Origin of the sequence: Streptomyces sp. NBC_00775 (genome assembly GCF_036347135.1) — a bacterium.
Lineage (GTDB): Bacteria > Actinomycetota > Actinomycetes > Streptomycetales > Streptomycetaceae > Streptomyces > Streptomyces lutosisoli.
In genome coordinates this window covers 5,328,268-5,385,086 of record NZ_CP108938.1, presented here as the reverse complement: position 1 = coordinate 5,385,086, position 56,819 = coordinate 5,328,268, and the positions used below count along the sequence as shown (strand labels likewise).

Genomic DNA, 56,819 nt, shown 5'->3' with positions numbered 1-56,819 from the left:
AGGCGCTGAACTTCGCCGCCGTCTGGCAGGCGCCCGTCGTCTTCCTCGTCCAGAACAACGGCTTCGCCATCTCCGTCCCGCTCGCCAAGCAGACCGCCGCCCCGTCGCTGGCCCACAAGGCCGTCGGCTACGGGATGCCGGGCCGTCTGGTGGACGGCAACGACGCGGCCGCCGTGCACCAGGTCCTGAGCGAAGCCATCGCCCACGCGCGCGCGGGAGGCGGTCCGACGCTCGTCGAAGCCGTCACGTACCGCATCGAGGCCCACACCAACGCCGACGACGCCACCCGCTACCGCGGCGACGCCGAGGTCGAGACCTGGCGCGGGCACGACCCGATCGCGCTCCTGGAGCACGAGTTGACCGAACGCGGCTTGCTCGACGACGAGACCATACGGACCGCCCGCGAGGACGCCGAGACGATGGCCGCCGATCTGCGCGAGCGCATGAACCAGGACCCGGTGCTCGACCCCATGGATCTGTTCGCCCATGTGTATGCCCAGCCCACTACTCAACTGCTGGAGCAAGAAACCCAGTTGAGGGCGGAACTGGACGCGGAAGACGCAGCGGCCGACGGGCACGCGGGTCACCACGGGCCGGAAGGAGCCGGGCGATGACCACCGTTGCCCTCAAGCCGGCCACCATGGCGCAGGCCCTCGGGCGCGCGATGCGCGACGCCATGGCAGCCGACCCGAGCGTCCACGTCATGGGCGAGGACGTCGGCACCCTCGGCGGCGTCTTCCGCGTCACCGACGGACTCGCCAAGGAGTTCGGCGAGGACCGCTGCACGGACACGCCGCTCGCCGAGGCGGGGATCCTCGGGACGGCTGTGGGCATGGCCATGTACGGCCTCAGGCCGGTCGTGGAGATGCAGTTCGACGCGTTCGCGTACCCCGCGTTCGAGCAGCTGATCAGCCATGTCGCCAGGATGCGCAACCGCACGCGCGGCGCCATGCCGCTCCCCATCACCATCCGTGTCCCGTACGGCGGCGGAATCGGCGGCGTCGAGCACCACAGCGACTCGTCCGAGGCGTACTACATGGCGACTCCGGGGCTTCATGTCGTCACGCCCGCGACGGTCGCCGACGCCTACGGGCTGCTGCGCGCCTCCATCGCCTCCGACGACCCGGTCGTCTTCCTGGAGCCCAAGCGGCTGTACTGGTCGAAGGATTCCTGGAACCCGGACGAGCCGCCGGCCGTTGAACCGATAGGCCGCGCGGTGGTGCGGCGCTCGGGCAGGAGCGCCACACTCATCACGTACGGGCCGTCCGTGCCCGTCTGCCTCGAAGCCGCCGAGGCGGCGCGGGCCGAGGGCTGGGACCTCGAAGTCGTCGATCTGCGCTCCCTGGTGCCGTTCGACGACGAGACGGTGTCGGCGTCGGTGCGGCGGACCGGGCGTGCGGTCGTCGTGCACGAGTCGGGCTCCTTCGGCGGCCCGGGCGGGGAGATCGCGGCCCGCGTCACCGAGCGCTGCTTCCACCACCTGGAGGCGCCGGTGCTGCGCGTCGCCGGATTCGACATCCCGTATCCTCCGCCGATGCTGGAGCGGCACCATCTGCCCGGTGTCGACCGGATTCTGGACGCCGTGGGGCGTCTGCAGTGGGAGGCGGACAGCTGATGGCCCAGGTGTTGGAGTTCAAGCTCCCCGACCTCGGGGAGGGCCTCACCGAGGCGGAGATCGTCCGCTGGCTGGTGGAGGTCGGTGACGTCGTCGCCGTCGACCAGCTCGTCGTCGAGGTCGAGACCGCCAAGGCGATGGTCGAGGTCCCCTGCCCCTACGGGGGCGTGGTCACCGCCCGCTTCGGCGAGGAGGGCACGGAACTGCCCGTGGGGGCACCGCTGCTGACCGTCGCCGTGGGCGCACCGGCGTCCTCCATCGAGGGTGCCGCGGACGACGAGGGATCCGGCAACGTGCTGGTGGGATACGGCACGGGGGCGCCTCCGGCGCGGCGCGGAAGGGTGCGGCCGCCCACTGGTACGGCTCCGGTACGGCGGCCGACGGGTCCGCCCGCGGGCGAGGACCGCCACGCGGCCATCGTGCCCGCCGGGACCGGGACCGGGATTGGGCGCGGCGGCGTCGAGAGCGGGGGCCGGAGCATCGGCGCACGACCGTATGCCGAGGGTCCCGTGCCCGTCATCTCCCCGCTCGTGCGCAGGCTCGCCCGGGAGAACGGAGTGGATCTGCGGGAGTTGGAGGGCTCCGGGCCCGACGGTCTGATCCTGCGGGCGGATGTCGAGTACGCGTTGCGTGCGGCGGCCGGGCAGTCGCGCCCGCCCGCTCCCGTGCCGACGGCGGCGCCGTCGCCCGCGCACGGCCTCCGTGTCCCCCTGCGCGGCGTCCGCGGTGCCGTCGCCGACAAGCTCTCCCGCAGCCGTCGCGAGATACCCGACGCGACCTGCTGGGTGGACGCCGACGCGACGGAGCTCATGCGGGCGCGCGCGGCGATGAACGCGGCGGGCGGCCCGAAGATCTCGCTGCTCGCGCTGCTCGCCCGGATCTGCACCGCGGCGCTGGCACGCTTCCCCGAGCTCAACTCGACCGTCGACATGGACGCCCGCGAGGTCGTACAGCTCGACCAGGTGCACCTGGGCTTCGCGGCGCAGACCGAGCGGGGACTCGTCGTACCGGTCGTACGGGACGCGCACGCGCGGGACGCGGAGGGACTGAGCGCGGAGTTCGCCCGGCTGACCGAGGCGGCGCGGACCGGAAGGCTGACGCCCGCGGAACTCACCGGCGGCACCTTCACGTTGAACAACTACGGGGTGTTCGGCGTCGACGGCTCCACGCCGATCATCAACCACCCCGAGGCGGCCATGCTCGGTGTCGGCCGGATCATCCCCAAGCCCTGGGTGCACGAGGGCGAGCTCGCGGTGCGCCAGGTCGTGCAGCTCTCGCTCACCTTCGACCACCGGGTGTGCGACGGCGGCACGGCGGGCGGCTTCCTGCGCTATGTGGCGGACTGCGTGGAACATCCGGCGGTACTGCTGCGGACGCTGTAGCCCCGGCAGCGCCATCCCCGTCCACATGCTGTGCACGGGGGTGGCAATGATCCTTCGGACGCCCATACTCGGGGGATGACCGCGTACGAGCCACCGGGTGCGCCGGAGCCATCGGGCGCGCCCGAGTCGCCGGCCAGCCCCGAGCCGTCGGGCACCCCCGGCGCCGATGTCCCGTACGACGCCGTCGTGCTCGCGGGCGGTGCCGCACGGCGGCTGGGCGGCGCGGACAAGCCCGGCGTACGGGTCGGCGGCCGGGCGCTGCTCGACCGGGTGCTGACCGCGTGCGCCGACGCCCGCACCACGGTGGTCGTGGCCGAACCCAGGGCGACCGCACGCCCCGTGCGGTGGGCCCGCGAGGACCCGCCCGGCGGAGGACCGCTCGCCGCGCTCGACGCCGGGCTGCGGCACACCACCGCGGAGTACGTCGTCGTGCTCTCGGCCGACCTGCCGTTCCTGGACGAGGGGACGGTACGGAGTCTGCTGACCCCCCTTCGGCCCCGGCGGAGCGGGCCCCCGGGGGAGCCGGCGACACCCGACGGCGTGCTGCTCACCGACCCCGACGGCCGCGATCAGCCCCTTGTGGCCGCGTACCGTGCGGAAGCCCTGCGCCGGGAGCTGGCCGTGCTCACCGCCGCGCACGGCGCACTCACCGGGCTGCCGCTGCGACGGCTCACCGCCGCGCTCGGCCTCACCCGCATCTCCGACCCCGTCGCGTCCTTCGACTGCGACACCTGGGACGACATCGCCGCCGCCAGGGCACGTATCAGGGAGCATGGGCACGTGTTGGATGAATGGATTTCCGCAGTCAAGGACGAGCTGGGCATCGACCTGGACGTCGACACCGGCATCCTGCTCGACCTGGCCCGCGATGCCGCGCACGGTGTGGCCCGGCCCGCCGCGCCGCTGACCACGTTCCTCGTGGGGTACGCGGCCGCGCGGGCGGGCGGCGGCCCGGAAGCCGTGGCCGAGGCCTCCCGCAAGGCCACGGAGCTGGCGCTCCGCTGGGCCGACGAGGCCGCCCCCGACGCCAAGCCGGACGCCTGATGACCGCCGCCCGCAGTACCCGGGACAGCCAGGACGCCGAGGACTTCGACGTCGAGGAGGCCCTCGCCTTGGTGAAGGAAGACGGCGCGCCCGCCCCCGAGGGCCGTTCCGTGCCCGCGCCCGCCCCCGAAGCCGAGCAACAGGGCCGCCGGGCCTCCCACGCCCATCACCAGGCCACCCCCTGGCCCGAGGCCCGCGTCGTCGCCGGGCGGGCCGCCCGTTCCCTGCCACGCCGGGCCCCTGTCTCCGTACCCCTCGACGCCTCCCTCGGCCTCGTCCTCGCCGCCCCCCTCGCCGCGCTCACGGACCTCCCCTCCTTCGACACCTCCGCGATGGACGGCTGGGCGGTCGCGGGACCCGGGCCCTGGGAGGTACGGGAGGAAGGGGTGCTCGCCGGGCACGCGGAGCCGGCGGCGCTCACCGACGGCGAGGCGGTGCGGATCGCCACCGGGGCGCGTATCCCTCAGGACGTCACCGCCGTACTGCGCAGCGAGCACGGACTGATCGACGACAAGGGTCGGCTGCACGCCATCCGGGAGGTCGTGCACGGACAGGACATCCGCCCGCGCGGCCAGGAGTGCCGCAGCGGCGACCAGCTGCTGCCGGTCGGCGCGCTGGTCACCCCCGCCGTGCTGGGCCTCGCCGCGGCCGCCGGGTACGACACGCTCGCCGCTGTCCCCCGCCCGCGCGCCGAAGTCCTCGTCCTCGGCGACGAGTTGCTCACCGAGGGCCTGCCCCAGGACGGGCTCATCCGGGACGCGCTCGGCCCGATGCTGCCGCCGTGGCTGCGCGCGCTCGGCGCCGAGGTCGTCGCGGTGCGCAGGCTCGGCGACGACGCCAAGGCGCTGCACAAGGCGATCACCGGCTCCGGTGCCGACCTGATCGTCACCACCGGCGGCACCGCGGCGGGCCCCGTCGACCATGTGCACCCCACCCTGCGCCGCATCGGCGCCGAACTCCTCGTGGACGGCGTCAAGGTGCGCCCGGGGCACCCGATGCTGCTGGCCCGCACCAAGGAGAACCAGCACCTCGTCGGCCTGCCCGGCAACCCTCTGGCCGCCGTCTCCGGCCTGCTCACCCTCGCCGAGCCGCTGCTGCGCATCCTCGCCGGACGCCCGGCCCCGGAGCCGTACACGCTGCCCCTCAGCGAGGCCGTGCACGGGCACCCGTACGACACCCGGCTCATCCCCGTCGCGCTGCGCGCCGACCGGGCGGTGCCGCTGCACTACAACGGCCCGGCGATGCTGCGGGGCATCGCGGCGTCCGACGCGCTCGCGGTCGTACCGCCGGGCGGTGCGCGGGCGGGGCAGGAGCTGGAACTCCTCGACCTGCCCTGGGCCACCGCCGGGATCGACGTCTGCTTCACATGATCTTGAACAGGGTGCGGGTCGGCTGAATCCGAACGGGGTGTGTTTCACGTGAAACTTCCGGGCCATGACGCGATCGCCCGCCAAGCGGACGAACATCTCGTGACCCATCGGGTGAACCTCCCGAAGAAAGTCGTGGAACGCCCGATCCTTCAGGTCGGCAAGCGGCTGGCGATCGCGCTGCTGGTGCTCGTCGTCACCGCGCTCATCGTCTGGGTCGACCACGACGGCTACAACGACAGCTCGGACGGCTCCGTCGACCTGCTCGACGCCTTGTACTACGCGACCGTCACCCTCTCCACCACCGGATACGGCGACGTCACCCCGGTCAGCGACGCCGCCCGGATCACCAACATCTTCGTCATCACGCCACTGCGCGTGCTGTTCCTGATCATCCTGGTCGGCACCACGCTCGAAGTCCTCACGGAACGCACCCGGGAGGAATGGCGGCTGAACCGCTGGAGGGCGGCCTTGAGGGATCACACCGTCGTTGTCGGCTTCGGGACCAAGGGGCGGTCGGCCATCCAGACCGTCTGCGCGACCGGGCTGAAGAAGGAACAGGTCGTGGTCGTCGACCCCAGCTCCAAGGTGGTCGAGGCGGCAGCCGCCGAAGGGTATGCGGGCGTTGTCGGGGACGCGACGCGCAGCGATGTGCTGATGCGGGCCGAGGTGCGCAAGGCGCGGCAGATCATCATCGCCACCCAGCGCGACGACACCGCTGTGCTGGTCACGCTGACCGCCCGGCAGCTCAACCGTGCGGCGAAGATCGTCGCCGCCGTACGGGAGGAGGAGAACGCGCCGCTGCTCAAGCAGTCCGGTGCCGACGCCGTCATCACCAGCGCCAGCGCCGCCGGGCGACTGCTCGGGCTCTCCGTGCTCAGCCCCGCCGCGGGCATGGTCATGGAAGACCTCATCCAGCAGGGCAGCGGGCTCGACATCGTCGAACGGCCGGTCATAAAGGCCGAGGTCGGCAAGGGCGTACGCGAGACGGACGACCTGGTGGTGAGCGTCGTACGAGGCCATCGGGTACTCGGCTACGACGATCCGGCCGTCGGGACGATCCAGCTGACGGACCGGCTCATCACGATCGTGCGCGTCACCCCCGGCACACAGGTGGCCCCGGACACCCGGCCACTGCCCCAGGACTGAGCGGCTCCGGGGAAGTGCGGGGGAAAGCCGCAGAAGCAGCCCCTCCCACAGGACGGGGCCGCACCCCTCAGGAGTAGCGTCCCCCTCATGTACGCGATCACGATTCCTGAACCTGGTGGGCCCGAGGCGCTGGTGTGGGACGAGGTCCCGGACCCCGTGCCCGGCGAGGGCGAAGTACTCGTCGAGGTGGTGGCCAGCGCCGTCAACCGCGCCGATCTGCTGCAACGGCAGGGCCTCTACAACCCGCCGCCCGGCGCGTCGCCGTACCCCGGTCTCGAATGCTCGGGGCGGATCGTCGAGACCGGGCCCGGTGTGTCGGGGTGGGCGGTCGGTGACGAGGTGTGCGCGCTGCTCGCGGGCGGTGGGTACGCCGAGAAGGTCGCCGTTCCGGCCGGGCAGCTGCTGCCCGTGCCCGCGGGCCTGGACGTCAGGCAGGCGGCCGCGCTGCCCGAGGTGACCTGCACCGTCTGGTCGAACGTCTTCATGGTGTCGCATCTGCGTCCCGCCGAGACTCTGCTCGTGCACGGCGGCTCCAGCGGCATCGGCACCATGGCGATCCAGCTGGCGAAGGCCGTCGGCGCGAAGGTCGCGGTCACCGCGGGCACCAAGGAGAAGCTCGACTTCTGCGCAGAGCTGGGCGCCGACATCCTGATCAACTACCGCGAGCAGGACTTCGTGGAGGAGATCAAGCAGGCCACGGACGGCGCCGGTGCCGACGTCATCCTCGACAACATGGGCGCCAAGTACCTGGACCGGAACGTCCAGGCCCTCGCCGTCAACGGACGGCTCGCGATCATCGGCATGCAGGGCGGCATCAAGGGCGAGCTGAACATCGCCACCCTCCTCAACAAGCGCGCGGCCATCAGCGCTACCTCGCTGCGCGCCCGCCCGCTCGACGAGAAGGCGACGATCGTCGCGGCCGTACGCGAGCATGTGTGGCCGCTGATCGACTCCGGCCACGTACGCCCGGTCGTCGACCGCGAGCTGCCGATGAGCGACGCGGCGGCGGGACACCGGGTCCTGGAGGAGAGCGGCCACATCGGAAAGGTGCTGCTCATCGCCCCGTAGCGCCCGTCCGTGGGCGGCGCCGTGTCACTCAGCGGCGCCGTACCCGCAGGGCGACGAAGGCCAGCCCCAGGCCCAGGCCGATCAGGATCAGCCCGCTTCCGAGGGGCAGGATCTGGAGGACCGGTTCAGGGGTGGGCGCCGGCCCGATCACGTTCTGCTGGACGGGGACCACCTCGTCCCCCGACGGCTCGGCGGCGGCGCTCGCCTCCGAGCGGTCCGGGACGGCGGGGTCGGGGGCCGCTTCCGTGGCCTCCGCATCCCCCTCGTCCCCCTCGTCAACGGCGTCCGGGGTGTCCGGCGCCGTGGGCTCGGCGCGTCCGGGCCGCGCGCGTCCCTCGCCGGGGAGGCTTCCCGCGCGGGAGGCGTCGGCGGACGGTGCGGGCGGGGCGGCGTACGGGGCGCGCGCGGCGGCGTACGCCGGAGGGCCGGCGCCGGTCATCAGGACCAGCAGCAGTCCCGCCGTACGCAACGTGCTGAGTGATGGAGTCACGCCGGTGACCCCCTCCCGGTGAGGAGTCCCGTGATCAATGGGGCAAGCCTCACATGTGCCGTTTGTCCCGGCATCCCGGCGGCCGCCGGAAGGGACGTACAGGGTGGATCACCCTGTACGGGGGGCACCACCGTGGTGTGGTGTACGGGTGCGAGAGAATGGCGGCATGGAGATGCCGAGGAACGAAAGGTCGCCGGAGAACCCTCAGATCCTGGTCGTAGGCCAGGACGGGATGGCTCTCGGCGGCACCGGAGACGAGGACTCCCGCGAGGTCCCGGTGACGGAGATGGTGGAACAGCCCGCCAAGGTGATGCGCATCGGCAGCATGATCAAGCAGCTGCTGGAGGAGGTGCGCGCCGCACCTCTGGACGAGGCCAGCCGCGTCCGGCTCAAGGAGATCCACGCGAGCTCCGTGAAGGAGCTGGAGGACGGCCTGGCCCCCGAACTCGTCGAGGAACTGGAGCGGCTCTCCCTGCCCTTCACGGACGAAGTGATCCCCAGCGACGCCGAACTGCGGATCGCGCAGGCCCAGTTGGTGGGCTGGCTCGAGGGCCTCTTCCACGGGATCCAGACGACCCTGTTCGCCCAGCAGATGGCGGCCAGGGCCCAGCTGGAGTCGATGCGCCGCGCCCTCCCGCCGGGCGTCGGCGGCGCCGACGGCGACGAGGACCCCCGTGCGGGCGGCCGCGTGGGCGGACCGTACCTGTAGCCCGCGGACACCTCACAGACGAGACGGGCCCGGCACTCAGGTGCCGGGCCCGTCTCGTCTGTCAGCCGCTCAGGACGGGTTGCCCGTCGAGACCTTCAGCTCGATCTCGGGCATGTCCTTCGGGTCGACGTCCGTGCCGTCGGACGGGAACTGCTCCATGACCGTGTCCTCGCCGTAGACGTTCTCGTCGACGCGGGTGACCTTCATCTGCCAGCCGGCGGCCTGGAAGCAGGCCTTCACCGACTTGAGGTTCTTGTAGCTGAAGTCCGGGACTTGGATCTTCTTCTCGTCGTTGTACGACTCCACCGGGTCCGTGCACTTCTCCGTGTCGATCGTCTTCGACGTGTCCGGCCCCCGGTGACCCGCCACCACGGTCGCGGTCGGTGACGTGCTGGCGTCGCTGCCGCCCTTGTTGTCGTCGCTGCCGCCGTTCAGGGTGAGAGCGGTGATCAGGCCGCCGATCGCGACGAGCGCGACGACGATCGACCCGATGACGACTCCCTTGTTGCTCTTGCGGCCGCCGGAGCCGCCCGAGACGGGTGCCGCGGGCTGGGGCGTCAGGTTGTACGGCGGCGGGGTCGACATGCCCTGCTGCGGGGCGTACGCGGCGGTCTGGGCCGGCGTCTGGTAGCCGACCTGCTGCGGGTAGCCGTACGCCGGGGCCGGAGTCTGGGAGGGCGCCGGGGTCGGCGCGCCGTAGGGACCCGGCTGGTACGGCGTCTGTACGGGGCCCGGGGCCGGAGTGCCCTGTTCGACGGGCGGGAAGACGGCGGAGCCGACGCCCGCGCCGCTCGACGTCTGGGCGCCGGCCACGATGCTCGGCGCGGCGGCCTGGAAGGACTGAGCCACGCGCAGGCACTCGTCGCGCATGATCTCGGCGCTCGGGAAACGCTCGTTCGGGTTCTTCTTCAGGGCGCGGGCGACCAGCGCGTCCACGGCCGGGGGCAGCGAGCGGTTGATCGAGGAGGGCGCGACCGGCTCCTCCTGGACGTGTGCGTATGCGATGGCCAGCGGCGAGTCCGCCTCGAACGGCAGTCGCCCGGTGGTGAGTTGGAAGAGCATGATGCCGACCGAGTACAGGTCGGATCTGGCGTCCACGCCTCTGCCGAGCGCCTGCTCCGGGGAGAGGTACTGCGGGGTGCCGACGACCATGCCGGTCTGCGTCATCGAGGTGACACCGGACTGCATGGCGCGGGCGATGCCGAAGTCCATCACCTTGACGACGTTGCGCTTCGTCATCATCACGTTGCCCGGCTTGATGTCCCGGTGGACCAGGCCCATCTCGTGGCTGATCTCCAGGGCCGCCAGCACATCCGCGGTGATCTTCAGCGCCTTGTCGGCGGGCATGGCGCCGTACTGCGCGATGTCCTGGTCGAGCACGGAGCCGAGCGGGCGGCCCTCGACGTACTCCATGACGATGTACGGCGTCGTCATGCCGTCGAGGTCGTCCTCGCCGGTGTCGAAGACCGAGACGATGTTCGTGTGGGTGAGCTTCGCCACCGACTGGGCCTCGCGGCGGAAGCGCTCGCGGAAGGCCTGCTCACGGCCGAGCTCGGTGTGCAGCGTCTTGATCGCGACCTGGCGGTCGAGCACCGAGTCGTACGCGAGATGCACCGAGGCCATGCCGCCCTCGCCGAGCAGATCACGCAGCTGGTAGCGGCCGCCGGCCACCGCACGCCCCGCGTACCGGCCCTGTGCGCCGTCCTGGCTCATCTTCTGCGTCCCCCGCGGCCTGTGTGATCGATGTGGCTATTCCCGGCCAAGTCTGCCCGAGGGCACTGACACGTCAAGCTCGGTGCCCGTTCCGTGACCGTCTGCGAAAGAAGCGTCGCGGAAGCGTTACAGGTGCCGTACGGGCGGTCCACAGAATTTGCACGTGGGGCCCCGTGGCGGGTTTGATGGCCGGTCCATCTCACGTCCATCTCGGACCGGCGCCGCGCGCCGAGCCTGTAGCGTGGCCCGACGGAGACCGTAACAACCACCGCGCAGACCGCGGGCAGAAACGACGGCGAGGACTGATGGCACAGCAGCAGCGCGCTCAGGGCCCGTCCGACCCCGAGGCGACTGGCGGCGGTATGTCAGATGCGCCGGAGATGTGGGGTAACGGCGGACTTGTGGGGGACGGCCGGTACCGGCTGACCCACCGACTCGGCCGGGGCGGCATGGCCGAGGTGTTCGCGGCCGAGGACGTACGCCTCGGGCGCACCGTCGCGGTCAAGCTGCTCCGTTCCGACCTGGCCGAGGACCCGGTCTCCAAGGCCCGCTTCACGCGCGAGGCCCAGTCGGTCGCCGGGCTCAACCACCACGCCGTCGTCGCCGTGTACGACTCCGGTGAGGACGTGGTCGGCCATGGCGTCGTCCCGTACATCGTGATGGAGCTCGTCGAGGGCCGCACGATCCGCGATCTGCTGCTCAACGCCGAGGCCCCCGGGCCCGAGCAGGCGCTGATCATCGTCTCCGGAGTGCTCGAAGCGCTCGCCTACTCGCACCAGCACGGCATCGTGCACCGCGACATCAAGCCGGCGAACGTGATCATCACGCACACCGGTGCCGTGAAGGTGATGGACTTCGGCATCGCGCGCGCCCTGCACGGCGCGCAGTCGACGATGACCCAGACCGGCATGGTCATGGGCACGCCGCAGTACCTCTCCCCGGAGCAGGCCCTCGGCAAGGCCGTCGACCACCGCTCCGACCTGTACGCGACCGGCTGCCTGCTCTACGAACTCCTCGCGCTGCGGCCCCCGTTCACCGGCGAGACGCCGCTGTCGGTGGTCTACCAGCACGTCCAGGACATCCCGATGCCCCCGTCCCAGGTCTCCGGCTCGGTGCCGCCGGAGCTCGACGGGCTCGTCATGCGCTCGCTCGCGAAGGAGCCGGACGACCGGTTCCAGACCGCCGAGGAGATGCGCGGGCTCGTCCAGTACGGGCTGCAGATGCTGTACGACCAGGGCGGGCACACCGGCACCTGGAACACCGGCCCGGTCAGCGTGCACGAGGGTCTGCACACCCCGGCGGGCGGCTTCGCGGGCACCACCGCGATGCCGCACCCCCATGACTCCGGCACGTCGCAGATCCCGGCGCCGATACTCCCTCCGTACGGCGGCGGGGACGACGGCGGCTTCGAGGGGCACGGCAACAAGGGCAGCGGCAGCGGCAAGCTGTGGATACTGGCCGTCCTCGCGGTGATCGCGATCGCGGCGGGTGTCGCGCTCGCGCTCCACAACACCGGCAACAGCAGCGGTGGTGGATCCGATACGACGCAGTCGCCGACCACCTCGCAGACCACCGACGACAACCGGTCCAGCGAGACGCCCAGCGACGAGCCGACCGACCAGTCCACGGACACCTCCACGGACGACTCGACCAGCACCAGTGGCACCGGGGAGTACACGCCGTCGTACACGCCGTCGCCGACCACCCAGGAGCCGACGGACGACCCGACGGACGAGCCGACCGACACGACGCCGACCACCCCGGAGCCGACGGACGACCCGACGACACCGACGGCGGACCCGACGACGGCGGACCCGACCGATCCCGGCACGGGCGGCACCGTCGCCGGCGGGGGCGAGGGCCCCTGAACGCGGCCGACCGCGTCTGATCAGACGCGGTCAGGCAGCTGATCACGTCTGATCGAAAACACCCTCCACGCACGCGTGGAGGGTGTTCTCATTTCGGCCGCGCATGCCTCTCAGCCCGCGAACGCCTCGCACACCGACTCGTACTCCCGCGTCCACCACACCGCCAGCGCCGAGGCCGCCGGGAACTGCGGATCGGCGCGGGTGTCCCCGCGCTCGTAGTGCCAGCGCAGTATCCAGAAGTCGTTCAGCCGCTCCCACCACACGCGGTGCACGGCGGCCCTGAGTTCGGAGGGGGTGGCGCCCGCGGTACGCCGGTACGCGCGCGCGTAGGCCCGTACTTTCGTCAGGTCGAGCGTGCCGAGGGGCCGTACGAAGAAGATCACCGCGGCGCGTACGGCCTCCTCCGCGCGCGGGTGGATGCCCAGCCGGTCCCAGTCGACGATCGCGGCCGGCTCGCCGTCGCGGTAGAGCAGGTTGAACGGGTGGAAGTCGCCGTGCACCCAGCCCACCGAGCCGCCCTGCGGGGGCCGGCGGTCGGCATGCCGCTCCAGGAGGGCGCGCCGTTCCAGGAGCCGGTGCCTGGCCAGCTCGTCGAAGGCGTCGGAGGGGCGGTGACGGCGCACCTGGGCGAGCAGGCGGTCGATGAGCGCGAAGGTGTCGGCGGGGTCGGCGCCCCGGGCGGGATCGGCACCTTCCGCCGGCGCGGTGCCCTGCCCGCGCTCGGCGCCGTCGGCCGGTTTCGCCGCCGTTCGTGCCTCCGCCGGCATCACCCGCTCCAGGCTCGCGTGGACGACGCCCAGGAGCGCCCCCAGGCGCGCGCACTGCTCCGTGCTGAGCTGGCCGCCGTGCCGGTGCCGTCCGTCGATCCACGGGTGCAGCGCGTACGCGTGGCCCCCGACGACGGCGACGGTGCGGCCGTCGGTGCCGGTCAGCGGCGGGGCGACCGGGACGCCGAGGTCGGCCAGGCGCTGGGTCGCCCGGTGCTGGCGGGCGATCGCGGCGGGGTCGGCGGTCTCCGGGTCGAAGTGGTGCTTGAGGAAGTACCGGCCGCGGGTGGTGCGCAGGCGATAGCCGCGGTTGAGCAGCCCCTGCTCGACGGGTTCGCAGGTCAGCGCGGACCCGGCGGCGTACTGGCGGAGGAGGGCGCCCAGAGGGGGCGCGTGAGGCATAGGGGGTGGTACAGATGAGCGCGGCACGCGCCAGATGCTAGGGCACGAGCTGGGCCTCTGACCTCGCGTTTGTCACAGACAGTCGTCCTCGATCACTGGATGGTCACAGGACGTGCTGGAAGTGCCGTTCCAGGCCACCGTCCGCGGAGTGCACGGTGGACAACTGCGGATCGATGGTCAGATAGACCGGCTCGAAGGGCTCGCCGTCCACGAGGCGCGGCGCGGGACCGAAGAGTTCCCGTTCGGCCGCGGTCGGCTCGACGCTCTCGCACTGGCCCACGATCTGCACGGACCACAGGCTCTCGCCCGGCCGCGCGGAGCTCAGGTTGTCGGTGCCGTACGCGACGACGCTGCCGGCGCAGGCGCGGTGGTATCCGCAGCTGCGGGGCATCCGCAGCAGCACGCGCCCGTCGACCACGATGTGGCGGGCGAACGCGAGGAAGGGCAACGCGCGCATGCTGGTGGCCACCCGGCCGTAATCGGTGCGGCCGATCAGTTCCACGGCGAGCTGTTCGTCGGCGGACCGCTTGTCCGCGGTTCGTTCGTCCGCGGTCCGTTCGTCGGTGGGCATGCCACCCAATCTCCGGTACCCGGGGGGCGCGGAAAAAGAGGCACCCGCCCCTCGAAGAGGGGCCATAAGTCCCGAATAAGGCACCGCGTCGATCGCTTGAGGCGCCGCGTCGATCGTTTTCCGCCGCTCAGCGGTTCTGCTGTTGCGCCTGCATCCGCGCCACATATGCCGCCGCCTGGGAACGCCGTTCCATTCCCAGCTTGGACAGCAGGCTCGACACGTAATTCTTGATCGTTTTCTCGGCGAGGTGCAGCCGCTCCCCGATCACGCGATTGGTGAGCCCCTCGCCGATCAGGTCCAGGATCTTGCGCTCCTGGTCGGTGAGGTGCGCCAGCTTGTCGTCGCTCTTGGCGCCGCCGCCGTCGCGCAGCCGCTCCAGGACGCGGGCGGTGGCCACCGGGTCGAGCAGGGACTTTCCGGCGGCGACGTCCCGTACGGCCGAGAGCAGTTCGGCGCCGCGGATGGCCTTGAGGACATAGCCCGAGGCGCCCGCCATGATCGCGTCGAAGAGGGCCTCGTCGTCGGAGAACGAGGTCAGCATCAGGCACTTGATGGACTCGTCCTGGGAGCGGATCTCGCGGCAGACCTCCACGCCGCTGCCGTCCGGGAGCCGTACGTCGAGGACGGCGACGTCCGGGCGGGTGGCCGGAATCCGCACCAGGGCGTCGGCCGCCGTGCCGGCCTCGCCGACCACCTCGATGTCGTCCTCCACCGAGAGCAGCTCATGGACTCCGCGACGGACCACCTCGTGATCGTCCAGGAGAAATACGGTGATTTTCCCGTTTTGATGCACGGTGTCAGTGTCACACACGCTCATGTGCACTGCTCCAGGTGAACTCTTCCCGAGCCCGGGGTGGCCGGGATAACGTGCCGGTGTTCCGGCCCCCTGCAAGGCTGTAACCAGTGCTGTGACCAGCGGTAGTTCCCGACCGACTTGATTTAGTAGGAAATCCAAGTTTGAAAGTACTTGGACTTCCCATCAAAATCGCAGGTCAGGAGGGGTTTCACAGAATTGTGAAGCACTGGGTAACGTGGCTGTTGCAGGGCGCTCGCCGGGGCACCTGTCACGCCTGTTCCCGGCCGAGTGGCACCCACCCCGTGCACGGGTACCGGGAATAGGCGAGCCGCACTGGTTACCCGGCAACCCCGGGGGCCGGACCGACGGAGGAGCACACGTGACCGTGGAGAGCACTGCCGCGCGCAAGCCGCGACGCAGCGCCGGTACGAAGAGCGCCGCGAGCGCTGGTGCCAAGCGCACCAGCCCGGCCGCCAAGAAGTCGCCGGGTACGACGGGCGCCGAGCCCGAGCTCGTTCAGCTGCTGACCCCGGAAGGCGAGCGGGTCAAGGACGCGACGTACGACCCGTACGTCGCCGACATCACCCCCGACGAGCTGCGCGGTCTGTACCGGGACATGGTGCTGAGCCGTCGCTTCGACGCCGAGGCCACCTCCCTGCAGCGCCAGGGCGAGCTGGGCCTGTGGGCCTCGATGCTGGGCCAGGAGGCCGCCCAGATCGGTTCGGGCCGGGCCACCCGCGACGACGACTACGTCTTCCCGACCTACCGCGAGCACGGCGTCGCCTGGTGCCGTGGGGTCGACCCGACCAACCTGCTCGGCATGTTCCGCGGTGTGAACAACGGCGGCTGGGACCCGAACACCAACAACTTCCACCTGTACACGATCGTCATCGGTTCGCAGACGCTGCACGCCACCGGCTATGCCATGGGCATCACCAAGGACGGCGCCGACTCGGCCGTGATCGCGTACTTCGGAGACGGCGCCTCCAGCCAGGGTGACGTCGCCGAATCGTTCACGTTCTCCGCGGTCTACAACGCCCCCGTCGTGTTCTTCTGCCAGAACAACCAGTGGGCCATCTCCGAGCCGACCGAGAAGCAGACCCGCGTCCCGCTCTACCAGCGTGCGCAGGGCTTCGGCTTCCCGGGCGTCCGCGTCGACGGCAACGACGTCCTCGCCTGCCTCGCCGTCACCAAGTGGGCCCTTGAGCGGGCCCGCAGCGGCGAGGGCCCCACCCTCGTGGAGGCGTACACCTACCGCATGGGCGCGCACACCACCTCCGACGACCCGACCAAGTACCGGGCCGACGAGGAGCGCGAATCCTGGGAGGCGAAGGACCCGATCCTGCGCCTGCGCACCTATCTCGAAGCCTCAAACCACGCGGACGAGGGATTCTTCGCGGAACTCGAGGCCGAGAGCGAGGCGTTGGGCAAACGAGTACGCGAAGTCGTCCGTGCCATGCCGGACCCGGACCACTTCGCCATTTTCGAGAACGTGTACGCGGACGGGCACGCGCTCGTCGACGAGGAGCGGGCCCAGTTCGCCGCCTACCAGGCGTCGTTCGCGGATGAAGGGGAGGGCAAGTAGCGATGGCGGCAGAAAAGATGGCGCTGGCCAAGGCGATCAACGAGTCGCTGCGCACGGCCCTCGACACCGACCCCAAGGTCCTCATCATGGGCGAGGACGTCGGCAAGCTCGGCGGTGTCTTCCGGGTCACCGACGGGCTCCAGAAGGACTTCGGCGAGGACCGGGTCATCGACACCCCGCTCGCTGAGTCGGGCATCGTCGGCACCGCGATCGGCCTCGCCCTGCGCGGCTACCGCCCGGTGGTGGAGATCCAGTTCGACGGTTTCGTCTTCCCCGCGTACGACCAGATCGTCACGCAGCTCGCGAAGATGCACGCGCGGGCGCTCGGCAAGATCAAGCTCCCCGTCGTCATCCGCATTCCGTACGGCGGCGGCATCGGCGCGGTCGAGCACCACTCCGAGTCCCCCGAGGCGCTCTTCGCGCACGTGGCGGGCCTCAAGGTGGTCTCCCCCTCGAACGCCTCCGACGCGTACTGGATGATGCAGCAGGCCATCCAGAGCAACGACCCGGTGATCTTCTTCGAGCCGAAGCGGCGCTACTGGGACAAGTCCGAGGTCAACAAGGACGCGATTCCCGGACCGCTGCACAAGGCGGTCGTGGCCCGCGAAGGCGCCGACCTGACCCTCGTCGCGTACGGGCCGATGGTGAAGGTCTGCCTGGAGGCCGCCGCGGCCGCCCAGGAGGAGGGCAAGTCGATCGAGGTCCTCGACCTGCGCTCGATGTCCCCCGTCGACTTCGACTCCATCCAGGCCTCGGTCGAGAAGACCCGCCGCCTGGTCGTGGTGCACGAGGCCCCGGTGTTCCTCGGTACGGGCGCGGAGATCGCCGCCCGCATCACCGAGCGGTGCTTCTACCACCTGGAGGCACCCGTCCTGCGGGTCGGCGGCTATCACGCCCCGTATCCGCCGGCACGCCTGGAGGACGAGTACCTTCCGGGCCTGGACCGGGTGCTCGACGCCGTCGACCGCTCGCTGGCGTACTGAGGAGAGGGTCGTGACGACGATGACTGAGAACGCGTCGGGGCTCCGCGAGTTCAAGATGCCCGACGTGGGCGAGGGACTCACCGAGGCGGAGATCCTCAAGTGGTACGTCCAGGTCGGTGACACCGTCACCGACGGCCAGGTCGTCTGCGAGGTGGAGACGGCCAAGGCTGCGGTCGAGCTGCCCATCCCCTACGACGGTGTGGTGAGCGAACTCCGCTTCCCCGAGGGGACGACGGTGGACGTCGGCGAGGTGATCATCGCGGTGGACGTGGCCGGTGGTGCCGGTGCCCCGGCTCCGCAGGCCCCCGCAGCGCCCGTGCGGACCTCCGCGGCGCCCGCCCAGGCCCCCGCCGCGCCGGCTCCCGCCGAGGAGCCCAAGCCCGAGGGCCGCAAGCCGGTCCTCGTCGGGTACGGCGTCGCCGAGTCCTCCACGAAGCGCCGCCCCCGCAAGGGCGCCGAGGTGGTCCCCGCGCAGCAGCCCGAGCCGTTCCTCGCGGCCACCGCGATCCAGGGCGAGCTCAACGGACACGGACACGGCCACGCCAAGCAGCGCCCCCTCGCCAAGCCCCCCGTCCGCAAGCTCGCCAAGGACCTCGGGGTCGACCTGACGACGATCACCCCGTCGGGCCCGGACGGCATCATCACGCGCGAGGACGTGCACGCGGCGGTGGCACCCGCCCCGGCCCCGGTCGTGGAGGCGACCCCGGCCGCCCCTGTGCAGGCTCCCGCCCGAGTCCCGGCCCCGGCCGTCGCGTACGACACGGCACGTGAGACCCGTATCCCGGTCAAGGGTGTCCGCAAGGCCACGGCCGCCGCGATGGTCGGCTCGGCGTTCACCGCGCCGCATGTCACCGAGTTCGTGACGCTCGACGTGACGCGCACGATGAAGCTCGTGGAGGAGCTCAAGCAGGACAAGGAACTGCAGGGCCTGCGCGTGAATCCGCTCCTCCTCATCGCCAAGGCCCTGCTGGTGGCGATCAAGCGCAACCCCGAGGTCAACGCGTCCTGGGACGAGGCCAACCAGGAGATCGTCCAGAAGCACTATGTGAACCTGGGCATCGCGGCGGCGACCCCGCGTGGTCTGATCGTGCCGAACATCAAGGACGCCCACGCGAAGACACTGCCGCAACTGGCCCAGTCGCTGGGCGAGTTGGTCTCGACGGCCCGTGAGGGGAAGACGAGCCCGGCCGCGATGCAGGGCGGCACGGTGACGATCACCAACGTCGGCGTCTTCGGCGTCGACACGGGCACGCCGATCCTCAACCCCGGCGAGTCCGCGATCCTCGCGGTCGGTGCGATCAAGCTCCAGCCGTGGGTCCACAAGGGCAAGGTCAAGCCCCGCCAGGTCACCACGCTGGCGCTGTCCTTCGACCACCGCCTGGTCGACGGCGAGTTGGGCTCCAAGGTCCTCGCCGATGTGGCGGCGATCCTGGAGCAGCCGAAGCGGTTGATCACCTGGGCGTAAGCCCACGCTTTTCCCCGGGGCGCCCCTTCTCATTCGAGAAGGGGCGCCTTTGGCGTAATGCAGCCAAGCTGCGAACCGGCCTGTTTTTCGGGATCTTTGCCTGCCTATGATCACGACTGCCGAGCGATTCGACCAGCCGTTCGGTATCTGGCGGCGCCCACCTTTTGGATGTGGGCGCTTCTCGAAAGGACGACCCTTGACGGTTGGAAAGTCTCTCGCCACGTTCGCTCTCGTGGGCGGCGCGCTCGCAGGGGGGATCGCATTCGCTTCTCCGGCGGCTGCGGTGAGCTCGTGTTCGGACGACTTCGCGCACCAGTTCAACATCATTTTCCCGGGCCAGAAGCCCGAGACGACGTTCTACATTCCGAACTGCGCCGACGTCACCTCGGGCAAGGTGACCGCGTCGAGCGAGGTCAGGTGGCAGATCGTCGACGATCAGGTGATCGACAACAGCAAGCGATTCACCTCGTTCAAGATCACGACCCGTGTCGAGTCGCGTGCGGACTCGGGCGGCAGCGACACGATCGTCACCACGAAGACGTGTGACCTGACGGCCCTGCTCAACGCCGACTACTCGGGCCCGGCCGAGGACGGCCCGGCGAACCGCTGCGTCGCGCCGACGGCGACGTACGACAAGAACCTGTGGTGGTCCTCGGACGCGACGCTCGTGTACGACATCGAGGGTGACGGGAAGGGCGCGATCACCAAGGAGCTGCAGGGTTCACCGCTTCTCCACGGCTGATTTCCCGTACAAGAAAAGGGGGGCCTGCCGCGCGCCATGCGCGGCAGGCCCCCCTTTTTTTCTTCTACGTGCTATCCGTCTGTGCTTTTCCGGCTGTGCGCCTTACTTGGCGAAGGCGTAGTTCATCAGCTTCTTGGCGTCAGCCGTGCGGGCGTCGATGGACGTCGAGGCGAGCACCGTGCCGATGACCGTCTTGCCGTTGCGGGTCGCGGCGAAGACGAGGCAGTACTTGGCCTCGGGGCCGGATCCGGTCTTGATGCCGATCGTGCCGGTGTAGCCGCTCAGCAGCGGCTTGTTGGTGTTCTCCCACGAGTAGTAGCGGTAGCCGCCGCTCTTGGTCGTGGCCTTCTGCTTGGTGTTCTGCGTCTTCACGATCGTCTTGAACGTGGAGTTCTTCATGGCGCTGCTGGCGATCTTCGTCAGGTCGCGCGGCGTCGAGTAGTTGGAGCCGTTGCCGATGCCGTCGAACGAGTCGAAGTGCGTGTTCGTCAGGTGGAGGCTCGTCGCGGCGGCGTTCATCTTGCCGATGAACGACTTCACGCGGGCGGCACGGGTCGAGCCCGAGCCGTACTTGTCGGCGAGCGCGTACGCGGCGTCGCAGCCGGACGGCAGCATCAGCCCGTACAGCAGCTGGCGGACGGTGACCTTGTCACCGACGATCAGGTGGGCCTGGGAGGCGTTGTTGGCGACCACGTAGTCGCTGTACGCCTTCTGGATGGTGACCTTGGCGTCCAGGTTGAGGTTCGACTGGGCCAGCACCACCTTGGCCGTCATGATCTTCGTGGTGGAGCCGGTGGAAAGCCGGGTGTCCGCGGCCTTCTTGTAGAGGGTCGTGGCCGTGCCGTTGTTCATCACGTAGCCGCCCTTGGCGGCGATCGTGGGCGTGGCCACGGCGCCCGCGGGTGCGGCGCCGAAGGCGCCGGCGGCCAGCACGGCGCCGGTCGTGACGGTCACAGCGGCGGCCCTGCGGAAACGCGTGCCCTTAATGCCGGTAATCAAAATGAACGCTCCGAATGCGCGAAATGCCCCTGGGAGAACGGCACATGGCAGTGCCGTCTCACGTACGGACTCGTGAGGAGCTTAAAGGGATGTACGCAGGACGGATGCGGTTCCTGTGATGTGAGTTACATGAGAAAGCCCCTGGGGTCTGCCGGGGTCCGCATCCTGGACGGGTCGCGAGCATGCGTACGTGTTGTATCTATGATGTGCGCATGCCCTCAGCCCCAGCCGCCCCCACCTCGGCGCCCGACGAACCGGGCGTGAAGCAGCCGACGGTGAAGCAAATGACCCTGAAGCAGCCGCCCGCCGCCGACCGCGTCTACGCGCACGTCAAGCAGGGTGTCCTGGAACGCCGTTACGAGGGCGGGACGCTGCTCACCGAGGGCGAGCTCGCCGAGGCGGTCGGAGTCTCGCGGACCCCCGTGCGCGAGGCACTGCTCCGGCTGGAGGTCGAAGGGCTGATCAGGCTCTACCCGAAGAAGGGCGCACTCGTCCTGCCCGTCTCCGCGCAGGAGATCGCGGACGTCGTCGAGACCCGCCAGCTCGTCGAGGAGCACGCGGCCCGCAAGGCCGTCCCCGCCTCACCGCGACTCATCGCGCGCCTGGAGGAGTTGCTGGCCCAGCAGAAGGAGCAGGCCGCCGCCGGAGATCTGGCGGCCGCCGCCGTCACCGACCGCTGCTTCCACGCCGAGATCGTCCGCAGCGGCGGCAACGAGATCCTCTCCCGGCTCTACGACCAGCTCCGCGACCGGCAGTTGAGGATGGGAGTCGCCGTGATGCACGCCCACCCCGACCGGATCACCAAGACGCTCACCGAGCACGAGGAGATCCTCGAAGCGCTGCGCTCCGGTGACGCGGAGGCGGTCGTCGGCATCATCCACCGGCACGTCAGCTGGTTCTCCAACCTGGCGAGGGGCGAGGTCCGATGAGCTCGGGTTCGGCCGTGTCGCTTCCCGGAGATCCGCCCGGCGGACGGCGCGCGATCGCCGTCTGGGGCATCGGTGTCTCCGTCTACTTCGTCGCGGTCATCTTCCGTACGTCGCTGGGGGTGGCCGGACTGGACGCGGCGGACCGCTTCCACGTGGGAGCCTCCGCCCTCTCCACCTTCTCGATCCTCCAACTCCTCGTCTACGCGGGCATGCAGATACCTGTCGGCCTGCTGGTGGACCGGCTCGGCACGAAGCGTGTCCTGACGATCGGCGTCCTGCTCTTCACGGCGGGGCAACTGGGCTTCGCCTTCTCCTCCTCGTACGGCATGGCGCTCGCCTCGCGCGGGCTGCTGGGCTGCGGCGACGCGATGACGTTCATCAGCGTGCTGCGGCTGGGCACGCGGTGGTTCCCGGCGCGGCGCGGGCCCCTGGTGGCGCAGCTCGCGGGTCTTGCGGGCATGGCGGGCAACCTGGTCTCGACCCTCGTCATCGCGCGGTTGCTGCACGGGGTGGGCTGGACGGCGGCGTTCGCCGGCAGTGCGGCCGCCGGTGTCGTGGTCCTCGTACTCCTCCTCCTGTTCCTGAAGGACCACCCCGAGGGGCATGAGCCGGAGCCGTTCCCGCACCAGGGGGTCGCTTACGTGCGCCGGCAGATCGCCGCGTCGTGGCGGGAGCCCGGTACGCGGCTCGGGATGTGGGTGCACTTCACGACGCAGTTCCCGGCGATGGTGTTTCTGCTGCTGTGGGGGCTGCCGTTTCTGGTCGAGGCGCAGGGGTTGTCGCGGGCGACGGCCGGTGAGCTGCTGACGCTCGTCGTTCTCTCCAACATGGTGGTCGGACTGGTGTACGGGCAGATCGTTGCCCGGCATCATGCGGCGCGGTTTCCGCTGGCGCTCGGCACGGTGTTCGCTACGGCGGTCGTCTGGGCGTTCGTGTTGGTGTACCCCGGGGAGCATGCGCCGATGTGGGTGCTGGTGATGCTGTGCACCGTGCTCGGGGCCTGTGGCCCGGCTTCGATGATCGGGTTCGACTTCGCGCGGCCCGCGAATCCGCCGGAGCGGCAGGGCACCGCCTCCGGCATCACCAACATGGGTGGTTTCGTCGCCTCCATGACGACGCTGCTGGCTGTTGGTGTGCTGCTTGATGCGACCGGGGACAACTATCGGGTTGCCTTCGCGGCGGTGTTCGTTCTTCAGGCGGTTGGGCTGAGTCAGATCTTTCGGTTGCGGGGGGAGGCGGCTCGGAGGGAGCGGGAGCGGTTGGTGGCTTCGCGGGTGGAGACGGTGCACGTTCCCGTGTAGCCCCCACCAGGGTGTTCGCCCCCGCCGCCCCTACCCGTCCCATCCCCAGGGGCTCCGCCCCTTCGACCCCGCCCGGGGGCTGCGCCCCCAGGACCCCCGGCGGGGGCTGCGCCCCCAGGACCCCCGGCGGGGGCTGCGCCCTGGTCTCGGGCCTCGGGGCTTCGCCCCTTGACCCCGGGTGAGTTTCTTCGCTGCGGGTCGGTGGGGGCTGGTCGCGCAGTTCCCCGCGCCCCTGACGGGGCGGGGTTTCGGGTCCCCTCCTGCGATCCGTCGGTCCCTGACGGGGCCGGGTTTCGGATTCGTTCCTGCGATCCGTCCGTCCCTGATGGGGTGGGGTTTCGGGTCCGGTCCTGCGATCCGTCCCCCACCCCGCTGCTTCCCGCCCATCCCAGCTCAGGACCGCCCAACCCGCTCCCAGTTCAGGACCGCCCAGCCGGCTGCTTGCCGCCCGCCCCGGCTGGACCACGTGCACCCACCTGCACCCACCTGCACCCGTCAACCCGGCCCGCATCTTCAGCCCGTCCGGCGTTTGAGGACGAGGCCGTTCAGGCCGATGCGGGGGTCTGGGGGCGGAGCCCCCAGGTAGGGATGGGGCTACGGCGTGACCGCGAAGTTTCGGAGGATCGCTGTCGCCAGTTCCGGGTCGCCCTCTGTCTTGATGCGGTCGGACACAGCGTCAGCGTGCACGCGGCCGCAGGCGAGGCGGACGAACGTCTCCCAGTCGAGAGCGAGGGTGGCGGCCGGGCCCAGGGAAGGGGCGCCGTCTATCGAGCCATGGCCGTCGGCGTCGACGCGGACCGTGCGGAGGAACTCGACGGGGCCGTGGATGTCGAAGACCACCGCCGAGTTGGGCGGAGCCCCGGCGTCCTTGGCCACGACCTTCGGGAGGGCTGAGAGGAGGGCGTCGCGGGTGATGAGCGCGCCCGGCGAGTCGAGGTTGCCCGGCCGGCCGAGGGCGGCGCGAAGGTCCTGCTCATGCACCCACACATCGAACGCACGGTTCCGCATGGCGTGTTCGAGAGTGACCTCGGTGCCGAGGGGGCCGCGCACCTTGGCGTCGGGCTGCCGGTTCTCGTTCCGCAGCTGACGGTTGCGGCGGATGATCGTGTACTCCAGCTCGGAGGTCATCTCCGGCGCCGTGTGGTGGCGGCGTACATCGACCTGCATCTCCATGTACCGCTGGTGCTCGTTCGTCACGTGGTACAGGTCGCGGGGGAGGGTGTGGATCGGCCGCGGGTCGCCCAGCATCTCGCAGTCGAGCCCGATCACATGCGAGACGAGGTCGCGGACCGACCAGCCGGGGCACGGCGTCCGCCGGTTCCACTCGCCCTCCACAAGCGGCTGCACCAGCTCGGTTATCGCGTCGATCGAGTGGGTCCAGGCGTCGGCGTAGGACTGAAGGCTGGGATGCAGACTCACGGAACGGGACCCCTCGGGCGGTTGGGCGCGGGCAGTGCACAGGCAGCGGGTGTCTTGGGACGCTAAGTTACGCTGCTGTGAGGCACCCCGGCAGTGCTTTCGTGTGACGATCGTAGGCCCGTATGGACGGCTCGAATGCCAGGACGGTGGTAGTGTGCGCGCCTCTCTCCTCCAGATCGACGTAAACGACAGCGAATCGGTCGCATCTCGTCGGCAGCGCGTGGCGGCCCTCGTACGAGAACAAGCCGGTGTCGATCTCGTGGTGCTGCCCGAGCTCTGGACGACCGGCGCGTTCGCCTACGAGGGCTTCGAGGCGGAGGCCGAGCCGCTGGAGGGGCCCACGTACGAGGTGATGGCCAAGGCGGCGAGCGACGCGGGTGTGTGGCTGCACGCGGGCTCGATTCCCGAGCGGGACCCGGAGGGCGCCCTGTACAACACCTCGCTCGTCTTCTCCCCCTCCGGTGAACTCGCCGCCTCCTACCGCAAGATCCACCGCTTCGGCTTCGACAAGGGCGAGGCCGTGCTGATGGGTGCCGGGGCCGAGCTGGTGACGGTCCGTCTGCCGGAGACGGTCATCGGCGTCGCCACCTGCTACGACCTGCGCTTCCCCGAGCTCTTCCGCGGGCTCGTCGACGCGGGCGCCGAGACCTTCGTCCTCCCCGCCGGCTGGCCCGAGCGGCGCCGCTCCCACTGGACGCTGCTCGCGCAGGCCCGGGCCGTCGAGAACCAGGCGTACGTCCTTGCCTGCGGAACGGCCGGTACGCACGCGGGAGTTCCCCAGGCCGGTCACTCGATCGTGGTCGACCCGTGGGGAGAGGTCCTCGCGGAGGCGGGGGCCGGCGAGGAGATCCTCACGGTCGAGTTCGACCCGGCGAAGGTCGCGACCACACGGGAACAGTTCCCGGCGCTCAAGGACCGCCTGCTGGGCCTGGACACGCCCCGGCGTTAGTTCCTGAACCTGCCGGCCCGAGGGTCAGTTCCTGGATCCGTCCATCCGAGGACCAGTCCCTGGACCCGTCCGCCCGAGGGCTGGTCCCTGGTCCGCGGCGTCAGTCCTCCCCCCGTTCCCTCTCCGCCAGATGGATCACGCACACCGCCACCGCGATCAGCAGCGCCGGATCCGTGTCCTCCCGTACGACATCGACGCCGTACGTCTCGCGGACGTGCAGCCAGCGGCGGGAGATCTGGGCGAGGAGTTCGTTGTCGTAGTCGACGGCGAACTCGCGGTCGAGGATCTTGCCGCTGACGTCGAGTTCGGTGCCGTCGACCAGGGAGACGCGGTAGTGGTTGCGGAGCAGGGAGAGGCGTTTGCGCTTGATGGTCGCCAGCGGGTCGCCGTCCCGCTCGATGATCATCGTGTCGCGCAGGGCGAACATCTTCTTGTGGATGTCGATCAGCACCCGCCCGTGCGTGTCCTTCAGCTCGAAGGTGTCGCGCAGCCGCATGGCCTTGCCGTCGACGAGGAAGACCTTGTTGCCGTGGTCGTCCTCGATCCAGTAGTCGTCGCCGAAGCCGAGGAGCCGGTCGCGTACGAGGTATCTCATGCCATCACCGCTTCCCCGGAGGGCGGTCCGAAACGCCGCCGGTAGGCCGACGGGCTGAGTCCGGTCGCGTGGCGCAGCCGCGCCCGGAGGTTCGCCGCGGTGCCGAGGCCGCTGCGGTCCGCGACCACGTCGAGTCGTTCCTCGCCGCGTTCGATGAGCCGGCAGGCCAGTGCCACCCGCTCGCCGGTCAGCCACGCCAGCGGGGTCGTGCCGAGCTGGGCCCGGAAGCGCCGGTGGAGCGTCGCCGGGCTGACCGCCGCGCGCGCCGCCAGATCCGGGACCGTCAGCGGTTCGCCGAGCCGCTCCTGCGCCCAGGCGAGCAGGGGGGCGAGGGATTCGTCGGGTACGTCGGGCAGCGGCCGTTCCACGAACTGGCGCTGGCCGCCGTCGCGGTGGGCGGCGAAGACCAGTCGGCGGGACACCGCGTTGGCGATCTCCGCGCCGTGGTCGCGCCGTACGACGTGCAGCCCCAAGTCCAGCGCGGAGGCGCTGCCGGACGCGGTGAGGATGTCCCCGTCGTCCACGAAGAGGACGTCCGGTTCGAGGAGGACCCGCGGAAACCGCGCCCGGAAGGACTCCGCCCACATCCAGTGGCAGGCCGCCCGCCGTCCGTCCAGCAGCCCGGCCTCCGCGATGGTGAACGCGCCCGAGCAGAAGCCGATGAGCCGGGCGCCGCGTGCGTGGGCCCGCCGTACGGCGTCCAGGACCTCCCGGGAGCGCGGGGCATCGGTGTCGGGCCGGTTCGGCACGATCAGCGTGTCCGCGTCCTCGGCCGCCTCCAGCCCCGCGACATCGGTGAGCGTGAAGAAACCGTCCCGCATCCGGGTCCGCGGCCCGGCGGCGCACAGCCGGAAGTCGTACAGCTCGCGGCCGAGTTCGGGCCGTCGCAGCCCGAAGACCTCGATGGCACAGCTCATCTCGAACGGGTTCGAGTTCTCGTCGACGATGAGGACGACGCGGTGGACGGCTCCTGGGGGCGTAGCAGTCGGAGTCGCCGTCGCAGTCGGAGTCGGCTGAGAGGATCCTTGCGGCATATGCGATTTCTAGCACTCGTACGGCCAGGGAACCACCGCCCAGGATGAGCCCATGACCAGCGAACCCACCCCGCGCAGCGAGCCCGTCTCCCTCTCCACCGCTCTCGCCTCCTTCACCGACCTGTGGAGCCCCCGCATCGTCACCGCCGTCAACGACTACGACGTACGCATCGCGAAGGTCGAAGGCGAGCACCTCTGGCACGTGCACGACCACACCGACGAGTTCTTCCTGGTGGTCGAGGGGGAACTGCACATCGCCCTGCGCGAGAGGGACGGGGAGCGCACGGTGACCCTCCCCAAGGGCTCGGTCTTCACCGTCCCGCGCGGCACCGAACACAAGCCGTACGCCCCGGCCGGCGCCGCCATCCTGATGTTCGAACCCACGGGCACCCTCACCGTCGGCGACCGCCACGACGAGGTACCCGACCATGTGGACGCCACCACGGGCCATGCGCTGGCCTGACTGTCAGTGACGGGTGGCACCCTTGATCCATGAACGACTCCGCCCCCACCACCCGTCGCGCCCGTGTCCGCGCCCCCGAGCTGATCGGCAAGGGCGGCTGGCTGAACACGGGAGATGAGCAGTACACCCTCACTGACCTGCGAGGACGTATCGTCATCCTCGATTTCTGGACGTTCTGCTGCATCAACTGTCTGCATGTCCTGGACGAGCTGCGCGAGCTGGAGGAGAAGCACCGGGACACGGTGGTGATCATCGGCGTGCACTCGCCGAAGTTCGCGCACGAGGCCGAGCACCAGGCGGTCGTGGACGCGGTCGAGAGGTATGGCGTCGAGCACCCGGTCCTAGACGACCCCGAGCTGGCGACCTGGAAGCAGTACGCCGTGCGCGCCTGGCCGACGCTCGTCGTGATCGATCCCGAGGGGTACGTCGTCGCGCAGCACGCCGGTGAGGGGCATGCGCACGCCATCGCCCGGCTGGTGGCGGAGCTGGAGACCGAGCACGCGGCGAAGGGAACCCTGCGGCGCGGCGACGGACCGTACGTGGCGCCGGAGCCCGAGCCCACGGTGCTCCGCTTCCCCGGCAAGGCCCTCGCCCTGCCGAACGGGAACCTGCTGGTCAGCGACACGACCCGGCATCAGCTGGTGGAGCTGGAGGGCGACGGGGAGACCGTCGTGCGGCGGATCGGCTCCGGTGTGCGGGGGTTCGCGGACGGGGCGGCCGAGGTGGCCGGGTTCAGTGAGCCGCAGGGGCTGGCGCTCCTGGAGGACGGGTCCGTGGTCGTCGCCGACGCCGTGAACCACGCGCTGCGGCGGCTCGATCTCGCGACCGGTGAGGTCACGACCCTGGCGGGGACGGGCCGCCAGTGGTGGCAGGGCTCGCCGACGTCCGGCCCGGCGCGCGAGGTCGACCTCTCCTCGCCGTGGGATGTGGCTCTGTTCGGCGGCAAGGTCTGGATCGCCATGGCCGGTGTGCACCAGCTGTGGGCGTACGACCCGCAGGACGGGACCGTCGGGGTCGCCGCCGGTACGACGAACGAGGGGCTCGTCGACGGGCCGGCCGCCGAGGCCTGGTTCGCGCAGCCGTCGGGGCTCGCCGCCACCGAGGACCGGCTGTGGCTCGCCGACTCCGAGACGAGCGCGCTGCGCTGGGTCGACCTCGACGGAGCCGTGCACACCGCCGTCGGCACCGGGCTCTTCGACTTCGGGCACCGCGACGGGGCGGCCGAACAGGCGCTGCTCCAGCACCCGTTGGGGGTCACGGCCCTCCCCGACGGCTCGGTCGCGGTGAGCGACACGTACAACCACGCGCTGCGCCGCTACGACCCGGCGACGGGTGAAGTGTCCACGCTGGCCACGGACTTGAGGGAGCCGAGCGACGCGGTGCTCGTCGGCGACGACATCGTGGTCGTCGAGTCCGCCCGTCACCGGCTGACGCGGCTGCGGCTTCCCGAGGAAGCCGTACGGGTCGAGTCGGTCGCCCACCGCACCCAGCGCGCCGCCACCGAAGTCGCCCCGGGCAAGCTCCAGCTGGACGTCATCTTCCAGGCTCCCGCCGGGCAGAAGCTGGACACGCGGTACGGCCCCTCCACCCGGCTCCTCGTCTCCTCGACCCCGCCCGAGCTGCTGCTCGCCGGCGAGGGCGCGGGAACCGATCTCTCCCGCGCCCTGGAGCTGAACCCGGCCGTCACGGAAGGCGTGCTGCACGTCTCCGCGATGGCCGCGTCCTGCGACGATGATCCGGCGAACGAATACCCGGCCTGCCATGTCCACCAGCAGGACTGGGGCGTTCCGGTGCGGCTCGGCGAGGGCGGCGAGGACCGGCTGCCGCTGGTCCTCGCGGGCATGGACGCATAGGGAGACCCCTCGTCACCGTCTCAGGGTGTCCCCTGGCGCCGCTTCACCGGGAGGACTATCCCTCCAAGAACGCCACCAGCGCGTTGGCCAGCAGGAACGGGTCGTCGGCGCCGCAGAGTTCGCGCGCGCTGTGCATGGAGAGGATGGCCACGCCGATGTCGACGGTCTTGATGCCGTGGCGGGCCGCCGTGATGGGTCCGATGGTGGTGCCGCAGGGCATCGAGTTGTTGGAGACGAAGGACTGGAAGGGCACGCCGGCCCTCTCGCAGGCGGCGGCGAAGACGGCGCGGCCCGAACCGTCCGTGGCGTAGCGGTTGTTGACGTTCACCTTGAGGATGGGGCCGCCGTTGGCGCGCGGGTGGTGCGTCGGGTCATGCCGCTCGGCGTAGTTGGGGTGGACGGCGTGGCCGGTGTCGGAGGACAGACAGATGGTGCCCGCGAAGGCGCGCGCCCGGTCCTCGTACGAGCCGCCGCGCGCGAACACCGAACGCTCCAGCACGCTGCCGAGCAGCGGCCCGTCGGCGCCGGTGTCGCTCTGCGAGCCGTTCTCCTCGTGGTCGAAGGCGGCGAGCACGGGGATGTACGGGAGGCCGGTGTCGCCGGCGGCGACCGCGACCAGCGCCGCCGTACCCGCGTGCAGGGAGAGCAGGTTGTCCATGCGCGGGCCCGCCATCAGCTCCTTGTCGCGGCCCAGGTACGAGGGCCGCTCGATGGAGTGGGTCATCAGGTCCCACCCGGTGACCTCGCCCGCGGCCAGCCCCAGCTCCTCCTCCAGGAAGGCGATCAGATCGCCCTCGCGGGCGTCGCCGAGCCCCCAGATGGGCTGCAGATGCCGCTGCTTGTCGAGCTTGAGTCCCTCGGCGCTGACGGAACGGTCCAGGTGGATGGCGAGCTGGGGCACGCGCAGCAGGGCGCGGTCGATGTTCACCAGGCGCGTGGAGCCGTCCCGCAGTGAGAGGCGTCCCGCGAGGCCCAGGTCCCGGTCCAGCCAGGAGTTCAGCAGCGGCCCGCCGTAGATCTCCACGGCCACCTGCCGCCAGCCGTGCGCGCCGGTGTCCGGCAGCGGCTTCACCCGCAGGTTCGGGGAGTCGGTGTGCGCGCCCACGATCCGGAACGGGGTGTGCGACCCGGCGCCCTCCGGCACGTACCAGGCGACGATCGCGCCCCCGCGCAGCACATATTTCCCGCCACTGGTCCCCTCCCACGCGTCGGTCTCGGCGACCTGACGGAATCCGGCCTTCTCCAGCCGCTCGGCGGCATTGGCCACCGCGTGGTACGGCGTCGGGCTCGCCGCCAGGAAGGACATGAGGTCGTCGGTGTGGCCGCGGTCGAAGCGGGAGGGTGTGCTCATGGTGTTCACCTTAACGACGCGTGAGGGCCCGCTCCCGGGGATGGGAGCGGGCCCTCGTAACGGGGTTGTGAAGGGCGGACACGTGACCGGAAGGACAGGTTCCGGTTCGGTGTCCGCCCCGCTCGGGGGGACCCGGAAGGTGCCTGGAAGGTGCCTAGAACGCCGCTTCGTCCAGCTCCATCACGTCGAGGTCCACGCTCTCGGCGAGCTTGCGGGCGCCGGTGACGCCGGGCAGGACGTTGGCGGCGAAGAACTTCGCGGCCGCGATCTTGCCGGTGTAGAAGGGCTTGTCCTTCGCGGAGGCCGTCTCCAGCTTCTCGGCGGCCACGGCGGCACCGCGCAGCAGCAGGTAGCCGACGACGACGTCACCGGAGGCCAGCAGCAGGCGGGTGGTGTTCAGGCCCACCTTGTAGATGTTCTTGACGTTCTGCTCGGTCGCGGCGAGGTCGGTGAGCATCAGGCCGACGATGGCCTCCAGCTCGACGGCCGCCTTGGCGAGCTGCTCGCGGGCGGTGGACAGCTCCTCGCCGCCGGTGCCGAGCGCCAGGAACTTCTTGATGTCCTCGGCGAGGGAGTTCAGCGCCGCGCCCTGGTTGCGGACGATCTTCCGGAAGAAGAAGTCCTGGCCCTGGATCGCGGTGGTGCCCTCGTACAGGGTGTCGATCTTGGCGTCGCGGATGTACTGCTCGATCGGGTACTCCTGGAGGAACCCGGAGCCGCCGAAGGTCTGCAGCGACTGCGCGAGCTGCTCGTAGCCCTTCTCGGAGCCGTAGCCCTTCACGATCGGCAGGAGCAGGTCGTTCATGGCCTCAAGGGCGGCGGTGTCCTCGCCCGCGGCCTCCTTGACCTGGATGTCGTCCTGGACGGCCGCGGTGTGCAGCACCAGGGCGCGCATGCCCTCCGCGTACGCCTTCTGCGTCATCAGCGAGCGGCGGACGTCCGGGTGGTGCGTGATGGTGACCTTGGGCGCGGCCTTGTCCATGAAGTTCGCGAGGTCGGTGCCCTGGACGCGCTCCTTGGCGTACTCAAGAGCGTTCAGGTAGCCCGTCGACAGCGTCGAGATCGCCTTCGTGCCGACCATCATGCGGGCGAACTCGATGATGCGGAACATCTGGCGGATGCCGTCGTGCTTGTCGCCGATCAGCCAGCCCTTGGCGGGGTGACGGTCGCCGAAGGTCATCTCGCAGGTGTTGGAGGCCTTGAGGCCCATCTTGTGCTCGACGTTGGTGGCGTAGGCGCCGTTCCGCTCGCCCAGCTCGCCGGTCTCGAAGTCGAAGAGGTACTTCGGGACGAGGAAGAGGGAGAGACCCTTGGTGCCGGGGCCGTGGCCCTCGGGGCGGGCGAGGACGTAGTGAAGGATGTTCTCCTCCATGTCGTGCTCACCGGAGGTGATGAAGCGCTTCACGCCCTCGATGTGCCAGGAGCCGTCCTCCTGCTGGACCGCCTTGGTGCGGCCGGCGCCCACGTCCGAGCCCGCGTCGGGCTCGGTGAGGACCATGGTGGAGCCCCAGGTCTTCTCGACCGCGATCTGGGCGATCTTCTTCTGGACGTCGTTGCCCTCGTCGTAGAGGATGCCGGCGAAGGCGGGGCCCGAGGCGTACATCCACACCGCCGGGTTCGCACCGAGCAGCAGTTCCGCGTACGCCCAGATCAGGGAGCGCGGCGAGGTGGTGCCGCCGATCTCCTCCGGCAGGCCGAGGCGCCAGTACTCGGAGTCCATGAAGGCCTTGTAGCTCTTCTTGAAGGACGCCGGTACGGGCGCGGTGTTCGTCTCCGGGTCGAAGACCGGGGGGTTGCGGTCGGCGTCCGCGAACGACTCGGCCAGCTCGTTCTCCGAAAGCCGCGTCAGCTCCTCGAGGATGCTCTTGGCGGTGTCCGTGTCCATCTCCGCGAACGGGCCGGTGCCGTACAGCTTGTCGCGCCCGAGCACCTCGAAGAGGTTGAACTCGATGTCGCGGAGATTCGACTTGTAGTGCCCCATGGCGACGGCTCCGTTAAGGGATCGGCGAGGCACTGACTCCTCGCACCTAGTTCACGTACCAACAAGTAGCTACGATGATGCTACCCGTCAGTAATAAGAAGCAACCCCGCATAGCCCATATGTGGCCCATTACTCTTTGGGTCATGTACGGCTACGACCAGAACGCGGGCGCACAGCAGGGGTACGCCCAGCCCCAGCAGCAGATGCCCGGGCAGATGCCTGGTGGGCAGATGCCGGGCGGGCAGATGCCCGGCGGTTATGGCCAGCAGCCGCCGCTGTACCCGGAGCCGTCCCCGCCGTCCCTGGCCGACGCGGTCCGCGCGTTCACCACGGGATCGATGTCCGCCGAGGACTTCCAGCAGGTCTTCGCGACGTCGAAGGTGTACTGCCCACGGGGCGACAACCCCGGCTTCCTCGCGCTGCATAACACCCAGCAGCCGGTGATCCCCATGTTCACCTCGCTCAAGGAGCTGCGCCGGTACGCCGGCAAGGAGTCCAAGTACTTCGTGATCACCGGCGCCGAGGTCATCGACCTGCTGCCGACCGGCTACGGCTTCGTCCTCGACATGGAGGGCGAGCACCGGATGGTCTTCGACGCGAAGGCCGTGGAGCAGATGGTGGACTTCGCGATGCGCCGTATGTACGGCTAGCGAGCGATGTACGGCTAGCAGCACTCTCGTGCCACGACATCCCGGACGCCCGGAGGGAATGCCCTCCGGGCGTTCGTCGTTACGGGTAGCAGAAAGTTCAATGCTCAACTAAACTCGAACCACAAGGAGGTCCCGACATGCCTGCAGTGACCGTTGAGAACCCGTTGGCCCTGCCCCGTGTGGCCGCGCCGACCGACGCCGTGGCCCGCCCCGTGCTCGCCGTGACGACCGCGCCGAGTGGCTTCGAGGGAGAGGGCTTCCCGGTCCGCCGCGCGTTCGCCGGGATCAATTACAAGTACCTCGACCCGTTCATCATGATGGATCAGATGGGCGAGGTGGAGTACGCGCCGGGCGAGCCCAAGGGCACGCCCTGGCACCCCCACCGCGGCTTCGAGACCGTGACCTACATCATCGACGGCATCTTCGACCACCAGGACTCCAACGGTGGCGGCGGCACCATCACCAACGGTGACACCCAGTGGATGACCGCGGGCTCGGGCCTCCTGCACATCGAGGCTCCGCCGGAGTCGCTCGTCATGTCCGGCGGCCTCTTCCACGGCCTCCAGCTGTGGGTGAACCTCCCGGCCAAGGACAAGATGATGGCCCCGAGGTACCAGGACATCCGTGGCGGCACGGTGCAGCTGCTCAGCACCCCCGACGGCGGCGCGCTGCTCCGCGTCATCGCCGGTGAGCTGGACGGCCACCAGGGCCCCGGCATCACGCACACGCCGATCACGATGGTCCACGCGACCCTGGCACCCGGCGCCGAGCTGACCCTCCCGTGGCGCGAGGACTTCAACGGCCTCGCGTACGTCCTCGCCGGCCGCGGCAGCGTCGGCACGGACCGCCGCCCGGTCCACACCGGCCAGACCGCCGTCTTCGGCGCGGGCGGCTCGCTGACCGTCCGCGCGGACGAGCAGCAGGACTCGAACACGCCGGACCTGGAGGTCGTGCTGTTGGGCGGGCAGCCGATCCGCGAGCCCATGGCCCACTACGGCCCGTTCGTGATGAACACCCGCGAGGAGCTCCAGCAGGCCTTCGAGGACTTCCAGAAGGGGCGGCTGGGCACGATTCCCGCCGTGCACGGGATGTCCGAGGGCGGGCTGTAAGCCTCTGTCGGGTGAGTCACGGGAAAGCCCCGTCCGGTGGACCGGACGGGGCTTTCCCGTGCTCGCGCGGTCTTCGGCATGCTCGCGCGGGGCTCGGCGGGTAGCTTGTCGGACAGACGTGCCGGCGGGGGCACCGAGTCCCGGCTCTGCTTCCGGGCCACCGCAACTCACCTGCTAGGAGCGCCTCATGCTCACCTCGACGAACGTTCCGGGCGGGCCGAACTGGCTCGACCTGGGGACACCGGACATCGACGCGGCCGTCTCCTTCTACGAGGGAACGTTCGGCTGGCAGTTCCAGTCCGCGGGACCCGAGGCCGGGGGCTACGGCTTCCTGCAGAAGGACGGCAAGACCGTGGCCGCCGTCGGCCCGCTGACCGAGGAGGGGGCGTCGTCCGCCTGGACGGTCTACTTCCGCACCCTGGACGCCGACGCCACCGCGAAAGCGGTCGAACAGGCCGGCGGCTCGGTCCGCTTCCCGCCCACGGATGTCTTCACCGCGGGGCGGATGGCCGGCTTCACCGACCCGACGGGCGCCGAGTTCGCCGTGTGGGAAGCCCGGGACATGGATGGCCTGGAGGTCGTCAACGAGCCGCGCACCCTCAGCTGGATCGAGCTCTACACCACGGACGCCGCGGCGGCGAAGGACTTCTACCGCACGGTCCTGTCATGGGACATGCGCGACATGCCCATGGGCCCGGACGTCGTCTACACCATCGCCGGGCCCGCGGGCGGCGGCGAGAGAACCATGCACGGCGGCCTCATGCAGCTCCCGGCGGAGCACATGCAGCGCGGCTCGTCCTCCGAATGGCACCCGTACTTCGAGGTCGAGGACTGCGACGCCGTGGTGGCCAGGGCCCAGGAACTGGGCGCGACGGTCATCATCCCCGCCGTCGACGCCGCGGGTGTCGGACGCCTTGCCATGTTCCTCGACCCGTTCGGGGCGCCCTTCGCCGTCATCACGAGCGCCACGCCCTGAACCGAGCCGCGTATCGCCGGTCGCTGACGCTGCGTCACCCGGGCAGGCCCTCCCCACAGGACGGCTCGCCCGGCGCGTGATCGGGTGGACGCGTGCAGCTACTCCCCGATGCCGCCCGTCGTCTCGCCGCCTGGTGTGCCGTGATCCTGCTCGCCGCGGGTGTCGGGTGGGTGGCGATCGTGCTGTGCGGGGAGTTCCGTACGGCGGTGGTGCCGGTGCTGCTCGCGCTGCTCGGGACCGCGCTGCTCGGGCCGCTGTACCGGCGGCTGGTGAAGGTGAAGGTCAACCGGTCGCTGGCCGCCGGGCTCACGTGTGTCGCGGTGGTCGTGGTGGTGGGTGGCGCCGTCTACATCGTCGTCGCGGCGCTCATCGACACCGGCGACCAGATCGTCTCCTCGCTGAAGCAGGCCGCGAGGTCCGTCGCCGAGCACCTGGGCGCGGCGGGTACGTCCCTCGACGACCTCGCGTCCAACTCCAAGGACCTGCTGGCCAAGTTCGGCGGCACGGCCGCGTCCAATGTCATCAGTGGCGTGAGCATCGTGGGCGAGGGCATCGCCATGGCCGTACTGGCGCTGCTCCTCGTCTTCTTCTTCCTGCGGGACTCGCACCGGGTGGCCGGGGCGCTGCGGTCGCTGGCGCCCCGGGGGACCGCCGATGTCGTCGAGGCCGTGGCCCGCCGGGCCTTCGAGGGCGTCGAGGGTTTCATGCGCGGGACGACGCTGATCGCGCTCATCGACGCCTTCTGCATCACCCTCGGGCTGCTGATCCTGCGTGTGCCGGGCGCGGTGGGGCTGGGCGCGCTGGTCCTGGTGGGGGCGTACATCCCGTATCTCGGCGCGTTCATCTCCGGCGCGGTGGCGGTGCTGGTCGCGCTCGCGGACCGGGGGTTCGTGATCGCGCTGTGGGTGCTGGGGGTCGTCGTCGCCGTGCAGGTCCTGGAGGGGCATGTGCTCCAGCCGATGATCCAGAGCCGGACCGTGCAGATGCATCCGGCGGTGGTGATGCTGACGATCACGGCGGGCGCGTCCGTCGCGGGGATCCTGGGCATGCTGCTCGCCGTCCCGCTGACGGCGGCCGCGTTCGGGGTGCTGCACGAACTCCGTACGCGCTACTCCTCGGAAGCGGCAGGAGCACCTGGAGAACCTCAAGCGCCAGGAACACCAGAAGCACCTGGAGAACCAGGAGCCTCTTCGGTGTCGGACTCGTAGAACTCGAACCAGATGCTCTTCCCCTCGCCCCGCGGGTCCACGCCCCACGCGTGCGCGAGGAGTTCCATGAACACCAGACCCCGTCCGGAGGACGCCAGCTCGCCGGGGTGACGCCGGTGCGGCAGGTCGTCGCTGGCGTCGGTGACCTCCACCTTCATCCGCCGCTCGCCCGGCTCGCCGGTCACCTCGGCGACGAGCAGCGCGTCGGCGTCGGTGTGCACGAGGACGTTGGTGACCATCTCGGAGACGAGGAGGACCGCGGAGTCGAGCTGGTCCTCGGAGGCCCAGTCGTGCAGCATCTCGCGCAGTTGCTGTCGGGCGTCCGCGATCCGCTCGGGCTCGGCCTGCGCCACGGTCAGCACGGTGCGGCGCACGGTCGGCGCGACGGCCGTGACGGTGTCGCCGCAGCCGCATCCCGGGCCCACCCGGCACAGCAGCAGTACGGCTATGTCGTCCTCGCGCCGGTCGGCCAGCGGCCCGGTGGTGTGGTGCGAGGAGGGCCCGTGCACGGCCTGGACCAGGGCGTCGGCGAGGGACTCCATGTCGCCGTCGTGGGATTCGAGGGTCCGGCGGATACGGCGCCAGCCGGTGTCGAGGTCGTGGCCCCCGGTCTCGATGAGCCCGTCGGTGCAGATCAGCATGGTTTCGCCGGGTTCCAGGACGAGCCGGGTCGTCGGGTAGTCGGCGTCCGGGTCGATGCCGAGCGGCAGCCCGCCCGCGGTCGGCCGCATCAGTACGGTTCCGTCCGCCATGCGTATCGCGGGGTCGGGGTGCCCGGCGCGGGCGATGTCGAGCGTCCCGGTCGCCGGGTCGACCTCGACGTACAGGCAGGTCGCGAAGCGGTGATCACCGCCGTCTCCGTTGCCCGTGCCGCTGCTCGACCCGTACGTCACCGAGTCCGTGACCCCGTACAGGAAGCGCGAGGCCCGCGACAGCACCGCGTCCGGGCGGTGGCCCTCGGCGGCGTACGCGCGCAGGGCGATGCGGAGCTGGCCCATCAGACCGGCGGCGCGCACGTCGTGGCCCTGGACGTCGCCGATGACCAGGGCGAAGCGGCCGGTGGGGAGCGGGATCATGTCGTACCAGTCGCCGCCGACCTGGAGGCCGCCGCCGGTGGGCACGTAGCGTGCGGCGACGCTCATGCCCGGCATCTGGGGGCCCAGCGTGGGCATCATCGAGCGCTGGAGGCCGTCGGTCAGCTCACGCTCGGTCTCGGCGGCGACGGCGCGCGAGAGGGCCTGCGCGAGCATGCGGGCGACGGTCGTGAGGACCGAGCGCTCGTCGGGTGTGAAGGTGACGGGGTACGTGAAGGCTGCCATCCACGCGCCCATGGTGCGGCCCGCGACGGTGAGCGGCAGGAAGGCCCAGGACTGCCGGCCGAAGTGCTGGGCGAGCGGCCAGGAGGCCGGGTAGCGCTCCCTGTACTCCTCGGGGGAGGACAGGTAGACGGCGCGGCCCGTGCGGACGACGTCCGCGGCCGGGTAGTCCGTGGCCAGGGACATCTGCGAGAAGGGGCTCTCGTCGCCCGGCTGGTGCCCGTGGTGGCCGATGACCGTCAGCCGGTCGGCCTCCGCGCCGAAGACGGCGAGCCCGTCCGGTGAGAACCCGGGCATCGACAGGCCCGCCGCGACCCGCAGCACCTCCGCCGTGGACCGCGCCTCGGCGAGCGCCCGTCCCGCGTCCAGCAGGAACGCCTCGCGCGAGCGGCGCCAGTCGCCGGTGACGGGAGTGCGGGCGGCGGCGCCCGGCGGCTGCTCGCTGATCTCCTGGAGGGTGCCGATCAGCTCGTACTCGCCGGTCTTCGGGTCGACGATCGGCTTGGAGCGGCTGCGGACCGTACGGATCACCCGGCCGTGCCCGTCCATGATCCGCATCCGGGCCTCGGCGAGGGTGCCCTCGGCGACGGCGAGCTGGACGACTCCGTAGATCTCGTTCCAGTCGACGGGGTGGAAATGGGAGCGCGCGCCCGCCTCGGTGAGTGTCGTCGGCTCCGCGGGCAGACCGATCAGCCGGGCGGCCTCGGCGTCGAACGTGACGAGGCCCGCGGCGTTGTCCCAGCGCCACAGGCCGGTCGCGAGGGCGGCCAGGACGTCCCCCACGCCGGGCAGGGGCTCACCAGTGCGCATTGACCCACTGTATGAACAGGTGATCGGTACCTGCCACCGAAGCTGTGGTGGTACTGGCCTCCGGCCCCGTGCGCGGCCGTACGGGCCCACAGGGGTAAATGGTGGGGAGGCGATCTTGGGCTGCCCGGTACCCTGGGGGTGTTTCACGTGAAACACCCCGATCAACAGGCCCCGGTCAACAGACCGCGATCCGCGAAGACTGGATGAAACGACGATGCATCGGTACAGGTCCCACACCTGCGGCGAGCTCCGCGCCTCTGACGTCGAAAGCGACGTCCGGCTGAGCGGCTGGCTGCACAATCGCCGAGACCTGGGCGGCATCCTCTTCATCGATCTGCGCGATCACTACGGCATCACGCAGCTCGTCGCCCGCCCCGGCACGCCCGCCTACGAGGCCCTCGACAAGGTCTCCAAGGAGTCGACGGTCCGCATCGACGGCAAGGTCGTCTCGCGCGGCACGGAGAACGTGAACGCGGACCTGCCCACCGGCGAGATCGAGGTCGAGGTGAGCGAGGTCGAGCTGCTCGGCGCGGCCGCCCCGCTCCCGTTCACGATCAACGCGGAGGACGGGGTCAACGAGGAGCGGCGCCTGGAGTACCGCTTCCTCGACCTGCGCCGCGAGCGCATGCACCGCAACATCCTGCTGCGTACGGCCGTGATCTCCGCGATCCGTCACAAGATGACGGCGCTGGGCTTCAACGAGATGGCCACCCCGATCCTCAGCGCCACCTCCCCGGAGGGCGCCCGCGACTTCGTGGTCCCCTCCCGCCTGAACCCGGGCAAGTTCTACGCGCTTCCGCAGGCCCCGCAGCAGTTCAAGCAACTGCTGATGATCTCCGGCTTCGACCGCTACTTCCAGATCGCGCCCTGCTTCCGCGACGAGGACGCGCGCGCGGACCGCTCGCCGGGCGAGTTCTACCAGCTCGACGTCGAGATGAGCTTCGTAGAGCAGGAAGACGTCTTCCAGCCCATCGAGAAGCTCATGACGGAACTCTTCGAGGAGTTCGGGAACGGCCGTCACGTGACGTCCCCCTTCCCGCGCATCCCGTTCCGCGAGGCGATGCTGAAGTACGGCTCCGACAAGCCGGACCTGCGGGCCCAGCTGGAGCTCGTCGACATCACCGACATCTTCGAGGGCTCGGAGTTCAAGGCCTTCGCGGGCAAGCACGTACGTGCCCTGCCGGTGCCGGACGTCTCCGCGCAGCCCCGGAAGTTCTTCGACCAGCTCGGTGACTTCGCGGTCACGCTCGGCGCGAAGGGCCTGGCCTGGGTCCGTGTCGCCGAGGACGGCTCGCTGACGGGCCCGATCGCGAAGTTCCTGACGGAGGAGAACGTCGCCGAGCTGACGAAGCGGCTGTCTCTCGCCGCCGGCCACGCGGTGTTCTTCGGCGCGGGCGAGTTCGACGAGGTCTCGAAGATCATGGGCGCGGTGCGGGTCGAGGCCGCCAAGCGCGCGGGTCACTTCGAGGAGAACGTCTTCCGTTTCTGCTGGATCGTCGACTTCCCGATGTACGAGAAGGACGAGGACACCGGCAAGATCGACTTCTCGCACAACCCCTTCTCGATGCCGCAGGGCGGTCTGGAGGCCCTGGAGACCCAGGACCCGCTGGACATCCTCGGCTGGCAGTACGACATCGTCTGCAACGGCGTCGAGCTGTCCTCCGGCGCGATCCGGAACCACGAGCCCGAGATCATGCTCAAGGCCTTCGAGATCGCGGGCTACGACCGTGAGACCGTCGAGGAGCAGTTCGCCGGCATGCTCCGCGCCTTCCGCTTCGGCGCCCCGCCGCACGGCGGGATCGCCCCGGGCGTCGACCGCATCGTCATGCTGCTCGCGGACGAGCCGAACATCCGCGAGACGATCGCGTTCCCGCTCAACGGCAACGCGCAGGACCTGATGATGGGCGCGCCGACGGAGCTGGACGAGACGCGTCTGCGGGAGCTGCACCTCTCGGTGCGGAAGCCGCAGCCGAAGTAGGGCTTCAGGGGGCCCCGCGGGTCCTCACGTGAATGGCTCGGAATCGACACCGATTCCGAGCCATTCTCATGTGTCCCCCATGAATCACCGGGAATCACAGTTCTTTGACAGGTTCACTTCATAATCTCCTCAGCCATGACTGACACCCCCCAACAGGCAATGACAGAACGGGAATTGACGCGCCGCAAGGTCGTCGTAGCTGGTGGCGCGACGGTCGCGGCCGCGGGTCTGGCCGTCGGCCTGGGCGCGAACGCCTTCGCGGGCGACAAGAGCCCGGGCGCACCCAAGGGCGCGCCCACCGAAGCGTGCTACGTCCTGACCACGGAGACCACCGAGGGCCCGTACTACATCGACGCGGACAAGATCCGCCAGGACATCACCGAGGACGAGGAGGGCATCCCCCTCACCCTCACGCTCAAGGTGATCGACGCGAAGACCTGCAGACCGGTACGGAACGCCGCCGTCGACATCTGGCACTGCTCGGCGCTGGGTGTCTACTCGGGCTACGAGGGCATGGGCAACGGAGGTGGCGGCGCCCCGCCGTCCGGCGACCCCTCGGCCACACCCACGGACGTGCCCACCGGCCCGCCCCCGTCGGGCGGTCCCGGCGGGGGAGGCGGCGGCCACCAGGAGCCGACCGACGACGAGCGCTATCTGCGCGGCACATGGCGGACGGACAAGCACGGTCACGTGACCTTCAGGACGGTCTTCCCGGGCTGGTACCGGGGCCGCTGCGTGCACATCCACGTGAAGGTCCACGTGGACGGCACCTGGACGGACGCGGGGTACGAGGGCGGCCACGCCTGCCACACGGGCCAGCTGTTCTTCGACGAGGAGTCGGTGCTGGCCTCCGCCGAGGTGGAGCCGTACTCGACGAACACCGCCACCCGGACGACCCTCGACGAGGACACGATCTACCCGGACAACGGCGCCGAGGGCGGCCTGCTCCACCTCAGGTACGACAAGAGGCACATCGCCCGGGGTGTCCACGCCCACCTGACGATGGGTGTGGCCCCCGACGAGACCCACGACACCACGGACACGCAGCCGAGCGCGTCTGCGTCGGCGTCAGCTTCGGCGTCGTAGCTCCTTCTTCCTTCTTCCTTCTTCCTTCTTCCGTGCTGTCGCGGTCGTGGCGGCTTGCGACAGCACGGAATAAGATAAGGGAAGCCTTGCCTAATTCCCATATCGCAAGTGGCTCGAAAGCGCCGTACATTTCGGTCCCCTTTTGCTGATTCGCAGAAATGCACAGCCCTTTCTCACGCTCCTGACAGCCCGTTTACCTAGCGTCCGGCCCATGACTGAGACCCAAGGACCGGCGCACAAACGGAACATGACGCGACGCAAGGTCGTCATCGCGGGTGGAGCGGCCGTAGCGGTCGCGGGCGTGGGCGGCGGAATAGCCGTGAACGCGTTCGCGGGCGAAACGACCACGGACTCCACTTCGTCGAGCGCCGAGACGTGTTACAAGCTCACCACGGAGACCACCGAGGGCCCGTACTACATCGACGCGGACAAGCTCCGTCAGGACATCACCGAGGACGAGGAGGGCATTCCGATGACCCTCAAGCTCAAGGTGATCGACGCGGAGACCTGCAAGCCCGTCAAGAACGCGGCCGTCGACATCTGGCACTGCACGGCGCTCGGCGTGTACTCCGGCTACGAGGCGATGGGCAGCGGCGGAGCCGGCGGCGGCAGCGCCCCGACCGACGCGCCGTCCGGTACTCCCACGGACGCCCCCTCCGGCACCCCCACCGGCGAGCCCCCGTCGGGCGCGCCCTCCGGCGGCACCGGCGGCGGCCACTCCGAGCCCACCGATGACGAGCGTTACCTGCGCGGCACCTGGAAGACCGACAAGCACGGCTACGTCACCTTCAAGACGATCTTCCCGGGCTGGTACCAGGGCCGCTGCGTCCACATCCACGTGAAGGTCCACGTGGACGGCACCTGGACCGACGCGGGCTACGAGGGCGGCCACACCTGCCACACCGGCCAGCTCTTCTTCTCCGAGAAGTCGGTCCTGGCGTCGGCGGAGGTGTCCCCGTACTCCACGAACACCACCACCCGCACCACCCTCACCGAGGACACGATCTACCCCCAGAACGGCCACGAGGGCGGGCTGCTCTACCTCAAGTACGACAAGAAGCACATGGCCAAGGGCGTCCACGCCCACCTGACCATGGGCGTCGCGCCGGACGAGACGCACGACAGCACGGATACGCAGGCGGGCGCTTCGGCGTCGGCTTCGGCCAGCTGATTGGCGTTGTCGTAGGCATGCGCAGGGCCCGGAACTCCACTGGTTCCGGGCCCTTTTGTCTGCGTTGAGGGGACGCTCGGGAGCTGGGTAGATCCGATCTACGTAGATCGGATCTACCCAGCCGCCTCGCTACTCCGGCGGTTCGGAGTCTTCGGGGAACAGGTCTTCTGCCCTCTCGGCGGTGATGGCCCGGTCGAACCAGACGGTGAGAGTGTCGAAGTCGGTGCAGGAGGTGATGCGCTCCTGAACGGCAGCCGGGACTGGGATGCCGCGCTTCTCCAACACCCGCAGGACCAGCGAGGCGCGATCCTCGGCTTTGCCTTCGAGGTACGCCGTCTCACGGACGGTGCCGCGTCCGGGGAAGTAGGTGACGAACGTCATGAGTTCTCTCCACTTTGCTCCGGCTGGGGTTTCTCCCAGGCCGACTTCCAGAAGGTCGTAGTAGTACTTGGCGGACTTCCCGTCCGTTGCCTGGAGGGCACGGGCCAGCGCCTCCAGTATGGCCGTGGTGCCAGGGCTGCGGCCATGTGTCAGGGCCGCGAAGGCCGTCATCGCCAGGTTCTCCGCCACCGCTCTCGGCTCGGAGATCACCGGTACGTTGTCCGGTCCGATGACCAGAGGGTGCGTGCTCTGGGCGATCCAGCCCCGGGCTCCGCACGTGAATGGGCCGGTTGCCCACTTGGCCGTGGCCCGGTCCTGGCAGACCACGAGCAGGAGAACCGGTAGGTCGTACTTCGCTTGCAGATGCGCGACGTAGTACGCCCAGCTCGACTCCTTGTCCGCATCCCGGCGCTGTTGTGCCTCGATGGCGAGCAAGAAGGTGTCTCCGTCGGACGGATCGATGCGCAGCACGCTGTCGACCCGGCGTTCGAGGGGGCGTAACTCCGTAACGTCGGGGGTGAGCACGTCCACGGTCGCTTTCTCAGGCAGAGGGATGCCCAGAGCTCCGAAGACGGGAGTAAGGATCTCGGGCCGGTCCTGGAAGATCCGGTGCGAGGCCTCGTGTGCTGATGTGACCATGTGGCGGAACCTATAGGGGGATCTTGGGCCGGTTGCCCGGCCGGCGAGATGGGATCACTCTTTCGGGGGTGGAAGGAACGTTCACGCCGCCGCCGTCAGTTCGCACCAGATGAACTTGCCCGTGCCGCCCGGGACTTGGGAGCGGCCGAGCGGGTACCAACCCCAGCCGTCGGCGCAGTCCCGTACGAGGGCCAGGCCTCGGCCGGACTCGTCGACGGCCGTTGCTGTTGTCGTGGGTTCCGGTGGGGTGGGGTCCGCGTCCCACACCCCGATGCGGAGGGTGTAGCTGGTCCAGCGGAGCCGTATGGCCGCCGGACCCTTCGTGTGCTGTACCGCGTTGGTGACCAGCTCGGTGGCGACGAGTTCCGCGACTTCTGTGAGGTGGGGGAGGCCGTGGAGGGTGAGGATCAGGCGGAGGGTGCGGCGGCAGATCGTGACGGCTCGGGGGTCGTTGGGGATGGAGAGGGTGTAGTCCCAGGGGTGGTTGTCGGTCGGCTCTCCGGTTTCTGGCATGGGCAACTCCTGGTCAGGGAGAGGGGGTTGGGGTGAGGTGCGGCGGTTGTCGGGTGGTGGCATGTCGCGGCCGTCGTGGCGTGACGGGGCGGTGCGCTTCCGGGGTCCCGGGTTCCGCAGTGTGTGCGTCGCGTCACTGACGGTAGAGACTAAAGTTAGTCTGGTGCAACCCATTGTCGTAAGCTCGTCACCCACAGTGGTGAAGCGGGGAGGTTCGGGTGCCGAGAAAACAGCCAACGGCCCGACAGGAGCGACTGGGGCGGGAGCTGCGGAAGTTGCGGGAGGCAGCCGGCCTGACGGCCAGGGAGGCGGCCGGGCTGCTCGGGGCGGTTTCGGTGACGATGAGCCAGATCGAGTCGGGGGTTGCCGGAGTCAGCGAGGCTCGGGTGCGGCGGCTGGCCGCACATTACGCCTGCACGGACAGCGAGTTGATCGATGCGCTGGTGGAGATGGCGACCGACCGTACGCGGGGATGGTGGGAGGCGTACCGGGGCGTACTGCCGCCCCCGTTCTTGGACTTGGCGGAGCTGGAGCACCACGCGACGTACGTGGATGAGATCGGTACCGCCCATGTGACCGGGCCGCTGCAAACGGAGGACTACGCGCGGGCGGTCTTCGCGTACTGGCGTCCGGAGCTTCCGGAGAGTGAGCTGGAGCCGAGAGTGGAGCACCGTATGCGTCGCAAGGAGGTTCTTGCCAGGGGCGGAGAGGCGCCGTACACGGCAGTGCTGCACGAGTTCGTGCTGCGCACGCGGGTGGCGGACAGGCGAGTGGCACGGGTTCAACTCGACGAAGTGCTCCAGCAGTCGGAACGCCCAGGCGTCACGGTGCGTGTGATTCCCTTCGACGTGGACGGTTTCGCTGGGGCGAGTGCGGCGCTGCTCTACGCGGGCGGGCGCGTGCCCGCGCTGGACACCGTTCAGAAGGACGTGCCCTCCGGCTCGGCTCTCGTGGACGCCGCGGCGCAACTCCAGTCCGTGCGAACACTCTTCCGTAAGGTGGAGTCGGTATCCCTTGAGCCCGCACAGTCGCGGGACTACATCCACCGCCTCGCGAAGGAGCTGTAGACGTGATCCAGTGGCAGAAGTCGTCCTTCTCAAGCGGTTCGGACGGGGCTTCCTGCGTGGAAATCGCCCTGTCCAGCGGTGAGTTGCTCCTCCGCGAGGGTGACGATCCTGACCGAATACTCCCCGTCTCGCGCGAAAGTCTGGCCGCCCTCCTGCGGCACACGCGCGCGGACCGCCCGTGACCGACGACGAGTTCACCCGCGCCCTCGACACCGTCGTGCGGGACCTCCACGCCCAGTGCCCCGTGCAGCCCGACATCCGCGATCCCGACGACGACTACCCCGGCGTCATCCTCTACGCCCCGGACGGCTCCGGACAGGGCGTGTACGCGTACCCGGACGACCAGCCCGGTGTGCGGCTGGCCGAGATTGCGGGTCAGGTCCAGGAGTGGGCGGTGGAAGCTCTGTGGGCGGAGGGGAAGCCGGCGGTCTGGCCCCACTGCCCTGCCCATTCGAACACGCACCCGCTGGACGCGAAAGTCGTCAAGGGGGAGGCCGTGTGGGCCTGCCCGAGGGGTGGGACGGTGGTGGCCCGCATCGGTGCGCTGACGCCTCCCGAGGCACTCGGCCTTCGAATCTGAGCGTCACGCTCTCGGCCGCGTTTCTCATGCCCTCGGGGCGACGACCAGGCTGGGGCAGTGCGCCCGCATCGACTCGGTGACGTTCTCCGGCCGGCCACGCAGATCCGACAGCATGATCGTCGGCAGGACCAGCGGGTTTGGTTGACCGGTCGTCAGGTGAGTGGTGCGGCGGGGTACGACGGTGACCCAGGGGTGGCCCGGCGCGCTCGGCCGCACCCCCGCGACGTCCGCCCAGGAGATGAAGCCGAAACGGGTGTAGGTCACGCCCTCGTCCGAGAGCACCAGTGGTGGACGGCGCCATGCGAGCAGCCGTCGGACGACGGGGAAGAGTCCGGCGAAGATTCCCAGAATCAACCCGCTGGCAGCACTGCCCGGAAGCCATCCCATCCCCGGAACTGTCTCCCGCACCAGAACCACGACGAAAGCCGGTGCGAGGACGAGCGCGAGAACCAGCAGCAGTCCGAGCCACTGCCACAACACCCGTGACGCCGGCCAGCGATAGTTCGTCACCGACCCGTTGCCCGTCGGCGGAGACAGGAGTGGAGCGGGCCTCGGCGAGGGCGGCATCAGGCCCGCGTCCTCGGCCGGAGTGACGGGAGCGGTGGCTTCGAAGGTGACCACCAGGTCACCGCGGCTGCCTTCCGGCGTCGGCGCGCCACGCCGCGGGATCCGCAGGACGGTCCCGTACTCGCTGCCGATCGGCACGCGCACCCCGACCCAGTCATCGAGCAGCCGAAGGGAGATCGTGTTGCCCGATGCCCGTTCGGGGTGGCTGATCGCCAACGTGGTCAGGAGATCGTCACCGGAGCGCGCCAGGTCGGGGTCGGTGTTGACGTGCACGGTCACCAGGAGGTCGCCGGGCGGCCCGCCACCGGCTCCCGCCCATCCTTCCTCCGGCACCCGGACGATCTCGCCGTCGAGGACGCCGGGGTGCAGGCGGGTGCTCACGGAGCGATGTCCCTGGGCCTCACCCGTGCCATGGCAGGTGGTGCACTCCTCGTCGTCGATCTTTCCGACACCCTCGCACGCGTCGCACCGTACGGGCAGGCGCAGCGAGACCACCGCGCCGACCAGCGCATCGCGGAGCGCGACGACGGCCTCGGCGCGGATGTCACGGCCTCGCTCGCCCGCGGCCAGGTTGCGGGCGAAGTAGAAACTGCTGGCCTGGTCGCTGGTGCGGCATCCCGGTTCGGGTTTGCGGTCGCGCACCAAATCGCCCGCGACGGTGTCGAAAATCGCGCCGAGCCGCAGCCCCTCGCCCTGTCCGGGTATGCCGCGTTCAACGACGTCGACCAGGTACTTGGTGAAATAGGTCTCCGGCTTCTCGAACTCCTCCGCGGACTGGAACCAGGCGGTGGAGAATTCACCGCTCGCCATCATCAAGAAGGATCCGGGTTTGGGAGGCAACGACCCGGTGCCTGACAGGACACCTTCGCGTTGCCCCGCCAGCCCGGCGAAACAGCAGTCCAAGATGGCTATTTTGGTGGCCGCCCTGCTGACCCTGAACGCATGACGCACGTGGTCGAAGGTCAGGCTGGTAGTCGTACGGAAAGCGGCCTTCTGGCTCGACTCGCCCAGGGCGAGGCACAGTTTGTCGTCGAGGTCGTACTGACCATGGCCGACGTAGTAGAAGAGCGCGACGTCCGCCACATCGGCAAAGTTCTCCACCAGCGTGTGCGGCAGATCCCCGACGGACCGTTCGTTGCGCACCGGGAGCAGCCGTTCCTCGGGCCATCCGCACAGTGGTCCGGTCAGTAGCCCCTGCAGTCGGTCCAGGCTGTGCTCCGCGGCCGGTACGGCGGCCAGATCGGTGTAGTCCCAGGTGCCGATCAGAACCGCTCGGGAACGGGAGAAGTCGCCGTCGAGCGCATCAGCCATGCAACGCCTCGTCGATGAGGCGAAGTGCGTCATCGGCGTTGGCGGCGGTGATGACGAATTCCCGGTCGTTCGTCTTGACCGTCACGGACACGTCGGTGCGACGGGACCGGATGAATTCGGGAAGAGTCCGGATCGCGACCACCAGTACGCCGCCGCTCGCCGCCGTCACTTGGAGAAAGTCCCAGATGCCCAGTTCTCCGGGACCCGGGGCGCCTGAGTGCTGTTCGACGTCGATGTGTCCATTTCTGCGGAGATGTTCACGCAGTGACCTGATTTCGGCCTGTTCCGACACTGATATCGCGACTGTGACCATGGCGAGTCCCCCGGCTTCCGGCAGTCAATCAACGAGGGCGCGCAGCGGACTGGTAACTGGCCGAAGATCGCGCCAACATGACTCTCGATCAGTTTGCCACGGTCGGCTCGCCTTGCGTTGGTGAAGCCGTCGAACCGGCACCCCAGGAAACGCAGGAGACTCAGGAGGCACCGCCATGGCGTCGGCGTCCGGCACGATCGTGATCTCCCGAGTCCCGGAGGCGGCCTTCATGGCCATGGCGTTCAAGGTGAGGATCGACGGTGTCGTCGCGGGCAAGGTCCGAATCAGCTCCACGGTCGAGTTCCCTGTCACCCCTGGCATGCATCGGCTCCAGGTCACCATCGGCTTCTACGCCAGCATCCCCGTGACGATCGACGTCCAGCCCGGCGGGCGGTACGAGCTGACGACCGGCACCGGCGCCTACCTCGATTCCTTCTTCCGGCCGAAGCGCTATCTCGTCGTCGCCGGGTGAGCTGCGGAGGCTCCGCACCGGATGTGTGACGCGGCGGCAGACGCCGATCGGATGTCTAACGTCTCTACGTCTTGGATGAGTTGAAAGAGTCGGCAACCTTTCCCCGCCCCGCGACCACTGATGAGTCAGAAGCCCCGTTCGCCAGGGCTTCACACGCAACGCACGTGTTCCACAACCACGTAAGGACTCATCCGTGGCATCCCCCTCGCACCGCCGGTCCCTCCGCACCCGCCGCACCGTCCTGGTCTGCGCCGCCGCCGTCGCGGCCACCGGGCTCGGCGCTGTCGCCTTTGTGATGAACGCGAACGCCGGTGCCGTCGATCTGGCCCATCAGGCGCTGCCCGCCAAGGACGGCTGGGCGGCCTCCGGTTCCGGGACGACCGGTGGCTCGCAGGCCGACTCGGCGCATGTCTTCACCGTCAGCACCCGGGCGCAGCTGGTGAAGGCGCTGGGCTCCAGCAGCAACACGGCCGCGAAGATCATTCAGATCAAGGGCACGATCGACGCCAACACGGACGACTCGGGGAAGAAGCTGAGCTGCGCCGACTACTCCTCGGGTACCGGGTACTCGCTGGACGCCTACCTCAAGGCGTACGACCCGTCGACGTACGGCCGTTCCAAGCTGCCCTCGGGTACGCAGGAGACCGCCCGCGCCGCCGCGCAGGCCAAGCAGGCGAAGAGCGTGGTCTTCAAGGTGCCGGCCAACACCACCATCGTGGGCGTGCCGGGCACCAAGGCCGGGATCACCGGCGGCAGCCTCCAGGTGAAGGACGTGGACAACGTCATCATCCGCAACCTCACCTTCGCCGCCACCGAGGACTGCTTCCCGCAGTGGGACCCGACCGACGGTGACACCGGCAACTGGAACTCCGCGTACGACGCCGTCACGCTGCGCACGGCCACCCATGTGTGGGCCGACCACAACACGTTCACCGACGCGCCGGACTTCGACAGCGCCAACAAGAAGTACTACGGCCGCGAGTACCAGATCCACGACGGTGACCTCGACATCACCAAGGGCTCGGACCTGGTGACCGTCGAGCGGAATCAGTTCACCAACCATGACAAGACGATGCTGATCGGCAGCAGTGACACCGACAGCACCGGCAAGCTGCATGTGTCCATCCACCACAACGTGTGGAAGGGGATCGTGCAGCGCGCTCCGCTGGCCCGTATCGGCCAGGTCCACATCTACAACAACTACTTCGACACCACGACCGTCAACGGCTACGCGCCTCTCTACACGATCAACTCGCGCGCCAAGGCCCAGGTCGTCGCCGAGGACAACTACTGGAAGGTCCCGGCCAGCGGGAAGGTCGCCAAGCTGCTGAGTGGTGACGGCACCGGCTCGGTCGCCGGCAGCGGCAACCTCGTCAACGGGACCGCGACCGACCTCGTCGCCGCGTACAACGCCGCTAGCTCGAAGAAGCTGAAGACCACGGTGAACTGGACGCCGAGCCTCACGGCCGGGCTCCAGACGTCCGCCAAGAACCTCCCGACGGAGCTGGCGACCACGACCGGTGCCGGGGTTCTTACCAAGTAGGCCGAGTAAGCGCCCAGTAAGCCCAGTAGGCCCACCTTTCCAGGTGGGCCTACTTCCGAGTGGTGCCCCGCATGGTCACGGCGTGTCGGCCCCGGGGTCGAGCTCACGGGGGTTGTCGTTGGGCGGGAGTACGCGGTCGGCCAGCATCTCGGGGGGCGGTTCGATGCCCAGGGCCCGCAGCGCGCTCGCGGAGTTGAGGCGGTCCTTGAGGTCCGTGTTCTCGACCCGGTCGATGAAGTCGCTCGCCCGTTCGAGCATGTGGTCCTCCTCGATCTGCGCGTCGAGCATGACGGCCCGCTCCTTGAGGTGGTCCCGTGCCCGGTTGGCGTGGACCGCCAGTGCGCCACCGCCCGCCGTGATGAGGACGCCTGTCAGGCCCGTCACGAGAGGCATGTAGCTGAGGTCGGGGTTGCCCGCGTGGACCAGTGCCAGGACGGCGGCCGCCAGGATGACGGCCGCGCCCCCGGCCATGAAATACACGCTGAGGCGGAACGTGGTCTCGGACTGGTGCAGGGCCTGCCGGAAGGAGTCGAAGAACAGTCGTTGCCGCTGAGAGGCGAGGCTCTCGGCCGCGTTGCCCGGGCCGGCCTGCGGTGAGTTGGTGTGGATCGTGGCGTTGTCGCCGGTCACCACCACCTGGACATCGCGGCCGATTGCCACCGACTGATCCCCGGTCGCCGTGATCTCACCCGCGCCGGCCACCCCTCCGGCCCGGGCGGCCCGAGCTTCCGCAAAAGGTAGAAGTCTTCTCCAGCGCATGGTGGTTCCCCCCGGGTCACATGCGGATGCATCAGCCTCTCAGCGTAGCCCTGGGGCCCGGGAACTGTGTGTTACCGGGCCCCAGTTGAGTACGGCCATGCCCAACTAGACCGTCAGGAAAGGGACTTGTAGCTCCCCCAGCCCGAAGCGATCTGCGTTCGGCTGCCGAAGGAACCGGTGCCGGTGCCCTTGTTGCGCCACACGTTGCCCGAGCTGTCGCGCGAGACCAGGTCCGCCTTGCCGTCGCCGGTCAGGTCGCCCACGCCGACGACCGTGTTGTACGAGCCGCCCCAGTTGCTGAAGAGCTTCACGCGGGCCTTGAAGGTGCCGGAGCCCGTGCCGGTGTAGCGGTACAGGTTGTTGGACTTGTCCTGGGCGAGCAGGTCGCCGATGCCGTCGCCGTTCAGGTCGCCGACGCCGACGATCTTCTTGTAGCCGGACCAGTCGGAGTACAGCTTCACGCGCGCCGAGAGCGTGCCGGAGCTGGTGCCCTTGTAGAGGTAGACGGCACCCGTGGAGGAGTTGCGGGCGATCAGGTCCGCGCGGCCGTCGCCCGTCACGTCGCCGGGCGAGGTGAGGACGTTGTACGCCGACCAGCCCGTACCCAGCTTCGTGTACGACGTCGAGGGGGTCAGCGGCTTCCCGCACGCCGGCTTGTAGCCGCGCAGCGAACCGTCCGTCATCCGCACGAGCACGTCGTTGCAGCGGTCGCCGTTCAGGTCGCCGAAAGGCACCGCCTTCACGGTCGGTTCCCAGCCGCTGCCGCTGGTCTTCCCCAGATAGGTGCCCGTCGCGGGCTTGCCGAGCTGGTAGGTCAACGTGCCGGTGGAGTTCATCGTCAGCAGGTCGCCGTTGCCGTCGGGGGTCCCGTCGCTGCCGCCGAAGTCACGGGCGACGGCCGCGCCGCCGGTGACGGTGAGCGTGCCCGAGTCGAGCTGGACGGCGGTGCCGCCCTCCTCGGCGGTGGCGGAGAGCTTCCAGCGGAGGGTGCCGTTGGAGGCGTAACCGCCGGATGTCGTACGGCCGTTCCAGGCGGGGGCGACCGTGCGGTCGGCCGGCGTGCCCGTCAGCGTACGGACGACTTTGCCCGCCGCGTCCGTGAGCGTCAGGCTCCAGGAGACGGCCGGGCGGTTGAGCTTCCAGGTGGGGGCCCAGGCGGTGCTGGAGGAGGTGGTGCCCTTCAGGGCGGCCGTGGTGGGGATGGTCGAGCTGGTGAGGCCCAGGGCGGGCCAGGCGGTGAGGCCGCCGTACGTCTTCCAGCGGTCGGCCGTGCCGTCGTTGTCCGTGTCGGTGAACGCGGACCATACGGCGGTGGCCGTGTCGTCGGCTCCGGCGGCGACCTGGGCGTACACATCGCCCTTGGTGGTGGTGTCGAGCGGCTCGGCCGTGCTCCAGGTGTCGTCGACGCGGGTGGCGGTGTACGGCTTGCCGCTCTCGCTCCACACGGCGCGCACGGTGCCGTCCGGGGCGATCGAGGCGTCGGCGGGCAGGTCGGACACTGACCCCGTCGTGCCCGACAGCGCCTGTCTGGCCGACCAGGTGCCGTCGGTGCGGGTCGCGGTGAACGTGCCGGGCGAGTACATCGACCGCCAGGCGGTCCATACGAGGGTGACGTCGCCGTCAGGTTCGACGAGCGGCTCCGGGGTGCCCACGCCGCCCTCGGCGACGCCCGCCAGCTCGGGGGTGCTCCACTCGGTGGTGCCGCCGGGGTGCTCGGCGTAGTACAGCTTGGTGCCGCCCTTGTTGTACACGAGCTTGAGCGAACCGTCGTCGGCCGCGGCGAGCTGGGCCGCGTCGCCGTCGGCGAAGTCGGTGGACGCGGTCCACTCCGTGCTGCCGGGAGCCCTGGTGTACGTACGGACCGAGGCGCCGGCCTTGTACTGGGAGAAGGCGACGGTGGTGACGCCGGCCGTGTCGACCGCGACGGACGGCGCGTAGACGGCCTCGGCCGCGTCCGCCGAGCGGGTGCTGACCTGGGACGGGGCGGACCAGGTGCCGTCGGCCGCGCGGACGGCCGCGCTGATCTCCACGTCGTCCGCGCTGCCCCCCATACGCCCGGTCCACACCGCGGTGACCGAACCGTCCGGGCCCTCGGCCAGGTCGATCTCGTGCAGGTAGCCGGCCTGGTCGGCGGCCGAGACGACCTCGACCGGCTCCCGCCACGAGCCCTGGTCGGCGTCGTAGACGGCGCTGACGAGCCGGTTCGCCGCCGTCGAGGTGCCGTCCACGGCCTCGGTCCACAGTGCGGTGACGTTGCCGTCCGCGGTGGTCAGCAGCTTGGCCTCGGCGGCCTTGGTCGGTGTGGCGGCGAGCTCGTGCGGTGCGCCGAAGGTGACGCCGCTGCCGGGCTTGCGTACGGCGGCGTACAGCTTCCGGGCCGTCGTGTTCTGGAGGTCCCCCTGGTTCCAGATCGTGACGGCGGTGCCGTCACCGGCGATGGCGACGTCCTGCGTCTTCGTGTCGTCGGTCGTGCTGGTGACTTCGTTCCCGCCCTGCCAGGGCTTGAGATCGGATGCGGATGCGGATGCGGCTGCCGTCCCCGCCGCGACCAGCGGCAGGGCACCTCCCCCGGTGACGGCGAGCGCTACGACGGCGACGGCCGTGGCCAGCCGGCCACGGCCCAGGGCGTTACGGCCCACGTGAGTTCCCCTCCCCATGGGGGGAGTTGCTCCCCCCGAACAAGTGAGCGGATGTTATCAGTGGGTTTTGGCCAGGATGTTTCGGCCGCTCAGGTGTCGTACGTGCCGTCCCACGGCTCGCCGAAGCCGAGCCGGTCCGGGTACAGCTCCGCCCAGGCCTCGCCCTCGTCCTCACCGGTCAGCAGCCCGAACAGCACGCCGTCGACCGTGAGTTGGAAGGGGCGGATCGCGATGTCCGTGTAGGAGCGGCGAGGCAGGCTGCGCAGCAGCTTCGCCAGGTGGACGCGGGCGCGGGAGAGGACCGAGTCGTCGCCGTGCGGGTCGCGCTGCTGTTCCGCCCAGGTGCCCGCACACCAGACCTCCGAGTCGCGGTAGCGGCCCTCGGCGTCGAAGGTGTGGAGCACCGTGTAGAGGCGTTTGTGCTCTTCCCAGCCGTCGTCGGGACGGAAGCCTTCGGGGAAGGCGTACGTGATCGACGCCAGGAACTGACCGTCCGCGTACCGGCCGATGGTCTCGGTGCGGTGCCTCGGCTCGTAGGCGATCGGAATGACGTGAGGGACTGCCATGGCGGAAACCATACGGGTGAGTGGGGACATGCCAGAAGTGGGGGCGCCCCTGAGCGATGGTCAGGCGACGGCCAGGGGACGGTCGGGAAAGGGGCCCGGCACCATACGGTGCCGGGCCCCTTCACAAGAACTGCCGTGGAACTGCCGTGGAACTACTCCGGGGCGCCGCCGAAGCGCTCCTTGTACGCCTCCAGGTCCTCGTCCGTGATCTTGGCGAAGAGGACCGGGGGGACCGTGAACGGGGTGCCCGCGGGGACGGAGGACAGGGCCTTCGCCTCGTCCGCCGAGACCCACGCAGCCGTGTCCTCCGGCAGCGCGAACGCCTCGCGCATCGCGCGGGAGGACGCGGGGATGAAGGGCTCGGAGACCACCGAGTAGAGGTGGATCAGGTTCATCGCCGTGCGGAGGGTCAGCGCCGCGCCCTCGGGGTTGGTCTTGATCTCCAGCCAGGGGGCCTTCTCCTCCAGGTAGGAGTTGCCCGCCGACCACAGGGCGCGCAGCGCGGCCGCGGCCTTGCGGAACTGAAGGGCCTCCATCTGGGTCTCGTACTCGGCGAGCAGGCCCGCGATCTCCTCGCCCAGCTTCGCCTCGGCCTCGCCGGCCTCGGCGCCCGCCGGAACCTCTTCGCCGAAGCGCTTCTTGGAGAAGGACAGGACACGGTTGACGAAGTTGCCGAGGGTGTCGGCGAGGTCCTTGTTCACCGTGGCCGTGAAGTGCTCCCAGGTGAAGGACGAGTCGTCCGACTCGGGAGCGTTGGCGATCAGGAAGTAGCGCCAGTAGTCGGCGGGCAGGATGTCCAGCGCGTGGTCGGTGAAGACACCGCGCTTCTGGGACGTGGAGAACTTCCCGCCGTAGTACGTCAGCCAGTTGAAGGCCTTGACGTAGTCGACCTTCTTCCAGGGCTCGCGCACGCCGAGCTCGGTGGCCGGGAACATCACCGTGTGGAACGGGACGTTGTCCTTGGCCATGAACTCCGTGTAGCGGACCGGGTTCTCGCCGGAGTCCGCGTCGTACCACCAGGACTTCCAGTCGCGGTTCTCCGGGTCGAGGTCCGACCACTCCTTCGTCGCGCCGATGTACTCGATCGGGGCGTCGAACCAGACGTAGAAGACCTTGCCCTCGGCGGCCAGCTCCGGCCAGGTGTCGGCCGGGACCGGGACGCCCCAGTCCAGGTCACGGGTGATGGCGCGGTCGTGCAGGCCCTCGGTCAGCCACTTGCGGGCGATGGACGAGGCCAGCTGCGGCCACTCGTGCTCGTGGCGCGCCACCCACTCCGAGACCTCGCTCTGGAGCTTCGACTGGAGCAGGAAGAGGTGCTTGGTCTCGCGGACCTCCAGGTCCGTCGAGCCGGAGATCGCCGAACGCGGGTTGATCAGGTCGGTCGGGTCCAGGACGCGCGTGCAGTTCTCGCACTGGTCGCCGCGCGCCTTGTCGTAGCCGCAGTGCGGGCAGGTGCCCTCCACATAGCGGTCCGGGAGGAAGCGGCCGTCCGTCGGCGAGTACACCTGGCGGATCGCGCGCTCCTCGATGAAGCCGTTCTCGTTCAGGCGGCGCGCGAAGTGCTGGGTGATCTCGCGGTTCTGCGGGCTGGAGCTGCGGCCGAAGTAGTCGAAGGACAGCTCGAAGCCGTCGTAGACCGCCTTCTGCGCGTCGTGCGCCTGCGCGCAGAACTCGTCGACGGGCAGACCTTGCTCCTTCGCCGCCAGCTCCGCCGGGGTGCCGTGCTCGTCCGTCGCGCAGATGTACAGGACGTCGTGGCCGCGCTGGCGGAGGTACCGGGAGTACACGTCCGCCGGGAGCATGGACCCCACCATGTTGCCCAGGTGCTTGATCCCGTTGATGTACGGAAGGGCGCTGGTGATGAGGTGTCGAGCCATTGCGGGCTGCTCCCAAGTCGCTACGTGGGGTGACGATCGTCGGAATTCCGGTCGGCGGGTCGTCGTCTGTGAACCTTGAAATCGTAGCCGACATGGGCAGGCCGCCCGCTTCCCGTTTTAAGGGGTGGGAAGCGGGCGGCCTCTGGTGGTTCTTGCTGGGTCTACGGGGTCTTACGGGCGCCAGTTCTCCAGTACGCCCTCGTAGACCTCGGCGTCCGTCAGCTCGCGCGGGGTCGGGCCCGCGTGGAAGAAGGCCGTGTTCCCGGTCTTCAGCTTGCGGAGGTAGTCGAAGGCCTTGTTGTCCTGCTCGCCGAAGGCGACGAAGGAGAAGAAGACGGTGGGGTGGTCCTTCGCCGCGTCCGTGAGGGACTGGGTGGCGGGGGTCTTGGCGTCGGGGGCGCCGTCCGTCTGGAAGATCACCAGCGCCGGGTCCGTGGTGCCGGACTTCTGGTGCTGGGCGAGGACTTCTTCGACCGCTGCGTGGTAGCTCGTACGGCCCATGCGGCCGAGGGAGGCGTGCAGTTCGTCGATCTTGTTCTCGTACTCGGGGAGGGTGAGCTCGCCGGTGCCGTCCAGTTCGGTGGAGAAGAAGACGACCTGGACGCCGGCCTCGGGGTCGAGGTGGGCGGCGAGGGCGAGGGCCTGCTCGCCGAGGGCCTGGGCGGAGCCGTCCTTGTAGTACGGACGCATCGAGGCGG

The 56,819-nt window shown here is 69.8% G+C and carries 51 protein-coding genes (2 of these 51 only partly in view); 30 read left to right on the top strand and 21 right to left on the bottom strand.

Going from position 1 to position 56,819, the window contains the following annotated elements; genetic code table 11:
- From pdhA (OIC96_RS23980) to OIC96_RS23950, 7 genes are all read left to right on the top strand, one after another.
- Positions 1-614: the 3' portion of a pyruvate dehydrogenase (acetyl-transferring) E1 component subunit alpha gene (gene pdhA, locus OIC96_RS23980; RefSeq protein WP_330305849.1), read on the top strand. Its footprint begins 559 nt before the window's first position; 614 of the gene's 1,173 nt are visible here — the last part of the coding sequence; its start codon lies beyond the left edge, outside the window; it ends in the stop codon at positions 612-614.
- Positions 611-1,615 (top strand): alpha-ketoacid dehydrogenase subunit beta, encoded by a 1,005-nt coding sequence (locus tag OIC96_RS23975; protein WP_330305850.1) that lies wholly within the window; start codon positions 611-613, stop codon positions 1,613-1,615. The genes pdhA (OIC96_RS23980) and OIC96_RS23975 overlap by 4 nt, the downstream gene beginning before the upstream one ends.
- The gene (locus OIC96_RS23970; RefSeq protein WP_330305851.1) at positions 1,615-2,997 is read left to right on the top strand and encodes a dihydrolipoamide acetyltransferase family protein; all 1,383 of its coding nucleotides are present in this window, start codon (positions 1,615-1,617) and stop codon (positions 2,995-2,997) included. Before OIC96_RS23975 ends, OIC96_RS23970 begins: the two co-directional genes overlap by 1 nt.
- Before the next feature lie 75 nt (positions 2,998-3,072).
- Positions 3,073-4,041 (top strand): DUF6457 domain-containing protein, encoded by a 969-nt coding sequence (locus tag OIC96_RS23965; RefSeq protein ID WP_330305852.1) that lies wholly within the window; start codon positions 3,073-3,075, stop codon positions 4,039-4,041.
- On the top strand, positions 4,041-5,411 hold the full coding sequence (locus OIC96_RS23960) for a molybdopterin molybdotransferase MoeA (protein ID WP_330305853.1): 1,371 nt from the start codon (positions 4,041-4,043) through the stop codon (positions 5,409-5,411). The genes OIC96_RS23965 and OIC96_RS23960 overlap by 1 nt, the downstream gene beginning before the upstream one ends.
- Positions 5,412-5,459: 48 nt before the next feature.
- Complete coding sequence (locus OIC96_RS23955) at positions 5,460-6,557, top strand: potassium channel family protein (RefSeq protein WP_330305854.1); 1,098 nt, start codon at positions 5,460-5,462, stop codon at positions 6,555-6,557.
- An 87-nt stretch (positions 6,558-6,644) separates the two neighbouring features.
- On the top strand, positions 6,645-7,625 hold the full coding sequence (locus tag OIC96_RS23950) for an NAD(P)H-quinone oxidoreductase (protein ID WP_330305855.1): 981 nt from the start codon (positions 6,645-6,647) through the stop codon (positions 7,623-7,625).
- Between the two features lie 28 nt (positions 7,626-7,653).
- Here OIC96_RS23950 and OIC96_RS23945 read toward each other — a convergent pair whose 3' ends face one another.
- Positions 7,654-8,115 carry a hypothetical protein gene (locus OIC96_RS23945; protein WP_330305856.1) on the bottom strand — a complete coding sequence of 154 codons (462 nt, stop codon included), beginning with the start codon at positions 8,113-8,115 and terminating at the stop codon, positions 7,654-7,656.
- Between the two features lie 166 nt (positions 8,116-8,281).
- Here OIC96_RS23945 and OIC96_RS23940 point away from each other — a divergent pair, with 166 nt between their 5' ends.
- Complete coding sequence (locus tag OIC96_RS23940; RefSeq protein ID WP_327430144.1) at positions 8,282-8,824, top strand: bacterial proteasome activator family protein; 543 nt, start codon at positions 8,282-8,284, stop codon at positions 8,822-8,824.
- Positions 8,825-8,893: 69 nt separating this feature from the next.
- Here OIC96_RS23940 and OIC96_RS23935 read toward each other — a convergent pair whose 3' ends face one another.
- Entirely contained in the window at positions 8,894-10,537 is a 1,644-nt protein-coding gene (locus tag OIC96_RS23935; protein WP_330305857.1) for a protein kinase domain-containing protein, read from the bottom strand.
- 305 nt (positions 10,538-10,842) lie between these two features.
- Between OIC96_RS23935 and OIC96_RS23930 the strand changes: the two genes are divergently transcribed.
- A complete protein-coding gene (locus OIC96_RS23930) occupies positions 10,843-12,405 on the top strand; it encodes a protein kinase domain-containing protein (protein WP_330305858.1) in 1,563 nt (520 codons plus the stop codon).
- Positions 12,406-12,515: 110 nt separating this feature from the next.
- Here OIC96_RS23930 and OIC96_RS23925 read toward each other — a convergent pair whose 3' ends face one another.
- The 3 genes from OIC96_RS23925 to OIC96_RS23915 form a co-directional block, all read right to left on the bottom strand.
- Positions 12,516-13,574, bottom strand: a complete 1,059-nt coding sequence (locus tag OIC96_RS23925; RefSeq protein ID WP_330305859.1) for a phosphotransferase — start codon at positions 13,572-13,574, stop codon at positions 12,516-12,518.
- 103 nt (positions 13,575-13,677) lie between these two features.
- On the bottom strand, positions 13,678-14,145 hold the full coding sequence (locus tag OIC96_RS23920; protein WP_330305860.1) for a pyridoxamine 5'-phosphate oxidase family protein: 468 nt from the start codon (positions 14,143-14,145) through the stop codon (positions 13,678-13,680).
- A 127-nt stretch (positions 14,146-14,272) separates the two neighbouring features.
- Positions 14,273-14,938 carry a response regulator transcription factor gene (locus OIC96_RS23915; protein ID WP_330305861.1) on the bottom strand — a complete coding sequence of 222 codons (666 nt, stop codon included), beginning with the start codon at positions 14,936-14,938 and terminating at the stop codon, positions 14,273-14,275.
- Between the two features lie 382 nt (positions 14,939-15,320).
- Between OIC96_RS23915 and pdhA (OIC96_RS23910) the strand changes: the two genes are divergently transcribed.
- The 4 genes from pdhA (OIC96_RS23910) (at position 15,321) to OIC96_RS23895 (ending at position 19,716) form a co-directional block, all read left to right on the top strand.
- A complete protein-coding gene (gene pdhA / locus OIC96_RS23910) occupies positions 15,321-16,526 on the top strand; it encodes a pyruvate dehydrogenase (acetyl-transferring) E1 component subunit alpha (protein ID WP_330305862.1) in 1,206 nt (401 codons plus the stop codon).
- A 2-nt stretch (positions 16,527-16,528) separates the two neighbouring features.
- Positions 16,529-17,509 (top strand): alpha-ketoacid dehydrogenase subunit beta, encoded by a 981-nt coding sequence (locus OIC96_RS23905; RefSeq protein WP_330305863.1) that lies wholly within the window; start codon positions 16,529-16,531, stop codon positions 17,507-17,509.
- A gap of 10 nt (positions 17,510-17,519) precedes the next feature.
- A complete protein-coding gene (locus OIC96_RS23900; RefSeq protein WP_330305864.1) occupies positions 17,520-18,974 on the top strand; it encodes a dihydrolipoamide acetyltransferase family protein in 1,455 nt (484 codons plus the stop codon).
- A gap of 283 nt (positions 18,975-19,257) precedes the next feature.
- Positions 19,258-19,716: a hypothetical protein gene (locus OIC96_RS23895; protein WP_330305865.1), complete on the top strand. Its 459-nt coding sequence runs from the start codon at positions 19,258-19,260 to the stop codon at positions 19,714-19,716.
- 102 nt (positions 19,717-19,818) lie between these two features.
- On the opposite strand, the gene OIC96_RS23890 is transcribed toward OIC96_RS23895, so the two are convergent.
- Positions 19,819-20,715, bottom strand: coding sequence for a D-alanyl-D-alanine carboxypeptidase family protein (locus OIC96_RS23890; RefSeq protein ID WP_330305866.1), 897 nt, complete (start codon positions 20,713-20,715; stop codon positions 19,819-19,821).
- A 212-nt stretch (positions 20,716-20,927) separates the two neighbouring features.
- On the opposite strand from OIC96_RS23890, the gene OIC96_RS23885 reads away from it, so the two are divergent.
- Together OIC96_RS23885 and OIC96_RS23880 are read left to right on the top strand one after the other, a co-directional pair.
- Positions 20,928-21,644, top strand: a complete 717-nt coding sequence (locus OIC96_RS23885; RefSeq protein ID WP_406501810.1) for a GntR family transcriptional regulator — start codon at positions 20,928-20,930, stop codon at positions 21,642-21,644.
- The gene (locus tag OIC96_RS23880; RefSeq protein WP_330305867.1) at positions 21,641-22,945 is read left to right on the top strand and encodes an MFS transporter; all 1,305 of its coding nucleotides are present in this window, start codon (positions 21,641-21,643) and stop codon (positions 22,943-22,945) included. The genes OIC96_RS23885 and OIC96_RS23880 overlap by 4 nt, the downstream gene beginning before the upstream one ends.
- Before the next feature lie 594 nt (positions 22,946-23,539).
- On the opposite strand, the gene OIC96_RS23875 is transcribed toward OIC96_RS23880, so the two are convergent.
- Positions 23,540-24,364, bottom strand: a complete 825-nt coding sequence (locus tag OIC96_RS23875; RefSeq protein ID WP_330305868.1) for a maleylpyruvate isomerase family mycothiol-dependent enzyme — start codon at positions 24,362-24,364, stop codon at positions 23,540-23,542.
- A gap of 154 nt (positions 24,365-24,518) precedes the next feature.
- On the opposite strand from OIC96_RS23875, the gene OIC96_RS23870 reads away from it, so the two are divergent.
- The gene (locus OIC96_RS23870; protein WP_330305869.1) at positions 24,519-25,313 is read left to right on the top strand and encodes a carbon-nitrogen family hydrolase; all 795 of its coding nucleotides are present in this window, start codon (positions 24,519-24,521) and stop codon (positions 25,311-25,313) included.
- 100 nt (positions 25,314-25,413) lie between these two features.
- Here OIC96_RS23870 and OIC96_RS23865 read toward each other — a convergent pair whose 3' ends face one another.
- A complete protein-coding gene (locus OIC96_RS23865) occupies positions 25,414-25,908 on the bottom strand; it encodes an LURP-one-related/scramblase family protein (RefSeq protein WP_330305870.1) in 495 nt (164 codons plus the stop codon).
- Positions 25,905-26,942, bottom strand: coding sequence for a GlxA family transcriptional regulator (locus OIC96_RS23860; RefSeq protein WP_406501813.1), 1,038 nt, complete (start codon positions 26,940-26,942; stop codon positions 25,905-25,907). Before OIC96_RS23860 ends, OIC96_RS23865 begins: the two co-directional genes overlap by 4 nt.
- A gap of 52 nt (positions 26,943-26,994) precedes the next feature.
- On the opposite strand from OIC96_RS23860, the gene OIC96_RS23855 reads away from it, so the two are divergent.
- The gene (locus OIC96_RS23855) at positions 26,995-27,405 is read left to right on the top strand and encodes a cupin domain-containing protein (RefSeq protein ID WP_330305871.1); all 411 of its coding nucleotides are present in this window, start codon (positions 26,995-26,997) and stop codon (positions 27,403-27,405) included.
- 29 nt (positions 27,406-27,434) lie between these two features.
- On the top strand, positions 27,435-29,258 hold the full coding sequence (locus OIC96_RS23850) for a thioredoxin-like domain-containing protein (RefSeq protein WP_330305872.1): 1,824 nt from the start codon (positions 27,435-27,437) through the stop codon (positions 29,256-29,258).
- Positions 29,259-29,313: 55 nt separating this feature from the next.
- Here OIC96_RS23850 and OIC96_RS23845 read toward each other — a convergent pair whose 3' ends face one another.
- Together OIC96_RS23845 and OIC96_RS23840 are read right to left on the bottom strand one after the other, a co-directional pair.
- Positions 29,314-30,609, bottom strand: a complete 1,296-nt coding sequence (locus OIC96_RS23845; RefSeq protein ID WP_330305873.1) for a M18 family aminopeptidase — start codon at positions 30,607-30,609, stop codon at positions 29,314-29,316.
- Between the two features lie 154 nt (positions 30,610-30,763).
- Positions 30,764-32,590, bottom strand: a complete 1,827-nt coding sequence (locus OIC96_RS23840) for an acyl-CoA dehydrogenase (RefSeq protein ID WP_330305874.1) — start codon at positions 32,588-32,590, stop codon at positions 30,764-30,766.
- A 143-nt stretch (positions 32,591-32,733) separates the two neighbouring features.
- Here OIC96_RS23840 and OIC96_RS23835 point away from each other — a divergent pair, with 143 nt between their 5' ends.
- From OIC96_RS23835 to OIC96_RS23820, 4 genes are all read left to right on the top strand, one after another.
- Positions 32,734-33,240: an SseB family protein gene (locus tag OIC96_RS23835; protein ID WP_327430166.1), complete on the top strand. Its 507-nt coding sequence runs from the start codon at positions 32,734-32,736 to the stop codon at positions 33,238-33,240.
- A gap of 137 nt (positions 33,241-33,377) precedes the next feature.
- Positions 33,378-34,349, top strand: coding sequence for a pirin family protein (locus OIC96_RS23830; RefSeq protein WP_330305875.1), 972 nt, complete (start codon positions 33,378-33,380; stop codon positions 34,347-34,349).
- A 187-nt stretch (positions 34,350-34,536) separates the two neighbouring features.
- Positions 34,537-35,325: a VOC family protein gene (locus OIC96_RS23825; RefSeq protein ID WP_330305876.1), complete on the top strand. Its 789-nt coding sequence runs from the start codon at positions 34,537-34,539 to the stop codon at positions 35,323-35,325.
- Positions 35,326-35,417: 92 nt separating this feature from the next.
- Positions 35,418-36,533 (top strand): AI-2E family transporter, encoded by a 1,116-nt coding sequence (locus tag OIC96_RS23820; protein WP_330305877.1) that lies wholly within the window; start codon positions 35,418-35,420, stop codon positions 36,531-36,533.
- Here the strand turns inward: OIC96_RS23820 and OIC96_RS23815 are convergent.
- Positions 36,470-38,659 carry a SpoIIE family protein phosphatase gene (locus OIC96_RS23815; RefSeq protein WP_330305878.1) on the bottom strand — a complete coding sequence of 730 codons (2,190 nt, stop codon included), beginning with the start codon at positions 38,657-38,659 and terminating at the stop codon, positions 36,470-36,472. The two genes, OIC96_RS23820 and OIC96_RS23815, sit on opposite strands and share 64 nt — an antisense overlap.
- 214 nt (positions 38,660-38,873) lie before the next feature.
- Between OIC96_RS23815 and aspS the strand changes: the two genes are divergently transcribed.
- From aspS to OIC96_RS23800, 3 genes are all read left to right on the top strand, one after another.
- Positions 38,874-40,637 carry an aspartate--tRNA ligase gene (aspS, locus tag OIC96_RS23810; protein WP_330305879.1) on the top strand — a complete coding sequence of 588 codons (1,764 nt, stop codon included), beginning with the start codon at positions 38,874-38,876 and terminating at the stop codon, positions 40,635-40,637.
- Positions 40,638-40,772: 135 nt separating this feature from the next.
- Positions 40,773-41,723, top strand: coding sequence for an intradiol ring-cleavage dioxygenase (locus OIC96_RS23805; RefSeq protein WP_330305880.1), 951 nt, complete (start codon positions 40,773-40,775; stop codon positions 41,721-41,723).
- A gap of 211 nt (positions 41,724-41,934) precedes the next feature.
- Positions 41,935-42,894 (top strand): dioxygenase family protein, encoded by a 960-nt coding sequence (locus tag OIC96_RS23800; RefSeq protein ID WP_330305881.1) that lies wholly within the window; start codon positions 41,935-41,937, stop codon positions 42,892-42,894.
- Between the two features lie 129 nt (positions 42,895-43,023).
- Here the strand turns inward: OIC96_RS23800 and OIC96_RS23795 are convergent, their stop codons facing one another.
- The gene (locus tag OIC96_RS23795) at positions 43,024-43,914 is read right to left on the bottom strand and encodes a hypothetical protein (RefSeq protein WP_330305882.1); all 891 of its coding nucleotides are present in this window, start codon (positions 43,912-43,914) and stop codon (positions 43,024-43,026) included.
- An 81-nt stretch (positions 43,915-43,995) separates the two neighbouring features.
- Entirely contained in the window at positions 43,996-44,427 is a 432-nt protein-coding gene (locus tag OIC96_RS23790; RefSeq protein ID WP_330305883.1) for an ATP-binding protein, read from the bottom strand.
- A 218-nt stretch (positions 44,428-44,645) separates the two neighbouring features.
- Between OIC96_RS23790 and OIC96_RS23785 the strand changes: the two genes are divergently transcribed.
- The 3 genes from OIC96_RS23785 to OIC96_RS23775 are packed head-to-tail and all read left to right on the top strand — an operon-like array spanning position 44,646 to position 46,074.
- Entirely contained in the window at positions 44,646-45,494 is an 849-nt protein-coding gene (locus OIC96_RS23785; protein ID WP_330305884.1) for a helix-turn-helix domain-containing protein, read from the top strand.
- A 2-nt stretch (positions 45,495-45,496) separates the two neighbouring features.
- Positions 45,497-45,676 carry a DUF397 domain-containing protein gene (locus tag OIC96_RS23780; protein ID WP_330305885.1) on the top strand — a complete coding sequence of 60 codons (180 nt, stop codon included), beginning with the start codon at positions 45,497-45,499 and terminating at the stop codon, positions 45,674-45,676.
- Positions 45,673-46,074, top strand: coding sequence for a hypothetical protein (locus tag OIC96_RS23775; protein WP_330305886.1), 402 nt, complete (start codon positions 45,673-45,675; stop codon positions 46,072-46,074). Before OIC96_RS23780 ends, OIC96_RS23775 begins: the two co-directional genes overlap by 4 nt.
- 24 nt (positions 46,075-46,098) lie before the next feature.
- Here the strand turns inward: OIC96_RS23775 and OIC96_RS23770 are convergent, their stop codons facing one another.
- Positions 46,099-47,952: a caspase, EACC1-associated type gene (locus tag OIC96_RS23770; protein WP_330305887.1), complete on the bottom strand. Its 1,854-nt coding sequence runs from the start codon at positions 47,950-47,952 to the stop codon at positions 46,099-46,101.
- On the bottom strand, positions 47,945-48,265 hold the full coding sequence (locus OIC96_RS23765; RefSeq protein WP_330305888.1) for an effector-associated constant component EACC1: 321 nt from the start codon (positions 48,263-48,265) through the stop codon (positions 47,945-47,947). Before OIC96_RS23765 ends, OIC96_RS23770 begins: the two co-directional genes overlap by 8 nt.
- A 175-nt stretch (positions 48,266-48,440) precedes the next feature.
- Between OIC96_RS23765 and OIC96_RS23760 the strand changes: the two genes are divergently transcribed.
- Together OIC96_RS23760 and OIC96_RS23755 are read left to right on the top strand one after the other, a co-directional pair.
- A complete protein-coding gene (locus OIC96_RS23760; RefSeq protein WP_330305889.1) occupies positions 48,441-48,737 on the top strand; it encodes a hypothetical protein in 297 nt (98 codons plus the stop codon).
- Between the two features lie 193 nt (positions 48,738-48,930).
- Entirely contained in the window at positions 48,931-50,280 is a 1,350-nt protein-coding gene (locus tag OIC96_RS23755) for a pectate lyase family protein (protein WP_330305890.1), read from the top strand.
- Between the two features lie 75 nt (positions 50,281-50,355).
- On the opposite strand, the gene OIC96_RS23750 is transcribed toward OIC96_RS23755, so the two are convergent.
- The 5 genes from OIC96_RS23750 to OIC96_RS23730 form a co-directional block, all read right to left on the bottom strand.
- Positions 50,356-50,940, bottom strand: coding sequence for a TRADD-N-associated membrane domain-containing protein (locus OIC96_RS23750; RefSeq protein WP_330305891.1), 585 nt, complete (start codon positions 50,938-50,940; stop codon positions 50,356-50,358).
- A gap of 212 nt (positions 50,941-51,152) precedes the next feature.
- Positions 51,153-53,678, bottom strand: coding sequence for an FG-GAP-like repeat-containing protein (locus tag OIC96_RS23745; RefSeq protein WP_330305892.1), 2,526 nt, complete (start codon positions 53,676-53,678; stop codon positions 51,153-51,155).
- A gap of 89 nt (positions 53,679-53,767) precedes the next feature.
- On the bottom strand, positions 53,768-54,244 hold the full coding sequence (locus tag OIC96_RS23740) for a hypothetical protein (protein WP_330305893.1): 477 nt from the start codon (positions 54,242-54,244) through the stop codon (positions 53,768-53,770).
- A 152-nt stretch (positions 54,245-54,396) separates the two neighbouring features.
- Complete coding sequence (metG, locus tag OIC96_RS23735; RefSeq protein WP_330305894.1) at positions 54,397-56,121, bottom strand: methionine--tRNA ligase; 1,725 nt, start codon at positions 56,119-56,121, stop codon at positions 54,397-54,399.
- A 171-nt stretch (positions 56,122-56,292) separates the two neighbouring features.
- On the bottom strand, positions 56,293-56,819 hold the 3' portion of the coding sequence (locus OIC96_RS23730; protein WP_330305895.1) for a VWA domain-containing protein. It continues 919 nt past the right edge of the window; the window shows 527 of its 1,446 coding nt (coding positions 920-1,446); its start codon lies off the right edge, out of view — the gene reads right to left on this strand; its stop codon occupies positions 56,293-56,295.

What these genes read in the sequence shown, in the direction of transcription:
- OIC96_RS23975 (WP_330305850.1), top strand. Translation starts at nt 611, where the DNA reads ATGACCACCGTTGCCCTCAAGCCGGCCACCATGGCGCAGGCCCTCGGG.
- OIC96_RS23970 (WP_330305851.1), top strand. Translation starts at nt 1,615, where the DNA reads ATGGCCCAGGTGTTGGAGTTCAAGCTCCCCGACCTCGGGGAGGGCCTC.
- OIC96_RS23965 (WP_330305852.1), top strand. Translation starts at nt 3,073, where the DNA reads ATGACCGCGTACGAGCCACCGGGTGCGCCGGAGCCATCGGGCGCGCCC.
- OIC96_RS23960 (WP_330305853.1), top strand. Translation starts at nt 4,041, where the DNA reads ATGACCGCCGCCCGCAGTACCCGGGACAGCCAGGACGCCGAGGACTTC.
- OIC96_RS23950 (WP_330305855.1), top strand. Translation starts at nt 6,645, where the DNA reads ATGTACGCGATCACGATTCCTGAACCTGGTGGGCCCGAGGCGCTGGTG.
- OIC96_RS23940 (WP_327430144.1), top strand. Translation starts at nt 8,282, where the DNA reads ATGGAGATGCCGAGGAACGAAAGGTCGCCGGAGAACCCTCAGATCCTG.
- OIC96_RS23935 (WP_330305857.1), bottom strand. Translation starts at nt 10,537, where the DNA reads ATGAGCCAGGACGGCGCACAGGGCCGGTACGCGGGGCGTGCGGTGGCC.
- OIC96_RS23930 (WP_330305858.1), top strand. Translation starts at nt 10,843, where the DNA reads ATGGCACAGCAGCAGCGCGCTCAGGGCCCGTCCGACCCCGAGGCGACT.
- OIC96_RS23925 (WP_330305859.1), bottom strand. Translation starts at nt 13,574, where the DNA reads ATGCCTCACGCGCCCCCTCTGGGCGCCCTCCTCCGCCAGTACGCCGCC.
- OIC96_RS23920 (WP_330305860.1), bottom strand. Translation starts at nt 14,145, where the DNA reads ATGCCCACCGACGAACGGACCGCGGACGAACGAACCGCGGACAAGCGG.
- OIC96_RS23905 (WP_330305863.1), top strand. Translation starts at nt 16,529, where the DNA reads ATGGCGGCAGAAAAGATGGCGCTGGCCAAGGCGATCAACGAGTCGCTG.
- OIC96_RS23885 (WP_406501810.1), top strand. Translation starts at nt 20,928, where the DNA reads ATGCCCTCAGCCCCAGCCGCCCCCACCTCGGCGCCCGACGAACCGGGC.
- OIC96_RS23880 (WP_330305867.1), top strand. Translation starts at nt 21,641, where the DNA reads ATGAGCTCGGGTTCGGCCGTGTCGCTTCCCGGAGATCCGCCCGGCGGA.
- OIC96_RS23865 (WP_330305870.1), bottom strand. Translation starts at nt 25,908, where the DNA reads ATGAGATACCTCGTACGCGACCGGCTCCTCGGCTTCGGCGACGACTAC.
- OIC96_RS23860 (WP_406501813.1), bottom strand. Translation starts at nt 26,942, where the DNA reads ATGCCGCAAGGATCCTCTCAGCCGACTCCGACTGCGACGGCGACTCCG.
- OIC96_RS23855 (WP_330305871.1), top strand. Translation starts at nt 26,995, where the DNA reads ATGACCAGCGAACCCACCCCGCGCAGCGAGCCCGTCTCCCTCTCCACC.
- OIC96_RS23850 (WP_330305872.1), top strand. Translation starts at nt 27,435, where the DNA reads ATGAACGACTCCGCCCCCACCACCCGTCGCGCCCGTGTCCGCGCCCCC.
- OIC96_RS23845 (WP_330305873.1), bottom strand. Translation starts at nt 30,609, where the DNA reads ATGAGCACACCCTCCCGCTTCGACCGCGGCCACACCGACGACCTCATG.
- OIC96_RS23840 (WP_330305874.1), bottom strand. Translation starts at nt 32,590, where the DNA reads ATGGGGCACTACAAGTCGAATCTCCGCGACATCGAGTTCAACCTCTTC.
- OIC96_RS23835 (WP_327430166.1), top strand. Translation starts at nt 32,734, where the DNA reads ATGTACGGCTACGACCAGAACGCGGGCGCACAGCAGGGGTACGCCCAG.
- OIC96_RS23830 (WP_330305875.1), top strand. Translation starts at nt 33,378, where the DNA reads ATGCCTGCAGTGACCGTTGAGAACCCGTTGGCCCTGCCCCGTGTGGCC.
- OIC96_RS23825 (WP_330305876.1), top strand. Translation starts at nt 34,537, where the DNA reads ATGCTCACCTCGACGAACGTTCCGGGCGGGCCGAACTGGCTCGACCTG.
- OIC96_RS23815 (WP_330305878.1), bottom strand. Translation starts at nt 38,659, where the DNA reads ATGCGCACTGGTGAGCCCCTGCCCGGCGTGGGGGACGTCCTGGCCGCC.
- aspS (WP_330305879.1), top strand. Translation starts at nt 38,874, where the DNA reads ATGCATCGGTACAGGTCCCACACCTGCGGCGAGCTCCGCGCCTCTGAC.
- OIC96_RS23805 (WP_330305880.1), top strand. Translation starts at nt 40,773, where the DNA reads ATGACTGACACCCCCCAACAGGCAATGACAGAACGGGAATTGACGCGC.
- OIC96_RS23800 (WP_330305881.1), top strand. Translation starts at nt 41,935, where the DNA reads ATGACTGAGACCCAAGGACCGGCGCACAAACGGAACATGACGCGACGC.
- OIC96_RS23795 (WP_330305882.1), bottom strand. Translation starts at nt 43,914, where the DNA reads ATGGTCACATCAGCACACGAGGCCTCGCACCGGATCTTCCAGGACCGG.
- OIC96_RS23790 (WP_330305883.1), bottom strand. Translation starts at nt 44,427, where the DNA reads ATGCCAGAAACCGGAGAGCCGACCGACAACCACCCCTGGGACTACACC.
- OIC96_RS23770 (WP_330305887.1), bottom strand. Translation starts at nt 47,952, where the DNA reads ATGGCTGATGCGCTCGACGGCGACTTCTCCCGTTCCCGAGCGGTTCTG.
- OIC96_RS23765 (WP_330305888.1), bottom strand. Translation starts at nt 48,265, where the DNA reads ATGGTCACAGTCGCGATATCAGTGTCGGAACAGGCCGAAATCAGGTCA.
- OIC96_RS23760 (WP_330305889.1), top strand. Translation starts at nt 48,441, where the DNA reads ATGGCGTCGGCGTCCGGCACGATCGTGATCTCCCGAGTCCCGGAGGCG.
- OIC96_RS23740 (WP_330305893.1), bottom strand. Translation starts at nt 54,244, where the DNA reads ATGGCAGTCCCTCACGTCATTCCGATCGCCTACGAGCCGAGGCACCGC.
- metG (WP_330305894.1), bottom strand. Translation starts at nt 56,121, where the DNA reads ATGGCTCGACACCTCATCACCAGCGCCCTTCCGTACATCAACGGGATC.